The 45,594-nt window shown below is 45.1% G+C and carries 32 protein-coding genes (1 of these 32 cut by a window edge); 17 read left to right on the top strand and 15 right to left on the bottom strand.

Translation table 11 applies throughout. The features are described 5' to 3' along the window. Positions 1–528: 528 nt before the first annotated feature. Positions 529–6,462: a Calx-beta domain-containing protein gene (locus QZW82_RS14345; RefSeq protein WP_293149220.1), complete on the top strand. Its 5,934-nt coding sequence runs from the start codon at positions 529–531 to the stop codon at positions 6,460–6,462. Positions 6,463–6,657: 195 nt separating this feature from the next. On the opposite strand, the gene rlmN is transcribed toward QZW82_RS14345, so the two are convergent. Further along, entirely contained in the window at positions 6,658–7,770 is a 1,113-nt protein-coding gene (gene rlmN, locus QZW82_RS14340) for a 23S rRNA (adenine(2503)-C(2))-methyltransferase RlmN (RefSeq protein WP_293149218.1), read from the bottom strand. Positions 7,771–8,109: 339 nt separating this feature from the next. On the opposite strand from rlmN, the gene lgt reads away from it, so the two are divergent. The 3 genes from lgt to QZW82_RS14325 all read left to right on the top strand — a co-directional run bounded on the left by lgt (position 8,110) and on the right by QZW82_RS14325 (position 10,917). After that, positions 8,110–9,003 carry a prolipoprotein diacylglyceryl transferase gene (lgt, locus tag QZW82_RS14335; protein ID WP_293149216.1) on the top strand — a complete coding sequence of 298 codons (894 nt, stop codon included), beginning with the start codon at positions 8,110–8,112 and terminating at the stop codon, positions 9,001–9,003. A 122-nt stretch (positions 9,004–9,125) separates the two neighbouring features. After that, the gene (cobM, locus tag QZW82_RS14330) at positions 9,126–9,920 is read left to right on the top strand and encodes a precorrin-4 C(11)-methyltransferase (protein ID WP_293149214.1); all 795 of its coding nucleotides are present in this window, start codon (positions 9,126–9,128) and stop codon (positions 9,918–9,920) included. Positions 9,921–10,080: 160 nt separating this feature from the next. Then, positions 10,081–10,917, top strand: coding sequence for a dienelactone hydrolase family protein (locus QZW82_RS14325; RefSeq protein ID WP_293149212.1), 837 nt, complete (start codon positions 10,081–10,083; stop codon positions 10,915–10,917). A 67-nt stretch (positions 10,918–10,984) separates the two neighbouring features. Here the strand turns inward: QZW82_RS14325 and QZW82_RS14320 are convergent, their stop codons facing one another. After that, positions 10,985–12,184 carry a glycosyltransferase family 87 protein gene (locus tag QZW82_RS14320; protein ID WP_293149210.1) on the bottom strand — a complete coding sequence of 400 codons (1,200 nt, stop codon included), beginning with the start codon at positions 12,182–12,184 and terminating at the stop codon, positions 10,985–10,987. Between the two features lie 286 nt (positions 12,185–12,470). On the opposite strand from QZW82_RS14320, the gene QZW82_RS14315 reads away from it, so the two are divergent. Next, positions 12,471–12,953, top strand: coding sequence for a flavin reductase family protein (locus QZW82_RS14315; RefSeq protein ID WP_293149208.1), 483 nt, complete (start codon positions 12,471–12,473; stop codon positions 12,951–12,953). Between the two features lie 42 nt (positions 12,954–12,995). Here the strand turns inward: QZW82_RS14315 and QZW82_RS14310 are convergent, their stop codons facing one another. Then, a complete protein-coding gene (locus QZW82_RS14310; RefSeq protein ID WP_293149206.1) occupies positions 12,996–13,568 on the bottom strand; it encodes a peptidase C15 in 573 nt (190 codons plus the stop codon). Positions 13,569–14,231: 663 nt separating this feature from the next. Between QZW82_RS14310 and hisH the strand changes: the two genes are divergently transcribed. Then, positions 14,232–14,867, top strand: coding sequence for an imidazole glycerol phosphate synthase subunit HisH (hisH, locus tag QZW82_RS14305; RefSeq protein ID WP_293149204.1), 636 nt, complete (start codon positions 14,232–14,234; stop codon positions 14,865–14,867). 324 nt (positions 14,868–15,191) lie between these two features. Here the strand turns inward: hisH and QZW82_RS14300 are convergent, their stop codons facing one another. Continuing rightward, the gene (locus QZW82_RS14300) at positions 15,192–16,514 is read right to left on the bottom strand and encodes an NB-ARC domain-containing protein (RefSeq protein WP_293149202.1); all 1,323 of its coding nucleotides are present in this window, start codon (positions 16,512–16,514) and stop codon (positions 15,192–15,194) included. Between the two features lie 335 nt (positions 16,515–16,849). Between QZW82_RS14300 and QZW82_RS14295 the strand changes: the two genes are divergently transcribed. From QZW82_RS14295 to hpsO, 8 genes are all read left to right on the top strand, one after another. Next, the gene (locus QZW82_RS14295) at positions 16,850–17,635 is read left to right on the top strand and encodes a CHAP domain-containing protein (RefSeq protein WP_293149200.1); all 786 of its coding nucleotides are present in this window, start codon (positions 16,850–16,852) and stop codon (positions 17,633–17,635) included. 131 nt (positions 17,636–17,766) lie between these two features. Beyond that, complete coding sequence (locus tag QZW82_RS14290) at positions 17,767–18,183, top strand: hypothetical protein (protein WP_293149198.1); 417 nt, start codon at positions 17,767–17,769, stop codon at positions 18,181–18,183. Between the two features lie 98 nt (positions 18,184–18,281). Further along, entirely contained in the window at positions 18,282–18,425 is a 144-nt protein-coding gene (locus tag QZW82_RS14285) for a hypothetical protein (protein ID WP_293149196.1), read from the top strand. A gap of 505 nt (positions 18,426–18,930) precedes the next feature. Then, on the top strand, positions 18,931–19,473 hold the full coding sequence (gene rsmD / locus QZW82_RS14280) for a 16S rRNA (guanine(966)-N(2))-methyltransferase RsmD (protein ID WP_293149194.1): 543 nt from the start codon (positions 18,931–18,933) through the stop codon (positions 19,471–19,473). 267 nt (positions 19,474–19,740) lie between these two features. Further along, positions 19,741–21,201: a phosphoglucosamine mutase gene (gene glmM, locus QZW82_RS14275; protein WP_293149192.1), complete on the top strand. Its 1,461-nt coding sequence runs from the start codon at positions 19,741–19,743 to the stop codon at positions 21,199–21,201. Positions 21,202–21,574: 373 nt separating this feature from the next. Next, positions 21,575–23,233, top strand: a complete 1,659-nt coding sequence (locus QZW82_RS14270) for a hypothetical protein (protein WP_293149190.1) — start codon at positions 21,575–21,577, stop codon at positions 23,231–23,233. 18 nt (positions 23,234–23,251) lie between these two features. Continuing rightward, positions 23,252–24,226 carry a hormogonium polysaccharide biosynthesis glycosyltransferase HpsN gene (gene hpsN, locus QZW82_RS14265; RefSeq protein ID WP_293149188.1) on the top strand — a complete coding sequence of 325 codons (975 nt, stop codon included), beginning with the start codon at positions 23,252–23,254 and terminating at the stop codon, positions 24,224–24,226. 71 nt (positions 24,227–24,297) lie between these two features. Continuing rightward, positions 24,298–25,467: a hormogonium polysaccharide biosynthesis glycosyltransferase HpsO gene (gene hpsO / locus QZW82_RS14260; RefSeq protein ID WP_293149186.1), complete on the top strand. Its 1,170-nt coding sequence runs from the start codon at positions 24,298–24,300 to the stop codon at positions 25,465–25,467. Between the two features lie 48 nt (positions 25,468–25,515). Here hpsO and QZW82_RS14255 read toward each other — a convergent pair whose 3' ends face one another. The 4 genes from QZW82_RS14255 to QZW82_RS14240 form a co-directional block, all read right to left on the bottom strand. Next, positions 25,516–25,641: a hypothetical protein gene (locus QZW82_RS14255; RefSeq protein ID WP_293149184.1), complete on the bottom strand. Its 126-nt coding sequence runs from the start codon at positions 25,639–25,641 to the stop codon at positions 25,516–25,518. Between the two features lie 375 nt (positions 25,642–26,016). Beyond that, complete coding sequence (locus tag QZW82_RS14250; protein ID WP_293149183.1) at positions 26,017–26,646, bottom strand: DUF3455 domain-containing protein; 630 nt, start codon at positions 26,644–26,646, stop codon at positions 26,017–26,019. 528 nt (positions 26,647–27,174) lie between these two features. Beyond that, positions 27,175–27,807 (bottom strand): RloB family protein, encoded by a 633-nt coding sequence (locus QZW82_RS14245; protein ID WP_293149181.1) that lies wholly within the window; start codon positions 27,805–27,807, stop codon positions 27,175–27,177. Beyond that, the gene (locus tag QZW82_RS14240; RefSeq protein WP_293149179.1) at positions 27,800–29,086 is read right to left on the bottom strand and encodes an ATP-binding protein; all 1,287 of its coding nucleotides are present in this window, start codon (positions 29,084–29,086) and stop codon (positions 27,800–27,802) included. The genes QZW82_RS14245 and QZW82_RS14240 overlap by 8 nt, the downstream gene beginning before the upstream one ends. A 99-nt stretch (positions 29,087–29,185) precedes the next feature. On the opposite strand from QZW82_RS14240, the gene hpsP reads away from it, so the two are divergent. Continuing rightward, positions 29,186–30,457, top strand: a complete 1,272-nt coding sequence (hpsP, locus tag QZW82_RS14235; protein WP_293149177.1) for a hormogonium polysaccharide biosynthesis glycosyltransferase HpsP — start codon at positions 29,186–29,188, stop codon at positions 30,455–30,457. A 12-nt stretch (positions 30,458–30,469) separates the two neighbouring features. On the opposite strand, the gene QZW82_RS14230 is transcribed toward hpsP, so the two are convergent. The 4 genes from QZW82_RS14230 to QZW82_RS14215 all read right to left on the bottom strand — a co-directional run bounded on the left by QZW82_RS14230 (position 30,470) and on the right by QZW82_RS14215 (position 35,403). Continuing rightward, a complete protein-coding gene (locus tag QZW82_RS14230) occupies positions 30,470–32,434 on the bottom strand; it encodes a TerD family protein (protein ID WP_293149175.1) in 1,965 nt (654 codons plus the stop codon). Between the two features lie 226 nt (positions 32,435–32,660). After that, on the bottom strand, positions 32,661–33,218 hold the full coding sequence (locus QZW82_RS14225; RefSeq protein WP_293149173.1) for a TerD family protein: 558 nt from the start codon (positions 33,216–33,218) through the stop codon (positions 32,661–32,663). Between the two features lie 515 nt (positions 33,219–33,733). Next, a complete protein-coding gene (locus tag QZW82_RS14220; protein ID WP_293149171.1) occupies positions 33,734–34,138 on the bottom strand; it encodes a DUF4359 domain-containing protein in 405 nt (134 codons plus the stop codon). 299 nt (positions 34,139–34,437) lie between these two features. Beyond that, complete coding sequence (locus QZW82_RS14215; protein ID WP_293149168.1) at positions 34,438–35,403, bottom strand: M48 family metallopeptidase; 966 nt, start codon at positions 35,401–35,403, stop codon at positions 34,438–34,440. 209 nt (positions 35,404–35,612) lie between these two features. Between QZW82_RS14215 and QZW82_RS14210 the strand changes: the two genes are divergently transcribed. Next, positions 35,613–36,164 carry an acireductone dioxygenase gene (locus tag QZW82_RS14210; protein WP_293149222.1) on the top strand — a complete coding sequence of 184 codons (552 nt, stop codon included), beginning with the start codon at positions 35,613–35,615 and terminating at the stop codon, positions 36,162–36,164. A gap of 441 nt (positions 36,165–36,605) precedes the next feature. On the opposite strand, the gene QZW82_RS14205 is transcribed toward QZW82_RS14210, so the two are convergent. Further along, the gene (locus QZW82_RS14205) at positions 36,606–38,225 is read right to left on the bottom strand and encodes an NAD(P)/FAD-dependent oxidoreductase (protein ID WP_293149166.1); all 1,620 of its coding nucleotides are present in this window, start codon (positions 38,223–38,225) and stop codon (positions 36,606–36,608) included. Between the two features lie 354 nt (positions 38,226–38,579). On the opposite strand from QZW82_RS14205, the gene QZW82_RS14200 reads away from it, so the two are divergent. Next, positions 38,580–39,176, top strand: coding sequence for a chorismate lyase (locus tag QZW82_RS14200; protein ID WP_293149164.1), 597 nt, complete (start codon positions 38,580–38,582; stop codon positions 39,174–39,176). A 204-nt stretch (positions 39,177–39,380) separates the two neighbouring features. Here the strand turns inward: QZW82_RS14200 and QZW82_RS14195 are convergent, their stop codons facing one another. Further along, positions 39,381–40,691 (bottom strand): cytochrome P450, encoded by a 1,311-nt coding sequence (locus tag QZW82_RS14195; RefSeq protein WP_293149163.1) that lies wholly within the window; start codon positions 40,689–40,691, stop codon positions 39,381–39,383. Between the two features lie 296 nt (positions 40,692–40,987). Further along, positions 40,988–45,594 carry the 3' portion of a PAS domain S-box protein gene (locus QZW82_RS14190; protein WP_293149162.1) on the bottom strand. It continues 1,639 nt past the right edge of the window, so the window shows 4,607 of its 6,246 coding nt (coding positions 1,640–6,246); its start codon lies beyond the right edge, outside the window; it ends in the stop codon at positions 40,988–40,990.

Here is a 45,594-nt window from a genome sequence, read left to right as displayed (position 1 = left end):
GGACTCGTAAAATCTGGGCTTCTCGCTCTAAAATCGTCATGGCAAATTACGGGAAATGGCGGTACCTTCTCGTTTTAGCGGCTTTTCATCGCTCCTGTCATCTCCGCGAATAATTCATGACACTAGCGGTTAAACGCTTGTAGAGTTTGTTATAATATCATGTCATCGCGCACAAACACAATCAAAAAGGTTCGTAGTGAGGACTTTAGTCCGCATAAATTCAGAGGACTAAAGTCCTCACTACGAACCAATTTTACCTAACACGAAAAATCTACTATTCAACCTCAAAAAGGTTCGTAGTAGTAGGGTGCGTCAGATCGTAGGTTGATTTTTGATAAAATCATGCACTCTGACGCACCCTACGGCTTAGAAATAGATTTGTTGTAATTGGACACAAAATATGCTAGATTATTTTGACCTTATAATTATTAACTGTTACTTAAATAAACAGTTACTATCTCTTAACTTTCAGCTAGTAGTATCTGTCTTTGGGAGTGAAAACTGGCGCAAACTACGGGAATAAGTGTTATGGCAGCAAAGTTAGTGATTTCGGGCTACATGGCAAATCCAGCCGGTACAGATAGCCCCTATGAATATTTGCAGGTAATTGCTACAGAGGCGATCGACTTTGCAGCGACTCCCTACACGGTGGTGTGGTCAAATAATGGAACTGCACTGGCCAACGGATGGGTTAGCGGGACTGCTTTAACCTACGGTTTCAGCATTAATTCAGGTACTCTTGCTAAGGGTCAAGTTGCCTATGTCGGCGGTTCTGGCAGACTAATTAACGGTATTGGCACTACAGATATTTCTGCGGCAAATTGGCTAAAAACTATCAATACTAGCACAACTGCGGGTGACGGTTTTGGAACTCTCAACACTGGCGGGGTACTCGGAAATGGAGGTGCTAATGCTGACGGGATTGCGATTTTTGATGTTCCGGTTGCCAGTATTACTAGCACAACTGTTCCCGTTGATGCTGTATTTTTTGGCACCGGTGTAGGGACGGCAAATCCGGCGACTGGCGGTTATGTATTGCCAACAAATGATATTTACAGCAATGCACAAGGGACTTTTGGGGATGGAACTAATATAAAGCTTTTTCCCGATCCGGCTGGCGGCGCGTTTACCAAGTTAACTGGAACTTACAATGCGGTTACGGGTACTTGGACGACTCCGCGCACGGCTGCGACTGTAACTAATCCTACTGCACTTACAGATATTGCTGCGGCTTTGACGATCGCCTCTACAACTCCTTTACCCGATTTAACTATCGCCAGCAGCGCCCCTGCGACAGCGACGGTTAACACTCCCTTCAACTACACGCTGACTTTAACTAACAGCGGTACTGCTGCTGCTACAGGAGTTAGCGCTAAATTTACTTTACCTGCGGGCGTTACTTACAATTCGGCTAGCGGTACCGGTTTTACTGCGACTCAAGCAGCGGGAGTTGTTACTTTTACCGGCGGTGCGATCGCCGCTGGTGGCAATGTTCCCCTTACAATTAACGTTACTCCTACTGCTGCGGGTACTGTTAGCAGTACGATAGGTGCGGCAGTTGCAGATCCCGGAAGTGCGATCGCCGAAAGCAATGAAACTAACAATTCCTCGACTACCGCCGTCACAACAACAGTCACAACAACTACTAATACTCCACCGACGATCGCACCGAGTGCAGCTTCTACATTTTTAACTGTTCCTAATTTGTCCGGTGTCATCAACGATCCGACGGATCCGGCTAAGAATTTCGGGATTAACTTTACTTTAGGCGATGCGGAAACTGCTGTTGGAAATCTGACATTAACCGCAACCAGCAGCAATACTGCGGTGGTTCCCAACGCTAATTTAACTATCAGTGGAACTGGCGCAAGTCGCAATCTGAAAATTAATCCGGTGGGTGTCGGTTTTGCCGATCTAACTGTTACTGTAAGTGACGGCACAAGTACAACATCTACTGTTCTGAAATACGCCGCTTCTGCTGCTTCGGGAACTCCGACAACCAGCCGTTTTCTGACTGGAACAAGCGATGCGAGTACGGCGATCGCGATCGACTCCAATTATATGGTAGTCGCTGATGACGAAGACCAAACAATTCGTTTGTACGATCGGGCAAATTCCGGTTTACCAGTCAAAACCTTTGACTTTACCAACTCTCTCGGCTTGACGGATATCTCCGGCGGTATTCCCAGAGAAATTGATATCGAAGCTTCAACCCGCGTCGGTAATAGAATTTACTGGTTGGCTTCCCACAGCAACGCTAGCGGTGGCAATTTGCGCCCGAATCGCTATCGGTTGTTTGCGACGGATATTTCCGGTAGCGGCGCGACAACTAATCTGACTTTTGCTGGTAAATACGACAACCTCCGCAACGATTTGATCGCGTGGGGAAATACGAATGGTTTCAATTTTACTGCTAGCGCGGCTGCGGGCAAAATCCCAGAAGCTACTACCCTAGACGGTTTCAATATCGAAGGTTTGACCCTTGCGCCCAACGGTACTACTGCTTACGTGGCATTCCGCGCGCCGCAAGTTCCCACAAGCGATCGCACTAAAGCTTTGATCGCACCGATTACTAACTTCACCGAGTTAGTAACAGCAACAGCGACTAGCGCCATGATTGGTGCTCCGATTCAACTAGATTTGGGCGGGCGGGGGATTCGCAGTATCGATCGCAATGCTAACAACGAATACCTCATTGTCGCCGGCCCTGCCGACAGCGCTACGGGGACTGCACCGAAGGATTTCCGGTTGTACACTTGGACTGGGAATGCTGCTGATGCGCCTCAAGTGCGATCGGCAAATTTGACAGCTTTGAATGCAGGCGGTAGTTTTGAATCCATCGTCGAAGTGCCAAGTAACTTAACCGATAGCAGTCAGATTCAACTATTAGTTGATAACGGCGACAATCTGTGGTACGGCGACAATGTAATCTCGAAAGAACTGCCCCAAGATAACTTCCAAAAATTCCGCAGCGATATCGTAACTTTGGGAACTTCTCCGGTTCGCATCCGCAACATTCAAGGTGCAAGTCACACATCACCTTTAGCCACTCAAACTGTTAGCAATGTTCCCGGTGTAGTAACAGCGCTAATTGCTACTGGTAGCAGTCGCGGCTTTTATATGCAAGATCCAACAGCCGACACTGGGGCTAATCCAAATTCGACATCGGAAGCGGTTTTTGTATTCCTAGGAAGTTCGACAATAGCCAATCCTACTGTCGGACAATCGGTACAAGTAACTGGTCGAGTTGACGAATTCCGCCCTGCTAACAACGCCACCAATCTGACAACTACCCAAATTAACGCTACGGTTGCTGGGGCTGCGGTAGGTGCGATCGCCTCTTTAGGAACAATTACTCCAACTGTCATCGGTACGGGCGGCCGCATTCAACCGACAACCTCGATTCAAAACGACTTCACCGCTACTGCTGGAAATGTCGAAACAGGCGGCGATTTCGACCCGACAACGGAAGGCATCGACTTCTACGAAAGTTTAGAAGGAATGCTGGTGCAAGTCAACAATCCCGTAGTTGTCGGCCCCACAAACGAGTTTGGCGAATTCTACGTTTTGCCGGATAACGGTGCGAATGCTACGGGTAGAACGAGTCGCGGTGGGATTGCCGTTTCTGCAACTGATTTTAATCCCGAACGCATTCAAATTGACGACACTTTGCTGAATCCGCCCAGCAATACCAGCTTGTCACCTGCTACTAATGTTGGGGACAAATTAAACGCAGTTACAGGCGTTATCGGCTACAGTTTCAGCAATTACGAGCTTTTAAATACCGCTCAAATTCCTCAAACTAGCGTTACATCCGGCGGCTTGACTAAGGAAGTGACCAACTTAACTGGAAGTGCCAGCCAGCTAACAGTTGCTACTTTCAACGTCGAGAATTTAGACCCCAGCGATACTGCCAAATTCCCCGCAATCGCCAACCGCATTGTCACCAATCTCAAAAATCCTGACATTATCAACGTTGAGGAAATTCAAGACAACAACGGCGCGACTAATGACGGTGTAGTTGCGGCGGATATAACTTACAACACCTTAATTGCAGCAATTAAAACAGCGGGCGGCCCGACTTATGAATTCCGGCAAATTAACCCGGTAAACAACCAAGACGGCGGCGAACCTGGTGGCAATATTCGAGTCGGATTCTTGTTCAATCCCAGCCGCGTTACATTTGTCGATCGCGCTGGCGGCACTTCCACAACCGCAACCACGGTTAACAACGTCAGCGGCGCGCCCGTACTGTCAGCAAGTCCGGGCAGAATTGACCCGACTAATGCAGCATTTAATACCAGCCGCAAGCCTTTAGTCGGTGAATTTACATTCAACGGCCAATCGGTATTTGTGATTGCGAATCACTTCAACTCCAAAGGCGGCGACCAACCGCTTTTCGGCCCCACCCAGCCGCCTGTTCTCACCACCGAAACTCAGCGCCTGCAACAAGCACAAATTGTCAACAATTTTGTGGATAGTATTTTGGCAGTCGATGCCAATGCGAATGTAATTGTGGCTGGAGATTTGAACGATTTCCAATTTTCCGAACCGCTGAATGTTATCCGGGGAATTCCCGGCGGTACTGGCACTGCTGTCCTGCAAAACTTAATCGAAACTCTGCCGGAAAACGAGCGCTATACTTACAATTTCCAAGGCAACGCGCAGGTGCTCGATCACATTTTAGCTAGCAATAATTTAGCTAAAAACTTAGCCGGATTTGATGTGGTTCACATCAACTCAGAATTTGCCACCCAAGACAGCGATCACGATCCGAGTGTCGCCCGGTTTAACATTGCCTTACCGACTGTCACTATTACTGCGACAGACGCAGCAGCAGCCGAACAAAGTGCAAATCCGGGTACTTTCCGCATTGCGCGATCGGGCAGTACCGCACTGCCGCTGACAGTCAATTATACAACTGCTAGCGGTACGGGTTTTGCCACCAGCAATGATTACACGCCGAATTTAACGGGTAGCATTATCATTCCGGCTGGTCAATCTTTTGCGGATGTTACTATTACCCCAATTGATGACAGCATTGTGGAAGGTAGCGAGGCTGTGAAGCTGACTTTAGTCGGTACGGCTGCTTACAATTTGGGGGCTGCTGGTACTGAAACTGCGACGGTGGCGATCGCAGATAACGACGTATCAGTCATACCAATACCGGGAACTTTTAATTTCAGCAACGCCACTTACAGCGTTAATGAAAACGGCGCAACCCAAACAATTACGGTTAATCGGACAGGTGGTAGCAATGTTTCCGCCTCTGTCAGTTACGGCACTGCTGACGGTAGCGCCACCGCTGGAAGTGACTACACTGCAACATCGGGTACGTTAAACTTTGTCTCTGGTGAAACTAGCAAAACTTTCACTATTCCGATCGCCAATGACACCTTAGTCGAAGGTAATGAAACTGTCAATCTCAGCTTGACAAATGCCACAAATAATGCTGTTTTGGGCAATCAAAAAACGGCGATTTTGACGATCGTCGATACGACGGCAACGCCCACACCAACGCCCACACCAACGCCCACACCAACGCCCACACCAACGCCCACACCGGATCTAACCTGCATTGGCGATCGCATTGAACGACCAAACCTCGATCGACTAAATCCAGTCGATAATATCATCAACGGCAATTCCGGCATCATCATTGGTACTGCCAAAAATGACGGTTATATTGGCAGTAACACTCCCAATATATTCGATGCCAAAGCAGGTAACGACAACCTGATTGGTGGGAATAGCGCAGACATTTTCAACGGCAACGAAGGTAACGATTTTATTGATGGCAAGGGCGGCAACGATATCCTGTTGGGAGGCAAAGGAAACGACATCATTATTGGCGGTTTTGGTAAAGATGTTATTTTCGGGAATCAAGGAAACGATTCACTTAACGGGCAAGAAGATGATGACTTAATCTTGGGCAATGAAGGTAACGATTTTATCGACGGCGGCAAAGGAAACGATACTTTGTTCGGCGGAAACGGTCAGGATTTAATCCTAGGCAGCGAAGGCAATGATACTCTCTTTGGAGAACTTGGGGACGATACTTTGTCTGGCGATGCCGGAAATGACCTAGTTTATGGGGGTCAAGGCAATGATTTAATTGACGGCGGTAAGGGCAATGATTCGATTTATGGAGACAAAGGTAACGATACACTTCTCGGTTGCGAAGGCAGCGATATTTTGTTTGGAGGTTTAGGCAACGACAGCTTGATTGGCGGTTTGGGCAATGACATATTTGTCGTCGGAAACAATCTCGGACTCGATATTATTTCCGATTTTGTGAAAGGCGAAGATGTGTTAGGATTGTCTGGTGGATTGAGTTTCAACCAATTGAAAATCAGTCAGAGTAATAACAATACTTTGATTGAGGTGAATGGAATTGCGATCGTCTCTTTGATCGGAGTTAATGCCTCGCAAATTGGTGTTAACGATTTCAGAACAATTTAAGCACAGTAAAAAGATGCCCCCGATTCTATCGCACTTGGGCAAAGGTACGTTGTTGGGCTTTAGCCCTCTTTCCTAATATTAGCAAAGAGCGCTGAAGCGCAACTACGTACCTAATTGTCTGACGACAATAAAACCGCGCTGTCAGAGGACTAAAGTCCTCACTACGAACCAATTTTACATAACAGTAAAAATCTACTATTCGACCTCAGAGGCCCGCAATTGTCCGCAGGCGGCATCTGCTTCTAAGCCGCGAGAATACCGCACGCTAACTGCTATTTTCTTTTCCTTCAAAACGGTAACAAATTGGTTAATTCGATTGGGAGTTGGCCGCTGATATTCAGCTTCCTGAATCGGATTGTAAGGAATCAAATTGACGTGACACTGAAAACCGCGCAACTGACTTGCTAACTCGGCGGCGTGTTCTGGTAAGTCATTTACATTAGCTAAGAGTACATATTCAAAGCTTAACCTGCGGCCGGTCGATCGCACGTATTCGCGGCATTCTGCCATTAACTCACCCAAAGGATAAGGATGGGCGCTGGGAATCAACTCTTCGCGCAGTCTTTGATTGGAGGCGTGGAGGCTGACAGCCAGGGTAACTTGCAGTTGATGTTCGGCTAGTTGAGTGATTCGATTGCGAATTCCGACTGTGGAAATGGTGATGTTGCGCTGTCCAATTCCGACATCTTGATTCAAACACTTGACAGCAGCTACGACATTATCGATATTCAGCAGGGGTTCGCCCATCCCCATAAATACGATGTGGCTGACTCGGCGGCCGAAATCTTGCTGTACTGTCAAGACTTGATCGACGATTTCGTGTTTTTCTAAGTTGCGCTTGAAACCGCCTTTGCCCGTAGCGCAAAAGTCGCAGCCCATCGCACAGCCAACTTGGGCTGAGACGCACACTGTCAGCCGTTTTTCGGTGGGAATGCCGACGGTTTCAATGATTTGACCGTCTGCCAATTTTAAGAGATACTTGACGGTGGAGTCTGGTGCGACCGATCGCAAATGAATAGTCGATCGCCCGATCGGAATTTTAGCAACAGTTTCGCGCCATTGTTTAGAGAATACCGAAATTTCAGAGAGCGATCGCGCGCCTCTCTCATAAATCCACTGATACAACTGCTTCCCGCGATAAGCAGGTTGCCCATTTTGCTGTACCCACTCCGTTAACTCAGCCAAATTCGCGCCCAACAACGGCGGAATTTTACCAGACTCAACAGCCAAAGCATCAGTCTTGCGAGACTGATTCGCATCCCTGGAATTACCAGAAGAGTACACCTGAGAAACGGAAGTAGGAGACATAGGTCATCAGAAAATTTAAAACCACCCTCTATATTAAAACTTCTCGACCAAAACTGCCGACAATCCTCCAGAAGGCGAAGTCTCGATCCCCCTAAATCCCCCTTAAGAAGGGGGACGAAAGAGAATAATCCGGTTCCCCCCTTGTTAAGGGGGGTTAGGGGGGATCTTATTGTGGACTCACAAAGAAAACTCCTGACACAAATACCCGCAACAAAGTTAATTTTGGCCAAATTCCCCAAATATTGCGTGTAAATGACCGCAGTCACCTAAAATAAACTCTGTAGTTTGTGAAAGGGTATGCAAATTTGACAGCTTTCCACCACAATTAATGCAATTTTCATGGTGCTAAATATTCTTGCGCTGCCCTTAGGCTTTCAATTTACATCCCCGGGCCCGATTATCTTTCAACTCGGCCCCTTAGCCGTTCGTTGGTACGGGCTGTTGATAGCTTCTGCCGTCTTGATTGGGGTCACTCTGTCCCAATATTTGGCAGAAAAACGCCGCGTTAACCCGGAATTGCTGGGCGATTTAGCAATTTGGCTGGTTCTGGGCGCTATTCCCTGTGCTCGAATTTACTACGTGGCTTTTGAGTGGCAGCAATACGCCCAGAGGCCTGAAGATATTCTGGCAATTTGGAAAGGTGGAATTGCTATTCACGGCGCAATTTTGGGAGGCACGATCGCAGCTTTGATTTTTGCGAAAATCCAGCGAGTTTCTTTTTGGCAATTGGCAGATTTAATCGCGCCTTCGGCAATTCTCGGTCAGGCGATCGGACGTTGGGGAAATTTCTTTAACTCGGAAGCTTTTGGAAGTCCTACGGATTTGCCCTGGAAACTCTATATTCCGGCAAACAGTCGCCCGATCGCCTATGCTAATTTTGAATACTTCCATCCCACTTTTCTCTACGAATCTCTGTGGAATTTGACAGTATTTGGGTTGCTGCTGACTTTGTTTTTCCGCGACTTGCAGGGCAAAATTAGATTGAAAACTGGTGCTTTGTTTTTGGTTTATATCGCTGCTTACAGTTGCGGTAGAGTCTGGATTGAAGGGTTGCGAACTGATAGTTTGATGTTCGGGGCGCTGCGGACGGCGCAGATGGTAAGCTTGACTGGGATTGTTTTAGGTTTGGGCGGGTTGGCTTGGCTTTATTTGCTCGATCGACCTTTGCCAGATGTTGTATCAGCCACGGGCGATCGCACAAAGGTTGATCCCAAATCCCCAGAAGATCAATAAAAAACCCCAGAGACGTTAGTCTCTAGGGTTCAAAACCAGGGTGCATCTACCATCCCTTACTTCCAACCCAAATAGGTGCATCCGGAAACGTCGGTAAATTTAGCAAATTTTTTTTATCAGCAATGAGTTTGACAGAGATTCAATCCCTAATTCCAGGCGTATACATTGTAGGTGCAGGCCCGGGAGATCCGGATTTGTTGACTGTTAAGGCTCAAAAACTACTGGCCCAGGCCGATGTCATATTATTTGCCGATTCCCTTGTCCCAGAGCAAATTTTAGAGGGGGTGCGCGCGGATGCTGAAGTTATCCAAACGGCAGATAAGACTCTCGAAGAGATTGTACCTTTGATGGTCGATCGAGTGCGAGCAGGCAAAAGCGTCGTCCGACTGCATTCGGGGGATCCCTGTCTCTACGGTGCAGTCGGCGAACAAATGCACGCTTTAGCGGAAGCGGGAATTGCTTTTGAGGTAATTCCGGGAATTAGTGCTTTCCAACTTGCGGCGGCTAAACTTAAAATTGAGTTGACAGTTCCCGGAGTTGTGCAGACAATTATTTTGACCAGAATTAGCGGCAGAACTGAAGTACCAGAACGTGAAGAATTAGCTAGTTTAGCGGCCCATCAAGCGAGTTTGTGTCTGTATTTGAGCGCGCGACACGTCGAACAAGCTCAAGCTAAGTTGATGGAACATTACCCTTCTGATTTGCCTGTGGCGATTTGTTATCGCTTGGGCTGGCCCGATGAGAAAATTGTGCTGGTTCCCCTTGACAAAATGGCGATCGCCACTCGCGAACATAATTTGATCAGAACGACGATGTATGTGATTAGTCCGGCTTTGGGTAAAGAGGCCCAAGGGCGATCGCGCTTGTACCATCCAGAGCACGATCGGCTGTTTCGTCAGTTGACAGTTGACAGTTGACAGTTGTCAGTTGGCAATTGGTAGGGGCGGTGGATGGTGCGTGCCCGCCCTCTTCGTTGACATTTGACAGTTGACAGTCATTGGAAGAAATTATCAATTATCAATTATCAATTATCAATGCCCGATGCCCAATGCCCCCATTCCCCATTCCCCATTATCTATGAAAGATTTAACTCGCAGACAATTTATCACTGTCACCGCATTAACCGCCGGATTTGCCTTAGCAGTTCATCCTATTTCTTTGGCAACTATTACCACAGATACAACGAATTTAGTTGCAGGTGAAGTCAAAATTCCCGTGAAAGATGGGCAGATTCCAGGATACAGAGCAATGCCAGCTAGCGGTAGCAATTTTCCAGTAATTTTAGTAATTCAAGAAGTCTTTGGAGTGCACGCCCACATTCAAGATATTTGCCGCCGTTTAGCTAAATTAGGTTATTTGGCGATCGCCCCAGAGATGTTTGCCCGTCAAGGTGATGTTTCTAAAATCACCGACATTCAAGAAATTGTCAGTAAAGTTGTCTCGAAAGTTCCCGACGCTCAAGTCATGTCCGATTTAGATGCTACCGTCGATTGGGCGCAAAAGTCAGCCAAGGGCAATATTGATAAGTTAGGAATTACCGGATTTTGCTGGGGTGGCAGAATTGTCTGGCTGTACGCAGCCCACAACCCGAAAGTCAAAGCTGGTGTGGCTTGGTACGGGCGTTTGGCGAGCGCTTCTGGGCCTTTGACTCCCAAACAGCCGATCGACCTTGCCGCAACTTTAAAAGTGCCAGTATTGGGGCTTTACGGCGGCAAAGATGAGTTAATTCCCAACGATACAGTCGAGAAAATGCAGCAACTTCTCAAAACTGGTAGCAGCGGTTCCGAAATTGTGCTTTATCCAGATACACCCCACGGTTTTAACGCCGACTATCGCCCCACTTACCGGGAAAAAGAAGCCAATGATGCTTGGAAAAAGCTGCAAGATTGGTTTAAAAAGCATGGAGTTGTTTGAGAGTTTTGACCAAGGGAGTCAGCCAGTTGACAGTTAAAAATATTGTCACTGGTAACTCGACCCAAAATCAAGCAATTTCTTGTTGCAATCCCTCACTCGATTTAGATTTCATGCTGAATAGAACAACACCAACTACTAGAATTAAAACAACAATTGTTCTCCAGTGAATCAAAAAAGGCAAACCCGCTGCTAAAAATATCCGTCTCGGAAAAAAGAGCAGAAAAACTAAAGCAATACTGCTGAGCAAAGCTTTGCGGTTATTGCTGCAATACAGCCACAGCGAAGTCAGAATCGGGAACAAACCTACATAATCGTAAACGTGAGTATATCCCAGAAAGGTGAAGGATATACCCATCAGCAAAGCCAACACATCTTCGCGATTAATTCTATTGCGAAACACCCACAGCACAACCGCTAAAATTACTGCCACAATCTTGATAGCCGGTACCTTCAAGCCTAAAGAAGCGAAAAGACTTTCCATACCAACTTTATCTTGAAACCCCGGTTGATTGAAAGGCAAAGAACTATAGCTGTCTAGAATTCCTTGATGCCATGCTGCCAGCATCCCAACTGGCCCGCCGTACAGCACCAATGGGTAAGCGCTCATAATTATAACCGTTGCGAAGGCTACAGCTAATATTTTCCAGTTACGTTCTAGCAAAAACCAAATACCCAGCAATAAGCATAGTTGCGGTTTAAAACTGGCTATACCCAAACAGATTCCTGCCAATACAAATTTTTGCCGTTGGCTGAAGAACCAAGCAGCCATTGTCCCGGCAAAAGCCATCAAAGAAGTTTGACCCATCCACACAACGTGGGCAGTGAATGGGTTGCCAACAATCATCGCAGTCATCACCAAACTGCCGAGTTGATTTTGACTGTTATTTTGATGTTGGTTGATGGTGCGAACTGTCATCGCAATAATAGCTGCGATTGAAAGCAAGTTGAGTAATAGCCAAACAAACTTGGCAATAGGGTAATCGAAAAGACCGACAAACATACAAAACACGGCTGATTGAGGAGGATAAAAGAAAGCCGCATCTTTTAGGTTGTCAATTTCTTTTATTGTCGCTACACTTTGAGTCAGCATACCGTGGTTGTAAGCATTTAAACCTTTCAGCCAAGCACGTCCGGCAGCGTAAAGGACACCACCGTCAGCATTTAGCTTGCCGTCTCTGCCAATCCCTATTATGCCGAAACAAATTAGAGATAATATACTGACTGCTACAAGACCTAAACCAAAGTTCCGTTTAAACGATTCTGTCATCGAATTATCTCCGGTTTTGTTAAGTAATTGAGTGACTGCGTTTAGATTCTAAGATTAATAGCTAAAGTCTTAACATAGTATATAGTTGGTTGTCAAAACATCGGAAAAACTCAATTTAAGTTAATAAAAATAAATATTGTGGCAAGCATAAAATTTGGTTGTGAAAAAACTAATATTGGCAATCTCAACATTCTCGGTGTGGCGCATCGCCCTTAAGACAGTTGGGTTTGTGGACGGGACATTGGTAAACTGGGCGGTGTAGAATTATCGATCGACAGGTAAGCCCGTGCTAGACGAACAAGCTAAAAAGACCCTCCTCCGCAAAATCCCTCACGGATTGTACATTTGCGGTGTCAAAGACGGGGAAGAAGTCAACGGTTTCACCGCTAGCTGGGTGATGCAATCTTCCTTTACCCCTCCCTTAGTCGTCAACTGCGTCAAGCAAGATTCCAAATCCCACGCCATGATCAAAGCCAGCGGTGTGTTTGCTTTGAGTTTCCTGGAAGCTGGACAAAAAGAGTTAGCCCAGAAATTCTTCAAGCAGCAGCGCCGCGTTGGCAATAAATTTGAGGATGTAGAATTTTATCTAGGCGCCGAAACAGGTTGTCCGATTATTTCGGATACTCTGGGTTACATTGAGTGCAATGTTGTTGGTGCTGTGGAACACGGAGATCACACGGTTTATGTCGGTGAAGTTATCGGCGCCGGTGTTCATCGCGAGGGCGATCCGTTGCTATTAGAAACCACAGGCTGGAATTACGGCGGCTAAAGAGTTGGCAGTTGGCAGTTGGCAATAGTCAGTTGTCAGTTGTCAGTTGATCTGTGGTAGGGGCGGTGCCCCCGTGCCCGCCCTCTTAGTTGTCAGTTGAGAGTGGTTAATTGTTAGGCGATTGACAATAGATAAAAAATCGCCGACAATTTTGTCAGAATTTTCTAATGTTAAAATTGGCACGTGGACGAAAATACATTTAGCGGGAAGTTGAGCATTGCGAATATGTTTTAAAACTGCGTAATAGAGAGCTTCACAAACATATTTTCCGGCTTCGTGACTGATTTCGGTGGTGCATAAATCAGCGACTAGCGGTTCGAGATTGACTTTTGTTTTCAGAATGTCTGTATCGCAGCAAGCGCAGGATTCTACGGTTAATTTTTGCCGGCTTTCGGCCATGCCGCAGCAGATAATAATGTCGGGTTGGATTTTGTTGATTTGGGCGATCGCCAAATTCGGCGCTTCCTGAAAATCTACGGGCAGTTTTCTCAAATAAGTTAGCGAATCAGGCAAAGATTGAATTCTAGAAATTTTGGCTAATAAATCGTCGGAAGAGTTCGACTTCTGATGGGAAAGCCAAGTATTAAATGAGGTCAGCAGGATTTTGTTAGTCATATAATGTCCTCTGTATTAAGTGCGATCGAATAGGTTGGTAGTTAGGTTCGTAGTTAGGTTCCTAGTTAGGTTCGTAGTGAGGACTTTAGTCCTCTGAATTTCTGCGGACTGAAGTCCGCACTACGAACCTTTGTTCCTAGTTAGGTTCGTAGTGAGGACTTTAGTCCTCTGAATTTCTGCGGACTGAAGTCCGCACTACGAACCTTTGTTCCTAGTTAGGTTCGTAGTGAGGACTTTAGTCCTCTGAATTTCTGCGGACTGAAGTCCGCACTACGAACCTTTGTTCCTAGTTAGGTTCGTAGTGAGGACTTTAGTCCTCTGAATTTCTGCGGACTGAAGTCCGCACTACGAACCTTTGTTCCTAGTTAGGTTCGTAGTGAGGACTTTAGTCCTCTGAATTTCTGCGGACTGAAGTCCGCACTACGAACCTTTGTTCCTAGTTAGGTTCGTAGTGAGGACTTTAGTCCTCTGAATTTCTGCGGACTGAAGTGTCCGCACTACGAACCTTTGTTCCTAGTTAGGTTCGTAGTGAGGACTTTAGTCCTCTGAATTTCTGCGGACTGAAGTCCGCACTACGAACCTTTGAAGTCCTGGCTACGAACCTTTGTTGTTGGTAATTTTGTGCAATAATAGTTCTATTAATAATATAAGGCAAGTAAGTCAATGTCTGTCATTGCAGTAGTAGACTATGACATGGGCAATCTGCACTCGGTCTGTAAAGGCTTGGAAAATGTGGGTGCAGTGCCAACAATTACCGATTCTCCGGCTATCATCGAGCAGGCTGATGCGGTGGTTTTGCCGGGTGTGGGTTCCTTCGATCCGGCGATGCAGCATTTACGATCGCGCAATTTGATAGAACCGATAAAAAGTGCGATCGCCTCTGGAAAACCTTTTTTAGGCATTTGTTTGGGTTTGCAAATGCTGTTTGACAGTTCCGAAGAAGGTACGGAACCAGGTATGGGAATTATTGCCGGAAAAGTGCGCCGATTTCGATCGGAACCTGGGTTGACCATTCCGCACATGGGATGGAATCAATTAGAATACACTCAGCCGAATTTGCCATTGTGGCAAAATCTCTCACCTCAACCTTGGGTTTATTTAGTGCATTCTTATTATGTCGATCCGGTTGATTCAACAGTAAAAGCTGCGGTGGTGACGCATGGAAGCCAAACTGTGACGGCGGCTGTAGCTAAAGACAATTTGATGGCCGTACAGTTTCACCCGGAAAAATCTTCGACTACGGGATTGCAAATGCTGTCAAATTTTGTCAGTCTGGTGAGGACAAAAGTTGCTGCTTAGGTAATAGATATCTCGCAAAATGTCTATTAAATCCAGGTACGTAGTTGCGCTTCAGCGCTCTTTTGGGGATATCGGAAAGAGCGCTAAACCCCAAATTACGGACTTCTTAACACAGTCAAAAATATGTTGACTATCAAACGTCGGAAAGAGCGCTTAAGCGCAACTACATACCTCAATTAATTTTAAAACCTGCGGAAAGAGCGCTTAAGCGCAACTACATACCTCAATTAATTTTAAAACCTGCGGAAAGAGCGCTTAAGCGCAACTACGTACCTGCTTTTTTTGCAAAAGGTGTATAGCAATCCTTATCGTACCAGCTAATACCTATCGCTCGATCGCATATTTCCTCACCACTGGCTGTAAAGTGAAAGCGACATTACCGCTGACTGTGATTTTCTCAATTAGCGATCGCCATCCCAGAGATTCCAGCGCTTCCATCAAATTCGATGTTTTAACCGGTTCAGCAAGTCCGCCGCGCAATTGAGCTAGATCCATTGGTGTTCCCGCAGCAGCCAACTGCTTGATTACATCTTTTTCTAACACGGAAAGTCGCTGAAATTGCTGCGATAAAATATGGTTGATTTGACCTAAAAATACGGTATTTTCTCTGATAAACTCTGAAGTTTTACCGTTAAATAGCTCTAAAATCATTGCTGAAACAATCCTCAGGGCTAAAGGATGAGCAGCATAACAGTCAATCAATTCGTCCCATTGTTTTTCTTTAATTAAGCCTCTTTCTGTCAGAATTTCTCGCGCTGCCATATTGTCTAAACCTGTGAGTTTATAAGATCGAACGGGACGAGTTTGACCTTCCAACATGGCTATGTCTCTGGATTTTTCCGCACTGGTAAGCAACAAACAGCTTTGATGGTTGGATTCTCCTATTTGTCTGAACAGCCTTTCGTAATCTTCGTAGCCCGATCGATATTTGCCAGCCAAACCCCCCGTATCTAAGATCGTTTCCACGCCGTCAAGCACAATCAAACAGCGGTGCGCTTGCAAATGCTCAATCAGAACGGAAATCCCGTCGCCGAGGTTTTCCGGCAGTTTTTTGCCCTGATAGTCGCAGATAAATTGAATTAAGCCAGCCGCCAAATCTTGACAACTCGGCTGATTCGACAAACTCCGCCAGATGACAAAATCAAACTCGTGCTGAATTTGCTTGGCTAATTGCGCGCAAAGTGCAGTTTTACCAATTCCGCCCATCCCGAAAATCGCAACTAACCGACAGCGATCGATCGAAATCCATGTTTTCAACACGCCCAATTCTTCGCGGCGGCCGCAAAAACCCGAAATATCCGGCAATTCGCTGCAATTTTGCCGGGTTTGAGGAGTGGGCGCGGGCGCGAGATTGCCGGAAATATCCCCCGAAGTGCGATCGTCAGCTTCGAGTCGCAACCCAAAAGCTGCAAACAAACTCTCCATTTTGGCTGTGTCAGCGGGGGCTCGCCGGTTCAATATATTAGACACCGTATCCGTCGAGACGAAAGACGGAGAATTTCGATTAAGTCCAGGATCGGTTTGTTCAGAGATGGTTTGCAAGCTGGGGCGATCGGGAAATTTGAGGTAAATTGCGTTCCAGATTTTATTCCATCCTTTGTCTGTAAGTATTCTGCCGCGATCGCGCCTTGCTTTCGGTAAACTCATTTTGATTTTTTATTTTTGATTTTATATGTAGAGTGCGTCAGCAATGTGGGATGGGCGTCCCCCCCGTCAGCAATCTGGAATGGGCGTCCCGCCCGTCATGTGGGATGGGCGTCCCGCCCGTCCGTCGATCGACTCAGCACTTAAGGGAGTTAACAAACTCCGTTACTTAAATCTTATAGCGCCTGTAACCCTTTCCGAACAAAGCTCGATCGCAATATTTCCACCGATACTTAACTCCTGGTTTAACTCCCGCTTCTTCGGTTTCAGTTTTTTTGCGGTTCTGCGAAAGTATCAACAAGTCAAGCAAAAAACCGCAAACAAACGAGACATCAACCATGAAATTATTTACTTCTTCCTCCAAAATTTCTCTAGCTTTGTTCACTGCTTTCGCCGCCGCCAGCACTGTTGTAACTGCGAGTTTATCCAACATCAAACCAGCCGCAGCATCATCATTTTGTCAGTGCGTACATTACGCAAACAATCGCTTTCAACTGCGTCCTCCCTATGTTTGGAGTGCCAAAGATTACGGTTCGGTTTTGCAACGTAACGGCTTCACCCAAGTTAGCCCTCAAGCCGGTGCTGTCGTTGTTATGCAGCCTTCATTCCCACAAACACACCCCGAACACGGACATATTGGAGTAGTAGAAAGAGTTAACGGCGACGGCAGGATCGCCGTTCGAGGTACCAACCAAGGAAACAACGGTTTGTTCGGGGAATTTAACTGTGGCAATGTCAACGTTACTAACTTTGGAACGTCTGTTAACGGCCGTCGCGATGTCTCGTTTTGGGTGCGTGGAAACAACTCGAATCCCGGACAGCAGCCTGTTCAGCAGCCTGTTCAGCAACCGCAAAACGGGTTCCGTCAAGCTAATTTTCCAGCTTGGGTAATGTCTTCTAACGGTATTACTTTGCGGAACAGTCCGAGGCTGGGCGATCGCAGCAATCAAATGGTACGTTTTCGCCAAAATCTCAATTTTGACGGCTGGACTTACGGCGAAGTTGTCAACGATTTGCAATTGGGAACTCCTGATGCTCGCTGGTACAAAATTGCTGGTACAAATTTCTGGGTTCCCAGTGCTTATGTTAACGGCAACGCACCCAATTCTCGCCCCATGCCTTAGTTCTCGGCTGCATCTATCTATTCACCAACACTTTAACTTTTAGATTTTAGTTGAATACCAATACTCATCTGCAAATTCAATCTAAAATCTAAAATCCCAAATCTAAAATTACTTGACAAGGAAGACAAACCATGATTGCTCAATACCAACTGCAAAAAGGATTCGGAAAACTAGCTATTGTCGGAACGCTGTCTGTAATGGCGATCGCATCAAGCGCCGAAATGAGTTTAGCAATTCCCCTGAGACCAATTCTCCGCCGCGCTGTTGAAGGCATCTTGGGAATTCCATCTAATCCTCAAAATCTCCCAGAAAATCAACAGCAATTTCCCCAAGGAACTGCTGGTGCTCCTGAAACTTTTCCCGGAAATGCTGCACCTCAATATCCCGGACAACCGAATCAACAGCCAATTTATCAACAACCAACATATCCACCTGCACCTGGATATCCGCAACCAGGTTATCCGGTTTATCCACAACCTTATCCTGCTCCTGTACCGGCATCTCCTCCGGCCCGGCAAACCCAACCGGTGATTATCAACAACTTTTGATAGTTGTTATTCCCTAGGGCAATCCCCGGTGGTTGCCCAAACTTGGGAATTAATTACCAATTACCAATTACCAATTACTAATTACCAATTATAAATTTATGAATACTCCTACTGTTTCGTTTCCGGTTAAAGTGGTGTTAGTCTCGCTCGCAGTCAGCAATGCTGTATTGTGTGTCAAACAAGCCCAGGCACCAGTTCCTGAATCTAATCAAGCAGAAAATACTGTCAAATCTGGGTTTTAAATGATACAATTTTCCCAAAAAGTTGACCTGTGACAGTAGTAGGGGCGGTGGATGGTGCGTGCCCGCCCTCTTAGGAGCGCAAATTAAATAATTTACACTCTTGAAAGTGGGATGGGCCCAAAGAACCCGTCCAGAAATAACGGGCTCTTTGGCCCCATCCCACAAAAAATATCAAATTGTAAGTTATTTAATTCTCATTCCTAATATCGTTTCCGGTTGTATTGGTATTGTTTAAACAGTTAAATGTTAACAGTCAAGGCTATAGCAATCCTCAATCATTTTCATAGTTATTATAGGAGTTGTTTAAAATCCCGGTTGCCCCGATAGATAGGGGGTAGGCACGGGGACACTACCCCTACAAATCTTCATGAATCATTTAGGATTGCTATATAAGATTGTCCATTGAATGCGAGAGATTTTTAATGGCGACGCACCCTACAAATACTTTTACATCCGTTACATCCGTTACAGAATCCGTTGCCGAACTTCCTTCTTCCTTCTTCTTATGAGTATCAGAATCTATGGCAACCGTCAAATCAAAACTCTGCCGGGATTGGCAACTCGCCCGACTCTGGCGCGAGTCAGAGAGGCTTTATTTAATATTTGGCAGGGATCGATCGCAGATTGCAAATGGCTTGACATCTGTACCGGTAGCGGCTCGATGGGAGCAGAAGCCTTGTGTCGCGGGGCTTCCAGTGTCACCGGCATCGAACAGTCGGCGAAGGCTTGTGCAATTATCCGCGAAAACTGGGAGAAAATAGCAGACGAGTCTCAAGTATTCCAGATATTGCGGGGAAATGCGATCGCCAAATTAGCCTCACTATCACCACAGCAGTTCGATCGCATTTATTTCGATCCGCCCTACGCCAGCGACTTGTACGAACCTGTGTTGAACGCGATCGCCAGCCAAGAAATGCTAGCACCTGATGGCGAAATCGCGATCGAACACAGCCCGGAGCGATCGACCCAACCGATTCCCGGCCTAGAAATTTGCCGACACAAAGTATATGGGAATACAGCCTTAACTTTCTATACGCACAGTTGGTGACGGACTCAAAAGGCATCAGGATCGTCTCAAATCCGTGTGGAAGCGTCCCCAAGGGCGATCGCTACGATCCTGTTGGCACGCTCCATCAAAGTTTGTCCTTGAGATAACATACAAATTTTTCTGAAGAAGTTAAACTTGCTCCGTAGCTTGTCAAAGCAAGTTTTCTGAGAAATCCTCGAAATAAATTAACTTTACGCTGAAAAAAAGATCTTTCAGTTGTAACATGAACTGCAAAGTGTGAGTGTGAATATTCCTAAAGGAGTGAATATGGTTCAGACACCTTCGCGCCATCGCGGCAGCGAGTTTTCGGCTACTAACTCGGTACAACCAGTCAAACGCGATACGATTTTGCTGGGAAATACCCTCTCCCTGCCCAATACAAAACTTTTCGGCACAGACGGAATTCGCGGGAAAGTTGGAGAATTGCTGACTGCACCCCTAGCGCTGCAAGTTGGATTCTGGGCTGGGCAAGTTTTACGCCAAAATGCCCCCAACCAGGGCCCTGTGATTTTGGGACAAGACAGCAGAAATTCCAGCGATATGCTGGCAATGGCACTGTCGGCTGGTTTGACAGCCGCCGGTTTGGAAGTGTGGAATTTGGGATTGTGCCCCACTCCCTGCGTTGCTTATCTGGCAAGCATTTCGCAGTCTGTGGGCGGAGTAATGATTTCGGCTAGCCACAATCCCCCAGAAGATAACGGGATTAAGTTTTTCGGCCCCAACGGGTCAAAGCTGTCTCAGCATTTACAGGAACAAATCGAAGCGGGAATCCGAGGGGCTAAGGTTCCGATTGCTAGCTTGGCTTTGGGGCATCACTACCACCGCCCAGAGTTGATTAAAGATTATGCTACTTCTCTCTCAGATTCGCTGCAACAGATGAATTTGCGGGGAATGCGGGTGGTTTTGGATTTGGCTTGGGGGGCTGCTGCTGGTTTGGCGCCGGCGGTGTTTGAGCAAATGGGGGCGGATGCGATCTGTTTGCACAATTCTCCTGATGGATCTCGCATTAATGTTAACTGCGGTTCCACTCATCTCGACAGTTTGCAAGCGGCGGTTTTGGAACACAATGCCGATTTGGGATTTGCTTTTGACGGCGATGCCGATCGAGTTTTGGGTGTTGACAACAAAGGTCGATCGATTGACGGCGATTACATTCTTTATCTGTGGGGCCAGCAATTGCGCGCCTCCGAACAGTTACCGGATAATTTAATTATTTCTACTGTAATGGCTAACCTGGGCTTCGAGCGAGCTTGGGAAGAATTGGGGGGCAAACTAACTAGAACAAACGTCGGAGATCAGCACGTTCATGCTGAAATGCAGCGCACGGGTGCAATGTTGGGCGGCGAACAGTCGGGCCACATTCTTTGTCCGCATTTCGGTATCAGTGGCGATGGTTTGTTGACAGCTTTGCATATAGCTTCGCTGGTGCGTGAGTCCGGGGAATCTTTGTCACAATTGGTAAGTGACAGTTTCCAAACATATCCGCAGTTGTTGGTAAATGTGCGGGTGGACGATCGCGAAAAACGCCTAAAATGGCACGAGTGCGAACCCATGCAAAAGGCGATCGATCGCGCTAAAACCGCAATGGGAGAACAGGGACGGATTTTGGTTCGCGCTTCTGGCACTGAACCGCTAATCAGAGTTATGGTGGAAGCTGCCAGCGCCGACTTAGCTAATTTCTGGACTGAAAATTTAGTCTTAGCCGTTCAGCAACACATCGCTATCTGAAGGAAGAGTTGACAGTTGACAGTTGACAGTTGGAAAAAGTGATAGGGAATAAGCCTTCCGAAAGTATCAACTTAAGTCTGAAATCCTGTGTATCTCTCTAGGTACGTAGTTGGGCTTTAGCCCTCTTTAGATATACGCCTAAAGAGGGCTAAAGCCCAACAACGTACCTACGGAGGGGTTAGGTGGGATCTAGGTTTCGGCGATCGACATTAGGCAAATACTAGGCTTGAGATTGAGTTGACACCAATGGTGAGAATCATCTAGTAAAATATAGGGATATTGAAACCACTTTTTACTTCTTGTTAACTCAGACTTGTTGCCTCTATAATAGAGCGCTAACTTCTTCTTTCTTCAATTCCCCATTTCTGATTTTATGAACAGCAAATCAATTAAAAATGGGCGGTTACACCAAACTTGGTTAAAATTTTTAATTGTCGTCATATTAATAACGGGGATATTTTTTAGATTTACAAACCTCGATCGCAAAGTCTACTCCTTCGACGAATCTATCACCTCGCTGCGAATTTCTGGCTACACCTGGACGGAAATGGTACAGCAAGATTTTCAAGGAAAAACAATTAGCGTTCAAGATTTGCAGCGGAAATACCAGCAGATAAATCCCGAAAAAAGTTGGTTGGATACAGTTAAAGGTTTAGCTACAGAAGAACCTCAACTACCGCCGCTATATTTTATTTTAGCCCGATTTTGGGTGCAGTGGTTCGGCCCGGAAGTGGCAACTGTCAGAAGTCTTTCAGCTTGGATGAGTTTGTTGATTTTTCCCAGCGTTTATTGGCTGTGTTGGGAATTATTTCGCTCTGCGCGTGCGGGATGGATGGCTGTGACAATCGTGGCTGTGTCGCCTTTTCACGTCTTGTACGCGCAAGAGGCAAGGCCGTATATGATGTTTGCTGTCCTCGTCTTGCTGTCGAATGCCATTCTGCTGCGGGCGATCGCCCTACAAAAATCTACCGCCACATTTAAATCTACATTTAAATATACATCTAAATCTACATCTAAATTGAGCCAAGCCGTTTGGTTGATTTATGCGATCGCCCTGACTGTAGGACTCTATTCTAGTTTATTATTTTTTTTAGTAATATTAGCCCACGGTATCTACGTAATTATAACTGAAAATTTGCGGTTTCGCCAAACATTAATTGCTTATTTACTAGCTTCAGCGACAGCAACACTCATTTTCGCCCCTTGGATTTTCGTATTAGTTAATAACTCGCCCAGAATCGCTGCAACAGTAGGTTTGCCCCATCTTTCTCTTTCGCCCCTATCTTCACTTAAACCTTTATTTATTATTACCTGTAGAATTTTTATTGACACCCATTGGGCAGGTGGAATCATCAAATTAGGTTCTGGCAATACTACTACTGATTCAATCAGACTGATTGTAGCAGTTCTATTAATATTAGCGATCGCACATTCAATCTATTTGCTTTGCTACTCAACTCCCAAACGAGTTTCGCTGTTTGTCTTGACAGCAATCGGAATTACAGCGATAGTATTAATAGCAGTGGGAGGCGTTGCCGATCGCTATCTAGTTCCCTATATTTTAGGAATCCAGCTAGCTGTTGCTTACCTCTTTACCGCTAAAATTGCCACCGCCAACAATCCACGACAAAAACTCTGGCAGCTCGGTTTAATAGCCATAATATCGAGTGAAATAGTTTCTTGTGCAGTTAGCTCGCAGTCACAACTTTGGTGGAACAAGTATCCTTCCAGCACTAAACACAATCCAGCAATAGCAGCGATTGTCAATCAAGCCCAAAAACCTTTAGTGATATGTCACGGAGGCAACAACATCACCGGAAAAATACTGTCTGTCAGCTATTTGCTGAAGCCACAAGTAGAGCTTTTGCTAGCAGTGAAACCCGAGCAAGTTAAAATTCCCGACGGTTTTAGCGATGTATTTCTCTACAGAAGCACCGAGCTATTACGATTTGAACTAGAAAAAGTGCAAAAATATAAAATCACACCAATTTACAAACCGGGCGATGTGTGGCTTTGGCGTTTAGAGAAATAATGAAAGTGGTAACTGCGAATGATGATTTCTGTTGTGATACCTACCTACAACCGCGAGCAACCCCTGCGAGAGACATTGGCTGACGTGATTCGGCAAAATTACCCAGATTTTGAAGTGCTGGTAATCGATCAAACTCGCACTCACGAATCGGAAACTGGAGTTTATTTAGAGGAATTGGCAACTGCGGGGAAAATTCGGTGGTTTCCGGTAGATTGGGCGAGTTTACCGGGAGCTCGAAATTATGCAGTGCGGCGCGCTGTGGGAGAGATTATTTTATTTATTGATGATGATGTACAATTGCCGGATGGTTTTTTGGCGGCTCATGCTGGCAATTATTTAGCAAAACCGGATGTGGGATGTGTGGCGGGCAGGGTTTTTGACAGAATGAAACTCGGTAATTCTGGAGGCGATTTGACGATCGACTTTTTGCCCCCAGAAGCCATGGATCCGGGCATTGCTTGGTATTTTATCGATTTGGTGCATACGGTACAACCGCAGCAGGTACTCTCGGCTAGAGGCTGCAATATGTCGTTTCGGCGGCAGGTTTTTACCGAGTGGGGTTTGACGTTTGACGAGCGGTTTGTAGGGAGTGCGGTGCGGGAGGAGTCGGATTTTTGTTTGAGATTGCGATCGACTGGCATGAAAATTTGGTACGATCCCAGTGCTTGTTTAGTTCACTTGGGGGAAGAAAGCGGCGGATGTCACGATGTCAGCACGCGATCGATCGAATATCAAATCACATTTTATCACAACCACTTCCTCATGGGATTGAAAAATTTAACCGTCTTTCAATGCCTGCGATTTTTTGCCAAACTTTTTGACTGCCACGTTTTGGGGAAGCCGCCTTGTCATAAAAGCCGATCGCCCATTAAAATCATTATTCGACTTAATTTTTATATCCTCGGCTTGATTAGCGCCCTCCATACACTCATCAAATCGCTCTGGAATGACGGACAAATTTACACAAATCAAGACAAAATCAACCCTAAATAATTTATGAATTAATTCCCAATGCCCCATTCCCAATGCCCCATTCCCAATGCCCCATTCCCAATGCCCAATAAATGAGAATCCTCGTTGCCAGCCACACCTATATAGTTGACATAAATCGGGAAAAATTCAAAATATTAGCCAACCTAGAACCCGATATAGAAGTAACAATTGTAGTGCCGCGACGCTGGAAACCCGGAGGCGTACAAAATAAAATCATCGAAACCAAATTTTATCAAGAAGACTCATTTAAAATAGTTCCCATCTCCAACTTCAGTCAAAACAATCAAGGATTGCTAACATTTGGTACAGATATAATTAGACTTTTACAGGAATTCAAGCCGCAGATTATCCAAGTCGAACAAGGTTCAAAATCCCTAGCCTACAGCCAATTAATTATACTCAACAAATTACTCAGACTCCAAGCAAAAAATATATTATTTACCTGGTGGAACCTATCCTATGAATTGAAATGGCCTATTTCTGTATTAGAAAATTGCAATCTTCAGAATACCGACGGAATTATTGCCGGCAATTTAGATGGCTCTAAAATTTTGTACCAGCGGGGCTACACAGGTGCGATGGCAGTAATGCCCCAACTAGGAGTAGACGAAAAATTGTTTGTGCCTGCTGCTAAAGATATTGAGCTGTCCCGAAAATTCGGCATTAAACCAACAGATTTTGTGGTAGGATTTGTAGGGCGATTTGTCGAAGAAAAAGGACTGCTAACTTTAGCTGAAGCATTAGCAGGATTGAAACAACTTTCTTGGAAGTGGTTGTTAGTAGGACAAGGAAAATTGCGATCGCACCTGGAACAAAAATGTATAGAATGGGGCATCAGCGATCGAATAATCTGGGTAGAAAGCGTTTCCCATGAAGAAATTCCACCTTACATGAACTTAATGAACTGTTTGGTATTGCCCTCGCAAACCAGCTATAAATTCAAAACTTTGACTACCGTGGGCTGGAAAGAACAATTTGGTCATGTTTTAATTGAAGCGATGGCTTGTAAAATCCCGGTTATCGGTTCCGATTGCGGCGAAATTCCCCACGTTATCGGCGATGCCGGGTTAGTCTTCCCCGAGGGAAATGCAGGGATTTTGCGAGATTGTTTGCAGCAATTGATGGAATCGCGGGATTTGGCTGTTGATTTGGGCGATCGGGGTTATTATAAAGTTATGACAAGTTATACAAATCAAGCCTTAGCCGAGCAGTTATTAGATTTTTACAAACAACTTTTGTAGCAGAAGGTAGAAGTTGTAGGGTGTGTCGCCATGAAGAAAAATTCCTAACTACATATCAACAATCTCATAGCGACGCACTTGGCTTATTTGTATCAATTCCGGTTGCACCGAAATGATGTTGACACTTGACAGTTGACACTTGATTTTTAATACCATTTTTGTGTGAAGCTGCATAGAATCTGATCCCCCCTAACCCCCCTTAATAAGGGGGGGACAAGAGTTACTCAAAGTCCCCCTTCTTAAGGGGGATTTAGGGGGATCCGGATATGTGCAACTTCACATTAAATTGGTATAACGCTTTAAACAATACCGATGCAACCGGAAACGATTTAATACCAATTTTCAACAAATAACAGTATTCTTGTCCCCCCCCTGATTCATGGGGGGGCTAGGGGGGGGGTCGAAGAGTGTTGCACAATGTTAGATAAATGGTATATAGCGGTTATCAGAAAGATGAGGTACGTTGTTGGGCTTTAGCCCTCTGAGTTTACTGGTTTTGCAAACTGTCTGTTATACCTCATCTTTTTGAGAAAGGCTATAACAAGGGTATTACTTGGCAGCAAAGAAGTAGTAATCTGCTGTGTAATCCACGCGGGTAGTGCTATTTTGTTTTGAAGAATCGCATCCGGTAGCTGGGGCTTTGCCACCTTTAGTATTCACGCGCTGGATGTAGGTAACTTTGCTAAAGAAGCCGTTACCTTCATTGCTTTTGGCACTTAGTAGCACCCAAGGAATGGTAGTGCGATCGGGCGAATCTACACGTTCTTTTACTTCGCCAACGACTTTACTCTTGTCTTTAGTATACTCCCAAGTTGGGCCACCGTAATGTTTGCCAACTAATGCACCACTTGCATTAAATAAATCAGCTTCCGGTGCTTTTAATGTCCATTCAAATTGAGTGCGATCGCCAGTTTTGGGTTGACACACGTAAATTTGCACGCCTTTGGCTGACACTTGGGAGACCAAAGTATTACCAGCAGGGACTTGTAGCTTTGCCGGCACGTCAGGAAGCTTTTCATTCGTGTCGCTGGGAGTGGGATTCTGTGCGACGGTTGTGGCTGATGCTGTTGCCTGTAATGGCGATACTTCGGCGGTAGCGGCTGCATTGGTTGTCGGATAACCAATGGCGGCTAACATCGAAATTGCGATCGGCATCAATGAGAGAGATTGTTTAGCCATTTTTGATTCAACTCCTAAAGCTACTTAAAAATGAACAGTCATTTTTGGTATTCTCCATGATTAATCTTTCTCGATCGTATCACAATCAATGAGAGAGATTGTTTAGCCATTTTTGATTCAACTCCTAAAGCTACTTAAAAATGAACAGTCATTTTTGGTATTCTCCATGATTAATCTTTCTCGATCGTATCACAACACTCTTGAGTTAGTCCGATCGGATAAATTTTATCTCGCGCATCTATGGGACACACAGACTCATGAGAAGAAGTCAAATTGTGCTAATACCAAGTAGATTTAAGGTATAGCGGTTCTCAGAAATATGAGGTACGTTGTTGGGCTTCAGCCCTCTTAATTAAACTGGTTATATGAGCTGTCAGTCATACCTCATCTTTTTGACAAAGGCTATAGCGGTTCTCACAAAGATTCGCGGACGTTGTTGGGCTTCAGCCCTCTTGGTTTCAGCGGTTATACAACCTGCCAGTCATACCTCATCTTTTTGACAAAGGCTATATATCCTGTCAAAATTCATCAACTCTTAGGAATAAAACTATTAAGTTCTTCCACTAGCAGATGCACAGTTGTTGAAGGATTATCACTTTCAGGATTAGGGCGATCGTATTCCATTAAAAGCCGTTTTGCGTGTTTAATTGCATCCTGTTGTTTATTTTTCAGTTCCTCATAAATCGTTTCACTGTTTTTCTGATACTCGTGTTCGAGCAACTTCGTCAACATATTTTGATAATCCTTGCGAGAAATTCCAGTATTATAAAAATGGAAGTGTAGTAAATACCAAAGTTCAAAAGCATCATTGGAGTACGCTACTTTAACGCCGTTATTTTTGGCAAGAGTCATAGCTGCATTAAAATTTTGCGCGTCGTTAGAATTTTTACCGTTAATATCGCGATCGAAGACACACCAAAATCGATCGCTTTCGTCGTATTCTGAGTCATTTTTTAACTCAATAGCTTTTTCTACTAAACTCTTCGTATTTTTCCCTTCTCCCTTGATATCAAGCTTGATTACCTTTGTGTCTACCGCGAAACTTCTAAAATAGTTGGGTTCTGTTTTTTCACCTTCGCACACGATTAAAAACCATCTTCTATTTTTAACTTTTCTTTTAGAGTAATCAATAGTTCTTCTGGACGAACTTTTTTTAGGCATAAAGTTCACCTAGAAGTTCTTTGAAATTACCAACAAAAGGGATAGCGCCATACTTACCGATGATGTAATCGCGCTCAAATGAGGCATCTTTTCCTACTTTATACTCTACTAAAGAGTACAAATCAGTAGCGCCCTTATTGTCTTTCTCGGTAAACCATATTTGATCTCGGCGAAAAGCCTTGCTGCTGAGCAGATTTGTGTCGTGTGTCGTGAATATAAGCTGTGCGTTGTGGGGATTAGTCTCGTTAGAATTGAACAAGCAGATTAATTCACGAGTAATCAACGGATGAAGTCGGGCATCAAGTTCATCTATGAATAAAATTTTTCCTCTCCTCAAAGTATCGAGAAGCAGCCCTGCTAATGCAAACAATTTGTTTGTTCCCTCAGACTCATGCTTTTCAATATCGAATATTTCTATAGCAGTCTGCTTACCGTCAGCATCATATTTCCGATGAACTGTTTTTACGGCTGGTTTACTTTCAGAAGTAGGATATAAACTACCGTATGAACCACCATATGATGCGGTGTTCTGGGAAATAATAAATACAGGTTTATTTATGATTTGGATATCAGCAATACCCAAGTCTAATTTTTTGATAAATTCAATAATATCATGCCTGTGGCGATCGTTCTCAAAAGACTCTAAAGTTTCCTTGCGGTATTGCCTATCTTGCAAGCCTGATATCAATTGCAAAGTTTTACTGAACCACAGCAGAATTTTGCCAGAAAGTTTACCATTAAATTGTGCGACAACAGAAAGAAATAAAGCATTATTTCTGGTTTTATTGCTAATACCTTGCCCTTCCGGGAAATCATCTAATATAAAGCTGTCAAAATTCCGTTCAAAAAGCATTGTTTCTGAATCTTCATCACTTTGAAACAACCACTCAGCAACAACCTGTTCAGAATTAATCTCAAAACCATATCTAAAATTTTTGCCTTCTAGCAAGAAAACTATTTCAAAGAAGGATGGCTCTTTTTCTGTCTCTGTGCTTAGCCTGAATGCTTCAATATCGATCGCCTCTGAAACTTGCGTTTCTTTGGATGAGTTAAGGACAAACCACTTCATAAAGTTAACAGCAGCAATAAGATTGCTTTTGCCGCTGGCATTTGCTCCATAAATAGCAGCACTTTTTAGCAATTTCAATCTATGATTGATTTCAAATACATTATTTTCGTCAAGCTCTCGATCGTCCTCCGTAATTGACGAAGCTACCATGCTGAGGGTGACAGTTTCTTTAAAAGATTTGTAGTTGCCGACGCTGAATCCAATCAGCATAACTTGCCTCCGATCGCCTAAATTAGTATAAAGTGCAAATCTTGCAATTTTTTATATAATAACACAACCAGCTACCGCAACTAAGACCAAGCACTAATCATGCGAATCCTTCAAATTATCCCCTCAATTTCTCTCGTCTACGGCGGCCCGAGTCAAATGGTATTGGGGCTTTCTGCCGCCCTCGCTTCCCAAGGCATTGATGTCACAATTATCACTACAGATTCTAACGGAGATATCGGTCAAGATCCTTTAGATGTGCCGTTAAATATACCGATCGCACAAAACGGCTATGAGATTATTTATTTCCGCTGTTCTCCGTTTCGCAGATATAAGTTTTCTCTGAGTTTGTTGCAGTGGTTGAATGAGAATGCGCGGCAATTTGACCTCGCTCACATTCATGCTTTGTTCTCGCCAGTAACTACTTTCGCCGCGACAATTGCCAGATATCACAAGTTACCGTATATTATCCGGCCCTGCGGTATGCTTGACCCCGCAGATTTGCAGAAGAAAAAGCTTTTAAAACAGGTTTATGCTACACTTTTAGAACGACCTAATTTAGCAGGTGCGGCAGCAATTCATTTTACTAGCAAGCAAGAAGCTAAAGTTTCAAAAAGGTTTGGTTTGCATAGCACAAGTAAGATGTCTGTGCCACGAGATTTGGTGATTCCATTGGGGGTGACGGCTGATTTCGATCGCGCTTTTCCTGTCTCCCCATTTTTAACAGAGGCTGGGGGAGGAAGGACTGAAGTCCTTACTACAAACTTTTCTGTAGCTAATTCTTATCCTGGTGATATATTGACCACTCCTCAAATCCCAATAATCTTATTCATGTCGCGAATCGATCGCAAAAAAGGATTAGACTTGCTAATTCCGGCACTGGAAGGTATTTTAGCAGATGGTATAAAATTTAACTTTATTTTAGCAGGTTCTAATCCCCAAGATGCCGATTACGAAAACCAAATTAAAGTCCAAATAAAAAAATCAAGTTTAGGAAAATTTACGACAATAACGGGTTTTGTTAGCGGTGATTCAAAAGCTGAAATTTTGAGAAAAGCCAACTTATTTGTGTTGCCTTCTTATTATGAAAACTTTGGGATTGCTGTAGCAGAAGCGATGGCTGCGGGTGTACCTGTTGTTATTTCCGATCGCGTTTATATCTGCGAAGACATCCAGCAAGCGGAGGCTGGGTGGGTGGTACCTCTGGAGGTAGGGGATCTCGCCCGCGCGATCGCATCAGCCCTCCTGGCATCAGAGGAAAGGCAGCGCAGGGGCTTGAACGGGCAAGCTTATGCTAAAAAGTATTATAACTGGGAGGCGATCGCCCGACAAACCATCGAAGCTTACCAGCACATTTTGGTATCTATGAACTAACGCGACTGAAGTTTACCTTTTACTTCTTCTCCTGCTGCGAGTTCTTGTGCTGCTGCTATCAGAATTGTCAGGTGAGATTTTTTCAGCGCTGCTACTGCTTTTAACATCAGTAGAGTCAGAGTTCGATCCAGCGATAGCGGATTTTCTTTTAATTATAATCGGAACATTAACAGACCGACCGCAGGGTCGCCCCAAGGAGTCTATATTCCTTCGATAATCGCAGATTACAGCCTGTGCAGTCGGTTCTTGACACTTATTAATAAAGCTTTTTGCTAATTGGTGATTATTTCCGTCTCCCTGCTTTGAGAAAAGTTCTCCTGCTTTGTTAAAGTCTGCTACTGCTTGCGATCTAGTTCCCAGCATACAGCGAATAGCACCTCGTTCCAAATAAGCCAAACCATAATCAGAATTAACGCGAATAGCTTGTTCGTAATTCCCGATCGCCTTTTGCTTGTCTCCCAATTCATAGTATGCTTGACCGCGACCGAAATAAGCTTCTGCCAAGTTAGGATTGAATTGCAGCGCTCGATCGTAATGGTAAATTGCCTGCTGCTTGTTTCCCAGCTTGGAACTGGCAATTCCCAATCCGAGATAAGCTTGAGGGATGTTGGGATTCAGTCCTAAAGCCTGATTGAAATTTGCGATCGCCCCGGGAACATCTCCCTTTTGAATTTTCAGAGAACCTTGGTTGCTGAAATTTGCAGCTTTTTGAGCGATCGCCAGTCTTTGACTGATAACAGCGCGATTTGCCCGGTAATTAGATAACTTATTTTGAGCTAAATTGTAAACAGGTGTCCGTGACTCGATCGGTTCTAAAAGCGCGATCGCCTGTTGCCATTTATTTTGCGACTGATGCCAAACTTCCATCGGATGAGGCGGTTTTTGCACGAGTACAGCAGCTTCCATCGCCAATTTTTGAGCTTTTTCTAGACTTTCTGCCGCCTGTAAATTTCGCTCTACAGCAACCAAACTAGGGCGCAGTTTAAGCAAATCTGCTCTAGCCTGTTGATACCCAAAGCCGGGGAAGTTAGGAATTTTCTCTAAATTGGCGATCGTTTCTTTCAGTCGTTTATCGAAACTTCTGAGCAGATTTACATCGGTTGCTTGCGCTGCATTCTGCGTTTCAACTTCCAGTATTTTCGCTTGCTTGTGCGTTTCATTTCCGGATCGCATAAAGGCGATCGCACCTGCACCTGTCCCCAACACAAAAACCCCTAAACCTGCTAATAAAGCTGCGGGTATCTTACGGCTTCTCGAATTAATTTGAGTGTTAATTTGCGATCGTAGCGAACTCCCCGTCTCGCCGGAAGGTTCCGGTTCTGACTCCACGTCCAAATCCCAAGCCGGCAACTGCAAATCATCGGCTGCTGTTCCCGCTGTCAACTCGTTAGTAATCGGAGCAATATCATTGCTATTTCCGCTGCAATACTTGTCAACAAAACTATGCAATCTTGCCTGATATCCTTGTCCTACCGCCTGAAATCTCCACTCTCCATTCTTTCTATACAAACGACCCAATTCTACAGCAGTCTTTCTGGAAAAATTCTCTTTTAATTCATACCGAACAAGTTCGCTTCCTGTATCCAAATTACAAACTTTGATAAAACTATTTGTGATATTGCTAAAATTTCCCTTGACTTCTTGTGCTTCATGAATAGTGACAGCAAAAATTATTTCCTCAATTTCAGGATTAATTTTATCTAAAATAACGCCGTAAATAGTCTTGTTCTCTTGACCTCGATTGTTTTTTTCAGGAATTGATTGCAGTACCGAACCGTCAGAGGATTGCAGATTATTGTAAAAGATAAAATATTTATCGTTAGGTGTTTTGCCGTCAGAACCTAGCATAAACGCAGAGACATCAATCTCGTAACTTTGTGCTGCCTCTGTCACCTGCCAACCGAGGGCGATCGCCATTTTTTTTAAATTCGGTGCTGCTTTAGATATATTAAAGCTCTCACCTTTAGTTAATTGCATTGCCATCTGCTTATTTGTTTAACATAAAACTTTATAACGCTCATATTAATATTAAATGGCACAATAACTTTTTGTCTTAACAAAATTTAATATTTTGGCTCAGAAGAGCAGGTAAGATTAAAAATAGATTCTGCCTGTATCTGAATTTATTGAGATTTACTTAGATATAATTACGTAAGTAAAAACCGAGATTTCTACACAACCCGGTTTCTAACTTACTGCTATTTCACCTGCAATACTTGTCAACAAAACTCTTCAATCCAGCTTGATATCCCGCTCCTACCGCCTGAAATCTCCACTCTCCATTCTTTCTATACAAACGACCAAATTCTAAAGCAGTTTCTAGCGTAAAATTCTCTGTTAATTCATACCGGACAAGTTCGATTCCGGTATCCAAATTGATAATTTTGATAAAACTATTTCTGATATTGCTAAAACTTGCATTGATTTTATCTGCTTCGTGAATAGTGACAACAAAAGTTATTTCCACAATTTCAGGATTAACTTTTTCTAAGATAATGCCGTAAATAGTCTTATTTTCTTTGCCTGGGCTGTTTGCAGGAATCGATTGCAGTACGGAACCGTCAGAGGATTGCAGATTATTGTAAAAGATAAAACAATTATCGTCAGGTAATTTGCCGTCCGAATCTAGCATAAATGCAGAGACATCAATGTCGTAGCTTTGTCCTGCCTCCGTTACCTGCCAACCGAGGGCGATCGCCATTTTTTTTAAATCCGGCGCTTCTTGAGAGAGGTTAAATCTCTCACCCTTACTTAATTGCATTGCCATCTGCTTATTTGTCAAACATAAAAATTTATCTTATTTATTTTAATAGTAAGTGGCACAATAACTTGTCGTCTTTAATAAAATTTAATATTTTGATGATATAGTAGTCCTCGCATCATTTACATAATTTTTGTAGTGGCTCTTAAAGATCCAGGTTGCCCCGATAGATATGGGGTAGGCACGCACCATCCACTACCCCTACCAATCTTCATCAATCATTTAGGATTGCTATAAATCTTTAATTATCACATAGATTTTTTTGCAAGATGTCTATTAAATCCAGGTATGTAGTTGCGCTTTAGCGCTCTTGCTGGGATATCGGAAAGAGGGCTGAAGCCCAACAACGTCCGCGAATCTTTCTGATAACCGCTATAGACTTTTTTTCAAGAGGTCTAATAGTCTGATTTTAATTTATCCGTTACAAAAGTTCTGGCTTAAAACCAATTATTTCTGACAAGTAAAAACCGGGTTCGATCGCAAGCCCGGTTTCTATAATTTAACTTAATTTGACATTACTTTTCAGCATTTGCCGAACTAGGTGGGAGGGTAACGAAATTGCCAAAAGCTCCAACCGTTTGATAGCTTTTTTTACCTAGTTGAGTTGTGTAAATGCTGACAACGCCAAAGTTCTGACGTTCCGTTGTATTGTCGAGCAAGTGTTCGATCGAGCCGCGCTGGGAAGTCAGAAAAGTCTCTGCAACGCCACTCAAAGCTTTGGGTACGCGGGAATCATTACGCACGGTGTTTTTAAACTCGGTTTCGAGTACGCCGGAAGCATAGGTTAGGTATTTGTCTCTCGGAGGATTTGTAAATGCCATCCCGGCAGCTAGCACGCTGAGGGCGATCGCAATTTTTCCGATATTCCCGAAAAAATTAGAAGTTGGTTTGTGAGTATTCATTGCTTTATCAATAATCATTTTTTTCTTGCCCCGATTGAGTTATAAGCTTATCTAGATTTAAACTACACCTTCTGAGAAACAGATTTCAGAAAAAAGAGGACAGTTTCTAGATTGGAGGCGAGTTGCGAGTGCAGGCTATGGCTTTTGGGGACGATCGCACTCTAATATAATTGCGAGGTAGCGGGATGGGAGATCCGCAGCCTGTCTTCCTTTTACTTTCCTCCCTCCCCCAAATCCGGTAAATTTTCAAAGACTTACGCAAACACTGGTTGAGGGCGCTAATGACAGCCGCAAGGTACTTGCGGCACATCCTCAACTTATTTTTGCTTAGATTTTTGTCGATCGATCTCCCGCTGCAATTCCTCAATCTGACGGCGCAAAGCCTCCGTCTCGCTGTTAGATGCCTGAGACTTGACATCAACCGCACCCTCAGCCACAGCCCGCTTGTAGTTCCCCAGCTTAATTTGCCGGTATTCCTCGGAAGTCGCCCAATCTCGCAAATAGCGCAAACGTTCAACCGGGAAAGGGTGACTCAGCATCACGCCTTGGCCGCCGTTGTAAAGTAAAAATTTATACACTTGGTTGAGATTGTCGCGATCGAGATCTTGATAGTTGTCAGACTGACGGATAAATTCTTGCAAACTGCATTGATCTGCATATTTACTGCTAACTCCCGAAAGTTTCATCATCGTCTTCATCACACAGTTCAAATCATCTGTCACCAACAAAGCAGCCCGATCCGCAGATAATTCAGCCTTCCGCCGCCACTCATAAAAAGCGAAAATCAAACCGCTGCCGACAATATTTCCCAGCCCAAAAGTCATCTCGCCAATTGTTGATGCGATGCTCATCGCCCACATCGCCATTTGATTTAAAGTTGGATGCCCGCATTTGATGTGTCCCAACTCGTGAGCCAGAACAGTCTTGATTTCTGACTCATCCAACAAATCTAAAAGACCTGTATTTAAGACTATATAGGGTTGATTTTTCCCGAGTGCATAGCTGTTAACAGCGGGATTCTGAGACACAAACAAACCCGGTTCTGGAAAAATATCTAAATCCTGCACGCACTCCCGAAATATATGATAAATGCTGGCATATTGGCGCGGGCCGACTTGGATGCTATTTCCCATTAGGTAAACGAACTGCGGTCGTTCGTAGACAAACTCTACAAATTTGCTGGCAATTAAGTCAAATCCAGGTACGCTGCGTAATGCGGCCTCGGCCTGGCGATCGAGGGGATGCTGAAAAGCTTCGCTAGAAATTCCTGTATAAGTAGGCATAGTTGTTGCAAAAGTTACATGAGTAAGATCAGTATGCCGATCGCTGCGGTTGCTACCGGGCGCCTGACTTATAAATATTATCTCTTGTGGAACAGGGATCTTGCCGGTTCAAATTAGCGTTAAAATGGTTTTTCAGCAGCAGGCGCGATCGACAAAAATCTTCCTAAGTGCCTCTGTATCGCCTCACTCAACAATTGGAACGTTCAAAAATGGCTATCCTGCGACACGAAAACGGTACAACCTACACTCAACTGAGCGACATTACCCGCGAGCTCGCTCCCTTAAACATTCAACTCAACCGCTGGCCCGTGGGCGAAAATCCAGAAATTCAAAATTTATTAGCCAAAGATGCCCTTAGCGACACCGAAAAAGAGCAAGTCTTGCAAGCCCTCGACGGCTACTTCCAACAACTCCAGGAAACCGCAGGCTATCAATCCCGCGACTTAATCGTACTGCATCCAGACATTCCCAACCTCGACACCCTGCTGTCAAAATTCAACAACTGCCACATCCACGCCGACGATGAAGTGCGCTACATCGTAGCAGGCGAGGGCATTTTCGGCTTCGTGCGGCCCGATGGCAGCCAAGTTGAACTTACGGTACAGCCAGAAGAATTTATCAACGTACCGGCGAATACAGAACACTGGTTTTATTTGACAGCGCCCCGGAGAATTAAAGCTGTGCGCTATTTTACTACTACGGACGGCTGGACGCCAGAATATACGGATACGGAAATTCGTTTCCGCTTAGCTGCTGTTTGACAGTTGACAGTTGACAGCACGATCTATCTCTGTATTATCTCTCTCTGTGTCCTCTGTGTTCTCTGCGGTTCAATCATTCCGGAAAAGCCGGATTTGATATTACTCGGGCGATGAAAGAAATCAGGTGCGTCGCCCTGTAGATTGTGGGCTTTTATTCAGAGATTTATCCCAGGCGACGCACCCTACAAACAGTATGATTCATCTCTGTATTCTCTCTCTGTGTCCTCTGTGTTCTCTGCGGTTAAATCATTCCGGAAAAGCCGGATTTAATATTACTAGGGCGATGAAAGAAATCAGGTGCGTCGCTATGAGATTGTGGGCTTTATTCAGAAATTTTTCAGGGCGACGCACCCTACAACTTATATAATTAGTTCCACTAAGAGGGCTGAAGCCCAACAACATACCTAATCTTTCTGAGAAGCGCTATACCTTGAAATCAGGTCAAACTTTGTGATTTGAAGATTGCAATATACTCAAAGCAACCGCCTCCGCTACCTTAATTCCATCAATCCCCGCCGACAGAATTCCACCCGCATATCCCGCACCTTCCCCCGCAGGATAAAGCCCTTCAGTATTCAAACTCTGATAATCGTCTTTGCGCTTGATCCGAATTGGTGAAGAAGTGCGCGTTTCCACTCCAGTCAAAACCGCATCATCCATCGCAAATCCTTTAATTTGTTTGTCAAAAGCCGGAAGTGCTTCGCGGATGGCTGCGATCGCAAAATCCGGCAAACTTTCGCTCAAATCAGTCATCACAACACCGGGCGTATAAGAAGGCTGCACAGTGCCTAGGGCGATCGAAGGGCGATTCGCCAAAAAATCTCCCACAAGCTGCCCAGGAGCGTTGTAAGTGCCACCTCCTAACTCAAATGCCCGTTCTTCTAGGCGACGTTGAAACTCAATTCCCGCCAAGGGATGACCGGGATAATCTTCCGGCGTGATACCCACCACAATCCCGCTGTTAGCATTGCGTTCGTTGCGAGAATATTGACTCATCCCATTCGTCACAAGTCGCCCCGGTTCCGACGCCGCCGCCACTACTAAACCACCGGGACACATACAGAAACTGTACACAGAACGACCATTTGCACAATGGTGAACCAGTTTGTAATCGGCGGCACCCAAAAGCTTGTGGCCCGCCCGATCGCCAAAACGACAGCGATCGATCGCACTTTGGGGATGTTCCACCCGAAAACCAATCGAAAAAGGTTTAGCCTCAATGTAAACACCGCGCGAGAATAACATCTCAAAAGTATCGCGGGCGCTGTGTCCTACCGCCAGAACTATATAATTACTAGCAATATATTCTCCACTCGCCGTGGTAAGTCCCTGCACTTTGCCATTTTCGATATGAATATCTTCCACACGAGTTTGAAACCGAATCTCTCCGCCTAAGGATTCAATTTTTGCCCGCATCTTTTGGACAATTCCCACCAGTTTCAATGTCCCAATATGCGGCTTATTAATATATAAAATTTCCGGTGAAGCTCCCGCATTTACAAGTTCTGTCAGCACCTTGCGCCCGTAATGCTGAGGATCTTTAACTTGGCTGTAGAGCTTGCCATCGGAAAAAGTACCCGCACCGCCTTCGCCAAACTGGGCGTTAGATTCTGGGTTGAATTCAGTTTTTTTCTTCCAAAATCCAAACGTATCAGCGGTGCGATCGCGCACAGCTTTGCCGCGTTCCAAAAGGATCGGGCGAAACCCCATTTGTGCCAGCATCAGCCCTGCAAACATCCCGCACGGCCCCGTACCGATCACAATAGGCCGAATCGTCAAATTGCTGGGGGCTTCGGCTACATAGCGATAACTCGTGTCTGGCGTTACCATGACATGAGGGTCTTTTTTGAAGCGTTGGAGAAGTTGCTTTTCCTGTGTTGTCTCGACATCCACAATATAGACAAGCACTATTTCGGCTTTTTTGCGAGCATCGTAGCTGCGCTTAAAGATGGTGTAGCTGAGCAATTCTTCGGGGGGAATTTGCAGCTTTTTGACTATGGCGCTGGCGATCGCATCTTCAGCACGATCTAAGGGGAGTTTGATTTCGCTTATTCGTAACATATAGCGGTTATCAGAAAGATCGGGTATGTTGTTGGGCTTTAGCCCTCTTAGTCCAGGAGTTATATAAGCTGTCAATGATACCTCATCTTTTTGAGAAAGGCTATATATATAAATTCTCAAGTGAGTGAGGTACAGATTAGTAATTGGTAATTGGTAATTGGTAATTGGTAATTAGGAATTGGTAATTGGTAAAACAACTGGCGAGTAGCTTATCAAACTCGATCGCAGCCATAGGTCATCTGGACGAGAAAGGCGATTTTTGGGCTATCCCCACTTAATTGTAAATTTTAGATTTTAGATTCCATAATTGCAGAAGCGCTATAATAAACAAAAAATTAAGTTTTGTAAAGACCCTTGACTGCAACATTTACACCCAAAAACAGCCAAACCTGGCACGCTCTCAACCCCCTGTGGGAAGGAGCCCAAGACGCAGTACAGAAGGGTTTACCCCACAGCAAGCTAGCACCGGCATGGCAAATACTGCTTTTGGGCGACGGTTCCCCCACCCGTCACCTGCAACTGCTGACAGGGGAACCCACAGAAGTAGATGTGATCGATATGTCGTTGGTGGGTGAAGGCGCAGACGGTGCGCCTGCACAAATTGTGGCGGTTCCAGGGCCCCGCCTGCGCCGTCAAGTGTGGCTGCGTACAGCTTCGGGAAAGCGCCTCGCCTACGCGACTTCTTGGTGGGAAGCGAGTCACGTAGATGAATATTTGGAAAATAAATCTTTGCCAATTTGGGCAAGTTTAGCGCGCCTGCGAACTGAGTTGTATCGCGATGTGCAAGGTATTTATTGCGGTGAGTCGGTGGCCTTGGAGTCGGCTTTTCAACAGTCGGGGCCTTTTTGGGGGCGACACTATTTGTTTTGGCATCACGGGAAGCCGCTGACGCTGATTTATGAGGTGTTTTCGCCTTATTTGACTAAGTATTTGGGGCCGATGGAGTTGTAATATTGTAGGCGATCGCACAATCATCATAAAGTTTGTAGTGAGGACTTTAGTCCTCTGGTTGATGCGGACTAAAGTCCTCACTACGAACCTGAAGAAGGACTAAAGTCCTCACTACGAACCTGAAGAAGGACTAAAGTCCTCACTACGAACCTGAAGAAGGACTAAAGTCCTCACTACGAACCTGAAGAAGGACTAAAGTCCTCACTACGAACCTGCAATTTTTCGCCGGAACTTCACTCGCAAACCGTCGCGCGGGTGCGGAGTCGGTACTAGGATTAAATTTAAATCTTGATCCGGTAATAGCTCCCATTCGCACTCTCGAACCATCCTCGCCGCAAACAGTTTCATTTCCAGCCGCGCGAATTCTTTCCCCAAACATTCCCGCAAACCGCCGCCGAAGGGGACGTAACTGAAAGGTTTCGCATTTGTCGATCGCTCCAAACTGAATCGATCCGGGTCAAAGCGATCGGGTTCGGGATAAACTGAGGTATCTTGATGCGTCTGATTTATTTCATAAAGCACGATCCAACCCTTAGGAATTTCGTAGCCCCCCAACTCGCAAGGCTTAATTACCTGACGAAAACCGCCTGCCAACGGCGGAACCAACCGCAGCACTTCTCGCAGCACCTGCTCTAAATAAGTCATTTGTTTGAGGTGTTCCAAAGTTAGCGGTTCAGTGGTCGAAAACTGCTGTTGTTCGGCGCGAATTTTTGCCATCACATCGGGGTTTTGAGCCAGCAGAAGGCAAAAAGAGGCGATCGCAGAACTTAGAGACGAGTGTCCTGTAAACAACAGCAGCAGCACTTGATCTTTCAACTCCTCCAAACTCAGAGAATTGCCATCATCATCGCGAGCGCAAATCAGCAAACCTAAAGCATCATTCTTGCTAGGAGTTCCTTGCTGTCGAGCGCGAATAATATTTTCCAGTTCTGCTAACAGCAACTTGCGGCACTTTTTGGCTTTTCCAAACTGAGTCCAAGGCAGATCTAAAGGAACAGAAAATAAACCATCAGACCAAATTTTAAAATAATTACCGAGTTCACTCTCCGAACTATTATCAATCCCCACTAGCAATTTGCAAGCAACATCAAAAGTATAATTCCTCAGTTCGGGATACCACGCAAACTCGCTCATTTGTGTCCACCTTTGCAAATAGCGCCCCGTGATATCTTCCATCCCGCCGATGTAGCCAGCCAAAGCTCGCGGTTGAAACGCTTGGTACAGCAGCTTGCGCCGATTTTGGTGGTCGGAACCCGTTTGCAGCGACAAGGAAAGCGGCCCTAACAGCGCTTTCGTGCTGGGAGGCCAACTCACAACAAAATACTGGTTTTCATTGCTTAAAACAAACAAATTCGCCTCTGAGCCGGACACAAATACGGTAGGCTGTCCGAAGATGCTGGTTTTGAAAATTGGCCCGTACTGTTGGTGGCGTTTTTTGGCGAATTGAGCATCTTGTAAAAAGTTGAGGGTATCCCCAATTAGCGGTAAACCCAAATTGCCTGGAGGTAATGTCATTTCAGATTTCAGATTTCAGATTTCAGATTTTAGATTGTTCATATCATATTAACTGAATTTACGCAACTGTATAAAGGTACGTTGTTGCGCTTCAGCGCTTTTATACATATGAAAGAGCGGGTGCATCTGGTTTTGGAAGAGGGCGAAGCATGACCGCATATAAGTTATTAGTTATCATCTCATATTCACCGAGGTCATGCTATAGCCCATAGGGATATATTCGCCTTGCGCCAGATGCACCCGAAAGAGCGCTGAAGCGCAACTACGTACCTAAGAGTTAACCCTATAGAACCTATTTAATTTTCTGTTCTTTGAATCGGAATCTTGATCGTAAATTCAGTGCCTTTCCCCACAACAGAGAAACACTTGATTTCGCCTTTATGCTTTTCGACAATAATAGAATGAGAAATCGCCAAGCCCATTCCCGTACCCGAACCGATCGGTTTTGTAGTATAGAACGGGTCAAATATCCGCTGCTTGACTTTATCGGTGATACCTGCACCGTTATCAGCAATTCTAATCGCAGCGAAATTACCTTCTACCTCTGTACGAATGCGGATAATTGCCGGATTTGGAAGCGGTTCTTGTAAAGCGTCAATTGCATTGGCTATAATATTCATAAACACCTGATTCAATTGTCCGGCGTAACACTCTACCAGCGGCAATTGTCCGTATTCTTTAACGACTTGAATTGCTGGGCGATCGGGCTGAACTTTCAGACGGTGTTCTAAAATCATTAACGTGCTGTCGATGCCTTCATGAATGTTAACTTTTTTCATCTCAGCTTCATCGAGGCGAGAGAAATTTCGCAAACTCCGCACAATATCCCGGATGCGAGTGGCTCCCACCTGCATCGAAGACAGCATTTTCGGCAAGTCGTCTAGCAAGAAATCTAGTTCTAAAACGTCTATTTCGTCCTGAATAGCTTGAGGTGGTTCTGGGTATTCATCTCGATACATTTGCAGCATTTTCATCAGGTTTGTGGTGTATTCTTCTGTGTAGGTAAGATTGCCGAAAATAAAGCTGACTGGGTTATTGATTTCGTGGGCAATTCCTGCTACCATCTGACCTAGACTCGACATTTTTTCTGCTTGCACGAGCTGGGTTTGAGCAAGCTTAAGTTCGCACAGAGTTGCTTCTAGTTGGGCAGTTTGTTCTCGCGCCATTCGGGCTGAATCGACGCTTTGCGTGTAGAGTTCGGATTGGCTGATGGCGATCGACAATTGATCGCAAATTGCCGATAGCAAATCCACTTCGTCTTGTGTCCACCTCCGCATCTCGCGACAAGCCACGCAGTCTACAACACCAATTAAACCCCCTGCACTCTTGACGGGCAAATCCAACATAGATTTGTAACCCACCTGCAAAAAGAACTCTCTTTCTACGGGATCGCTCCAAATTGAAACATCATCTATCTGGCAGATTTCCGATTTGGCTATTTTTTGTACCAGAGTCCCCGTTAGGTTAGCAGGATAATAACCCACAAGCGAGACCAAGTCATCATTTTTAGCTTCGTGGACGACATCCCAAGCTGGTATCTCGGCATCGGATACATACCAAATAAACAAGCAGCGATCGAGTTGCAGCAAGTCGCGAATTTGGTGTACAGTCGTTGCCAATATAGTATCTAAATCGAGAGAAGCGCGGATTTGACTGCCTAACTGGTTGAGCAATTTTTGCTTCATGGCTGCTGCTTTGGCTTCGGCGGCGACGAGGCGAGATGTTTCGTAAAGTTCGGCTTGATTAATGGCGATCGCCAATTGATTGCCCACAGCCACTAACAGTTCTACTTCCTCATCGCTCCAACACCGGATGCTGCTAGAAGCGCTACAGCAAATTACCCCTATTTTACCTGAAGATGTCTGAATGGGAATCTCCAGCAGAGACTGTAATCCTATAGACATGAAAAAATTCCGCTCTACTGGATCGGTAACATTTTTAAAATCATCCACCCGAATTATTTCAATATTTGCAATTCGCTCGGCTTGAGAACCAGTTATGTTAGCCGGAAATACACCCAGCAAGGAAGGTAGTTCATCATTTTTTGCCTCGTATTCTACATTCCAAAATGCTGATGTTTCGTTGGTTGTATACCAGATAAATATGCACCGTTCGAGCAGCAGCAATTCACGTATTTGCTGCACAGTGGTGGCCAAAATAGTGTCTAAATCCAGAGATTCGCGGATGTTGCTAGCTAGTTGGTTGAGCAGCGCTTCCTGCTCTGCTAATTTGCGGAATCTCGCTTCCGACTCTTGCAACTGTCTTTGAGCTTCTTTTTGTTTCGTTACGTCCAAACCCAAACCGATCAAGCCGATCGCATTACCGCAATCATCTTTGACCTGAGTTTTAATTATCTCCAACTGGTGGTATTCACCGTCAACCAACTGGAGCAATTCTTCAGAATAACAGGGAGTATCTTGGCTCCAGGCTTGTGCATCTGATACCATGCAGTTAGCAGATGCTTCTAATCCAAAAACTTCGGAATAGTGAGAGGCTGCTAAGAACAGCTCTTCGGGAATAGCTACATCTTCGCAGAAAGTTTTGTTGGCTAATAACATCCGCCCGCTAGCATTTGCCATCCACACCCAGATGGGAGCATTGTCAATAATTCCCCTCAAAGTTTGCTTTTGAGCCGCGAGAGCAATTTCTATTTGTTTGCGCTTGATTCCCAGGGCGATCGAATCGGCAACTGAGGCAAAAGAAATCAGCGTAGATTCCGTTAACTCCTGGCGAGAAAACATGGCGATTACTCCCACCAACTGATTGTCAACAATCAACGGATATCCAGCAAAAGCCACCATTCCTTCTCGTTTCGCCCATTCTTTGTCGCTGACTCGGGCATCTTCTTGCACAGAATTAGTGAGGTGAGGTTGTCGATCCCGGGCGATTAAGCCAATCTTGAATTCACCGAAAGCAATGCGGCTGTGAGCGCCGTCAATGTGAGTATAGAGCCCCGCGCTTGCTTGCATATCCAAGACATTTCCCTCTTCATTCAGCGTCCAAATCCGAGCAAACGCAGCATCCAAATGGCGCACAACTGCATCGGTGCAGTTTTGCAAAGTTTCAGGTAAAGTGCGGTTTTCAGTCAGAGCTATTCCCACATCTGCTGTGAATGAAGAAAGTTTCAATTGTTCTGCTAAAGCTTGTTCTGCGAATTTGCGATCTGTAACGTCGGCAGCAACACCGAGACGCTGCTGGATTTTGCCCGACTCTGTTCTGCTAAATACAATATCGCGACTGACTAACCAGCGCCAACTATTTTGTCTGTCGAGCACCCGATATTCGTACTCAACCACCTCGCCGTCGGGAGCATTTTCTATTTGCTGGATATATCTGGGAAATTTAGCTAAATCTTCAGGGTGGATAATTGTCGGCAACAGATTGCTGCCCATTTCTTGAACTTCTGCAACTGTATAGCCGAGGAGGTCGGTGATTTCGCGGTTGGCGTACACATTTCGCTGCTCTATTTCGTCGTAAACATAGAGAATATTCGGACTGGTACCGGCAATGCGCTCAACAAAATGCTGACTAGCTTGCAGCGCTGCTTCTGCAAGTTTTCGATCCGTAATGTCGGTGGAATTACCAATAATTCGGTAGATGCTGCCAGAGGCATCGTGCAGGGGCGTCAGAGTTACGATAAACCAATTTTCTACACCTGCCAATTCGGCGCTATTTTCGTAAGAAATCGAGCTGTCTGCGGCTAAACAATCGAGGTATCTTTTCCGAAAATCTGCTGCTACTGCTGGGGGAAACACTTCTTCGGGAGTTTTGCCTTTGACATCAGCGCTCAACATACCTGTGGATGCTTCTGTAGCTGCATTCCAGCCTGCATAGCGGAACTCTCCGGCGGCGACATCTACCACGAAAATAACTTGATTCGATCCGTTATAGATGCTGTTTAAAAATTCTTCTTGTTCGCGCAATTGTGCTTCGGCTTGTTTGCGTTCTGTAATATCGGTAGCACTTCCCACAATGCGACAAATTTTCCCAAATTCATCTCGCAGCGGAGTCAGAGTTGTGATAAAGCAGACTTCTTGAGTCTCAAGACTAACAGATTCTTCGTAAGAAAGAGAGCTATTTTTTAGCAGGCATTCTCTTAATTTCTGCCGGAAAAACGCTGCCGTAGATGCTGGGAAAAGTTCTTCTGGAGTTTTGCCGCATCCTTCCTCCTTGCTGATGTTACCGAGTAACTCTGCTGCTCGATTCCAGCCGGCGTAGCGAAATTCTCCGTCTGCACCGACATCTAGTACGAAAATACTGTAGTTCACACTGTCGTAGATGCTGCTCAGAAATTCTTTTTGCTGCCACATTTCTGCCTCGGCGCGCCGGGCTGGGGTTATGTCAGCGTGTACTCCTACCCACTCGCGAACGCTGCCATCTGCATTCAATACGGGTATACCGCGCACGCTCATATACCTGTACTCGCCGTCGTGCCGCAGCAAGCGGTGTTCTATTGCGAATAAGGTGCGATCGGCAAGTGCCTCAGACCACATCCTGGCAGTATATTCTCTGTCGTCGGGATGGATGTTATTGAGCCACCCCCATCCTTTAATTTCGTCGTAAGTCGCTCCCGTAAATGCACTCCATCCTGTTTGTTCGGCGACAACTTCGCCTGCGGCGGTAGTATCCCAAATAATTTGGGAGGTGGCTTCAGTTAAACACCGATATTTTTGCTCGCTTTCTTGGAGAGCTTTTTCGGCTTGTTTGCGATCGCCAATATCAGAAATAGTGCCAATCATTCTCACCGGAGCATTATTTTCATCTCTTTCTACGACTTTCCCCCGCGCCAAAATCCATTTAAATTCGCCGGATTTAGCTAACATTCTATGCTCAACAGCATAGCCATTTTCTGAATTTTCCAAATAGGCATTTAATTTCTGGTTCAATACCAGTAAATCGTCGG

The organism is Microcoleus sp. bin48.metabat.b7b8b9.023 (genome assembly GCF_013299185.1).
In the GTDB taxonomy this organism is placed as follows: domain Bacteria; phylum Cyanobacteriota; class Cyanobacteriia; order Cyanobacteriales; family Microcoleaceae; genus Microcoleus.
This window is presented reverse-complemented; position numbering and strand designations above follow the sequence as displayed.

What these genes read in the sequence shown, in the direction of transcription:
- QZW82_RS14345 (WP_293149220.1), top strand. Translation starts at nt 529, where the DNA reads ATGGCAGCAAAGTTAGTGATTTCGGGCTACATGGCAAATCCAGCCGGT.
- rlmN (WP_293149218.1), bottom strand. Translation starts at nt 7,770, where the DNA reads ATGTCTCCTACTTCCGTTTCTCAGGTGTACTCTTCTGGTAATTCCAGG.
- lgt (WP_293149216.1), top strand. Translation starts at nt 8,110, where the DNA reads ATGGTGCTAAATATTCTTGCGCTGCCCTTAGGCTTTCAATTTACATCC.
- cobM (WP_293149214.1), top strand. Translation starts at nt 9,126, where the DNA reads ATGAGTTTGACAGAGATTCAATCCCTAATTCCAGGCGTATACATTGTA.
- QZW82_RS14325 (WP_293149212.1), top strand. Translation starts at nt 10,081, where the DNA reads ATGAAAGATTTAACTCGCAGACAATTTATCACTGTCACCGCATTAACC.
- QZW82_RS14320 (WP_293149210.1), bottom strand. Translation starts at nt 12,184, where the DNA reads ATGACAGAATCGTTTAAACGGAACTTTGGTTTAGGTCTTGTAGCAGTC.
- QZW82_RS14310 (WP_293149206.1), bottom strand. Translation starts at nt 13,568, where the DNA reads ATGACTAACAAAATCCTGCTGACCTCATTTAATACTTGGCTTTCCCAT.
- hisH (WP_293149204.1), top strand. Translation starts at nt 14,232, where the DNA reads ATGTCTGTCATTGCAGTAGTAGACTATGACATGGGCAATCTGCACTCG.
- QZW82_RS14300 (WP_293149202.1), bottom strand. Translation starts at nt 16,514, where the DNA reads ATGAGTTTACCGAAAGCAAGGCGCGATCGCGGCAGAATACTTACAGAC.
- QZW82_RS14295 (WP_293149200.1), top strand. Translation starts at nt 16,850, where the DNA reads ATGAAATTATTTACTTCTTCCTCCAAAATTTCTCTAGCTTTGTTCACT.
- QZW82_RS14290 (WP_293149198.1), top strand. Translation starts at nt 17,767, where the DNA reads ATGATTGCTCAATACCAACTGCAAAAAGGATTCGGAAAACTAGCTATT.
- QZW82_RS14285 (WP_293149196.1), top strand. Translation starts at nt 18,282, where the DNA reads ATGAATACTCCTACTGTTTCGTTTCCGGTTAAAGTGGTGTTAGTCTCG.
- rsmD (WP_293149194.1), top strand. Translation starts at nt 18,931, where the DNA reads ATGAGTATCAGAATCTATGGCAACCGTCAAATCAAAACTCTGCCGGGA.
- glmM (WP_293149192.1), top strand. Translation starts at nt 19,741, where the DNA reads ATGGTTCAGACACCTTCGCGCCATCGCGGCAGCGAGTTTTCGGCTACT.
- QZW82_RS14270 (WP_293149190.1), top strand. Translation starts at nt 21,575, where the DNA reads ATGAACAGCAAATCAATTAAAAATGGGCGGTTACACCAAACTTGGTTA.
- hpsN (WP_293149188.1), top strand. Translation starts at nt 23,252, where the DNA reads ATGATGATTTCTGTTGTGATACCTACCTACAACCGCGAGCAACCCCTG.
- hpsO (WP_293149186.1), top strand. Translation starts at nt 24,298, where the DNA reads ATGAGAATCCTCGTTGCCAGCCACACCTATATAGTTGACATAAATCGG.
- QZW82_RS14255 (WP_293149184.1), bottom strand. Translation starts at nt 25,641, where the DNA reads ATGCAGCTTCACACAAAAATGGTATTAAAAATCAAGTGTCAACTGTCA.
- QZW82_RS14250 (WP_293149183.1), bottom strand. Translation starts at nt 26,646, where the DNA reads ATGGCTAAACAATCTCTCTCATTGATGCCGATCGCAATTTCGATGTTA.
- QZW82_RS14245 (WP_293149181.1), bottom strand. Translation starts at nt 27,807, where the DNA reads ATGCCTAAAAAAAGTTCGTCCAGAAGAACTATTGATTACTCTAAAAGA.
- QZW82_RS14240 (WP_293149179.1), bottom strand. Translation starts at nt 29,086, where the DNA reads ATGCTGATTGGATTCAGCGTCGGCAACTACAAATCTTTTAAAGAAACT.
- hpsP (WP_293149177.1), top strand. Translation starts at nt 29,186, where the DNA reads ATGCGAATCCTTCAAATTATCCCCTCAATTTCTCTCGTCTACGGCGGC.
- QZW82_RS14230 (WP_293149175.1), bottom strand. Translation starts at nt 32,434, where the DNA reads ATGCAATTAACTAAAGGTGAGAGCTTTAATATATCTAAAGCAGCACCG.
- QZW82_RS14225 (WP_293149173.1), bottom strand. Translation starts at nt 33,218, where the DNA reads ATGCAATTAAGTAAGGGTGAGAGATTTAACCTCTCTCAAGAAGCGCCG.
- QZW82_RS14220 (WP_293149171.1), bottom strand. Translation starts at nt 34,138, where the DNA reads ATGATTATTGATAAAGCAATGAATACTCACAAACCAACTTCTAATTTT.
- QZW82_RS14215 (WP_293149168.1), bottom strand. Translation starts at nt 35,403, where the DNA reads ATGCCTACTTATACAGGAATTTCTAGCGAAGCTTTTCAGCATCCCCTC.
- QZW82_RS14210 (WP_293149222.1), top strand. Translation starts at nt 35,613, where the DNA reads ATGGCTATCCTGCGACACGAAAACGGTACAACCTACACTCAACTGAGC.
- QZW82_RS14205 (WP_293149166.1), bottom strand. Translation starts at nt 38,225, where the DNA reads ATGTTACGAATAAGCGAAATCAAACTCCCCTTAGATCGTGCTGAAGAT.
- QZW82_RS14195 (WP_293149163.1), bottom strand. Translation starts at nt 40,691, where the DNA reads ATGACATTACCTCCAGGCAATTTGGGTTTACCGCTAATTGGGGATACC.